The sequence below is a fragment of the Streptomyces sp. 4N124 genome (genome assembly GCF_052245395.1).
Taxonomy (GTDB): domain Bacteria; phylum Actinomycetota; class Actinomycetes; order Streptomycetales; family Streptomycetaceae; genus Streptomyces.
In genome coordinates, this window is sequence record NZ_JBQQBS010000053.1 from 1 (window position 1) to 55407 (window position 55407).

Sequence of the window (55407 nt, forward strand, 5' to 3'; positions counted from 1 at the left end):
ATCACCCGCCTCACCGACCGCCGCCCCACCCCCATCGACCACATCCTGCACTGGTCGACATGGCGCCGACGACGCCAACACCAAGCCCGTATCAGCCACTACAAACGACGCGGACACAGCCCCTGAAGACTGCCCAGCAATCAGAACAAGCACCGTTGCAGTACTAGGACGCTCAGTCGAGGGCGAACGGGTCCTGGAGCACCGCCGACCGCTGGTCGGTGAAGATCCCCGCCGGCGGCTCCTCGACCGGCAACGGCACGACACTGCCGTGGCTGCCGCCGACGCAGCGGGCGAACGGCCCGGTGAAGGGGTCCGTCAGAGCACGCATGTGCGGGTCGACGTGATGGGTCCACCAGCTCGACATGCCCAGCTGGGCGTCCCAGCGCAATGCCTCCCAGGCACGCCACAGGGAGTCGAGCCGGGAGAGCGCCTCGGCGTGGCGATACCACTCCGGGCACCACACTCGCCCGGATTCGGGTGTGGGAAGCGAGACGAGATAGATGAACCGGTCGGAGACGAACTCGGCGACGTTCGGGTAGAACAGATCCCCAGAACGCTCGGCCGCCTCCTCATCCCGCCGGATGTCCTCGGCGGACTCGCCCCGCTCCTCGTCGTGGAGTGGTGATGTCATGGCGTCATACTCCTCTTCGCAGCCGTACGTCGGTGGCCTCGGCGTGGCGTCCGACGCGGTCCAGAACTCTCGCGAGCCCGGTCACGGCCCGTCTCAGTTCGGCCTGCCGACGCGGGTCCTGGTTCACCAGGACCCGGTAGAGCCGGACAGCCCGCCGCGCCGGTTCCACTCCTCGGGCGGCCAGGCGCACGTCGTGCCGCCCCGCCAGGCTCAGCGTCCCGCCCAGCCGGTACAGCAGCCACGCAGTCTGGTCCTGCGATTCGCCGGGGCGAGCGGTCAGGGGCCCGCACGCCTCCTCCGCCTCGAGTGCGGCGCTCCAGGCCGCGCCCTGCTGTCCGGCCATCGCCCGCGCGTCGGCAAGGCGCAGGAGAGCGTGGCAGAAGCGCCGTTCCTGGCCTTCCGGGTCCGTGACGAGCAAGCGGCGCCTGACGCGCGCTTCGTGCTCGGCGACGCGCAAGGCATCCTGGAAGCGGCTGGTTCTCAGCAACGCGAGGCAGAGCTCGATGCAGGTCTCGGCCAGGTACACCTCGTGTCGCGTGTCGCCGGCCGACAGTTCCACACGCAGTTCGTACGCCTCCCACAGCACCGGAACCGCCCGCTCGGCCGTCGACCAGGACGACCCATAGCTGGAGCCCAGGTCGTGCAGGCAAAATGCCAGCCCTTGGCGCCCTTCCTCGCTGTCGCGGGACAGCCGGCGGTACTGCGGGAGCGCCTGTCTCAGCAGGATGCGTGACGCGACTTGCCGGTTGTGCCTCCGGTACAGGTCGGAGGCGTCGTGGAGGCCGAAGGCATGGCTCTCCGTGTACAGGCTGGGGGCGTACTTGCTGAGCCGTTTTTTGATGTCGATGCCGTCGTTCAGGGTGGCGAGGGCCTCCGCCGAGCGGCCCAGGGCGGCGTAGGAGCTGCCGAGTTGGAGGGCGGTTCCTGCCCGGGCGTTCAAGTCGCTGGCGTTGAGAGACAGTTCGGCGCCGTCGTAGATCCGAAGGGCCTCCTTGAACTCCTCCACCGCCACCTCGTGGTCGCCTGTCTCCGCGTGGAAGCTGGCGCGGAGGTCCATCGAACGGGCCAGTTCAGGCTCGGTGATACCGAACGGACTGTTGTCTACCAGGGCTCGGCGATGCTCGATGGCTTCCCCGACGGATTCCAGCGCCTCCTCATGCTTCCCGTCGTAGAACTGGTCCCAGGCGAGGTTGTGCAGCAGCTGCGCCAGGGTGGCGAGATGGACCTGCGGAAGCTCCTCGGCCAAGGGGCGAACCAGTGCGATCGCCTCGTGATCCAGCGCCATCGTCTCGCCGCGGGGCCGGGAGGCGTTGCTGTAGTCGATCGCGAGATTCTTGAGGGCCCTCGCGAGGTCGGCGCGAAAGGCGTCCGGGTTCTCCGTCGCCAGCCGACGACAGGCGTCGACGTCCTCCTCACCGAGCGGCAGCGCCTCCGCATGCCGTTTGAAGCGCCACAGGTTCGAGCCTCGCTCGTTCAGCGCCGCGCTCAGCAGGAGCGGGTCCAGATCGGGGTGATCCGCCACCAGCTTGCGGGCACGCTGGACGGCCTCGTCCGTGTAGGCGTCGGACTGGGCGATCTGGTCGAAGCGAATCCTGTCCGGAGCCAGCCGCCAGATCACCCGTGACAGGTTGAGGAGCGCCTGCACCAGACCGCGCTCGCGTTTCTCCCACTCCTCCCCGTCCTCGGCCGCCAGCGCGCGGAACAGGCTCAGCGCCCGGTCGCCGGCCTCGTGCGCCTCCGGCAGGCGTCCGGTCATGTGCGCGGCGCGGGACAGCACCAGCAGCGAATCGGCCCACTCCGTGCGGTGCGCCATCGTCCCGTCGTCCGCGAGGCGTTGACGGATCGCCACCGCGCCCTCGGCCGCGACCCGGGCGTCCGCCCAGGCTCCGACGGCCAGTTGCCGCTCCGCGAGATGGTGCAGCGCCCACGCGCGGGCGCTCAGCGCCTGCGGGCCGTCGTCCATGGCCTGGCACAACCGGTTGAGTTCGCGGGCGACGTCGAGTGCGTACTCGCGCAGCACATGGGTGCTTTCCGGCAGGGCGTCGGAGTGGGCGCGCAGCATGGCGGCGGTCAGCGGCGCCTCGGCAGGGACCGCGCGCAGTGTCTCGCGCAGCCTGTCGACGATGTCGCGCGCCTTGTCCTTGCGGTCCGCATTGGCGTGGGCCACGGCGGACCGGGCCAGCACGGTCAGGGTCTGCACCCGCTGGTGGTCCGGGGCGCGGGCGAACAGCCGTCCGAGCAGCCCGGGTTCCCGGACGATCTGCTCAGAAGCCTGGAACTCCGCCAGCCGGTCCGGCTCGAGCCGGCCCCAGTAGCGGCCCTCCGGCGGTGGGTACAGAGCGCACAGCCAGGCGACGACATTCCCGACCAGCGGCCGCGGTTCATGAGGCAGCAGCCGGGCGATGGTGGCACGCGCCTCCTGTTCGTCCTGGGCCGGACACAGGACGGCCGCCGTCACCGCCTGGCCGAGCAGTTCCTTCTCCCGGGGGCCCATACCCCGCCCGTCGGCGGTGTCCTGCCAGTACGTGTTCTCGTGCTCCAGGAGTTTGGCCTCCAGCGGGTCCTGCTCCCGCTCGGGGGCCTGAACGTGGCGCAGCAACGCGGCCAGCGCCGCCATCTGCACGGTCAGCGCCGTTTCGGGCCCCTGGCTCGCCGCAGGGCGAGCGGGGCGGAGTCCGTCCGCCAACCCGGGCCAGTCGAGGTCCTTCTTGGCGGTCACCTCCGCCAGTCGATGGGAGAGGTCCCGCGCCGCCAGCCGGAACGCCTGCTCCCGGTCGGCGGCGCCCGGGCTGAGCGCGTGCAACCTGATCTCGCGGAGGGCACCCTTCGCCACCCGGTCCCCCCACGAGCCGAGAGAGCGGGCGAGCAGCAGCAGCCGCACCGGATACCCGGACTCCTCCGCCGCCTCCCACAGCTCCCTGACCAGCTCCGGCCGCGTCTCGGCGTAGTCGACGACCAGCAGCAGCGGATGCTGGACCATGCGCAGCGCCGGCAGGCCCTTCGGCTTGCGAAGCACCTGCCCCGCCACCCAGCCCTGCTCCCGCATCCGCACCATCAGCTGTCGCGCCAGCCGGGTCTTGCCCTGCCCTCCCGGGGCGGTGAGCACACGGGCGGAAGGGAGGGCGTCCCGGTCCTGGCGGCACCACTGCTCCAAGTCGGCAAGCGTGTCCTGCCTGCCGTGGAACTGCACCACCTCGGCGTCGGCCCGCAGCAGCATGGTGGGAGAGGTCACCTCCCGTTTGGGCGGCGCCGCCTCCAACAGGTCGGCGAGTTCGGCCGGTTCGAGCTGCGGGTCCGCGGAGGTCGCCTCGCGGACCACCGAGCGGAATCCCGCACAGGCCAGCAGGTCCTCGCTGCGGGTGTACGCCAGCCGTGTGCCCACTTCCGGCCGGCGGTCCTCCCGCACCATGCCGAGCAGCAGCTTCTGGCCGGACAGGAAGACGGCCGCGCCCGACATCCCGGACCAGTGGGTGGTCCGGCGGGCGGTCTCGGGGGCGAGTCCCGTGGTGTCGTACGCCAGCAGGCCGGCGTTGTCGAGGATCTCGAAGGCCTCACCGCCACCGTGCGGCCGAACCTGCCCGATCAGCGTCTCCCGGCCGCGCCTGACCACCTTCTCCGGTCCCTCGCCGTCCGCCTGCCGCTGCTGCCGTGGGAATCCCGTGGCGGCGACTTGTAATTGGCCCCCACTCGTCACGCAGCGACCCCAGCGCTGCGGGCGCAGGCCCCGGGCGTCGCGCAGCGGTTCGGGCGGCTCCCAGACCTCGGCCGGAATCTCCAGCAGGGCGGCGTCCACGTTCTCGTCGGGCTCTCGCCACCGCACCACGGCGGGGAACTCCGCATCCGAATCCGGGTACGACACGGTGATCTTCCCCGGCGCCTCGGACGCCGGCAACAGGTGCGAGGCAGTCAGGACGAGCCGCGGCGCGATCAGATAGCCGCTGCCGAAGCTCCGCACTTCATCGCCGAATCTCCATCGAACCTGGACGACCCGCTTCTCTTCCATCGGTCCGTCGCCCCGGCTACTCGACGTCGCCCACGGCCACGCTCCCGCCCCCGCGCTGCTCCGGGTTCAGGCGCAGGGTCACACGCTGGGTCGACCGTGCCGAGCGCTCACCGCGGGCGTTGGCCTCCGCCACGCCGAACCGCAGCGTCCCGCCACCGTTCCGCGTCCGCACCAGCTCGACCTCGAACTCCGCGGTGATCTCGCCGAGCACGAAGCGCAGTTGGGACCCCTGGCCGCGGAACTGCGCCTCGGACAGTTGCTCTCGCAACACGTCGATGGCATCGGCCAGGTCCAGCCAGTCCTCGTCCTGCTCGTCGCGCGCCATGCCCCCGCCTCCGTCGCCGTGTCGTCGAGCCCGCACATCCTAGTGACCTTGTAACCCGTCACGCAGGTTCGTGAACACGATGACGCCGATCACGTCCGGCGTGGGCGGCGGATTCGGCGATGATCAGCGCGGCGCCGAAGGTCGGAGCCGTATGGGGGCTGCCTGCGGCACGAGTCCTAGTCGGCGATGGCGATGGCCTGCGACGGGCACCCCTCCGCCGCGGCCCGGACCTCCGGATCGTCGCCGGTGTTCTCACGGCCCGGTATGACCGCACCGAAGCCGCCCTCCGCGGTGAAGACGGACGGCACCCGGTAGACGCAATCGCCGGAGCCGTAACAGCGGTTGGGGTCGACGGAGACCTTCATGTCCCTTCCCGTTCCCTCCGGACGACCCCGTGAATCGAGCCCGCCGCTACCGGTCGAAGGGCAGCTCCAGCATCCGGATGGCGTTCCCCCGCAGCAGCTTGTAGGTCACCTCGTCGGAGAGGCCGGCCACATGCTCGGCCGCCACCTTCTTCGTCTCCGGCCAGGTCGAGTCGACGTGCGGATAGTCCGTCTCGAAGGTCGCGTTGTCCACGCCGACGGTCTCGATGGACTCGATGCCGTGCCGGTCACGGAAGAAGCAGCAGAAGATCTGCCGGTAGTAGTACGTCGACGGCGGCTCCGGAATCAGGTCCTTGACGCCGCCCCACGCCCGGTGCTCCTCCCACACGTCGTCCGCGCGCTCCAGGGCGTACGGGATCCAGCCCATCTGCCCTTCGCTGTAGGCGAGTTTGAGCCGGGGGAACTTCACCAGCACGCCGCTGAACAGGAAGTCCATCATCGACGCCATGGCGTTGTTGAAGCTGAGGGAGGCCTGGACGGCGGGGGGAGCGTCGGGTGACGCGGCCGGCATCTGCGAGGACGACCCGATGTGCATGTTCACCACGGTCCCCGTCTCCTCGCAGGCCGCGAAGAAGGGGTCCCAGTAGCCGGAGTGGATCGAGGGCAGCCCGAGGTAGGTCGGGATCTCGCTGAAGGTGACGGCGCGGACGCCCCGGGCGGCGTTGCGGTGGATCTCCGCGACGGCCAGCTCGATGTCCCACAGGGGGATGAGGCACAGCGGGATCAGCCGGCCGCCGCTGTCCCCGCACCACTCCTCGACCATCCAGTCGTTGTAGGCGCGCACACACGCGAGGCCGACCTCCTTGTCCTTGGCCTCGGCGAACGTCTGCCCGCAGAAGCGGGGGAAGGTCGGGAAGCAGAGCGAGGCCTCGACATGGTTGAGGTCCATGTCCTCCAGCCGCGCCTTCGGATCCCAGCAGCCCCGCCGCATCTGCTCCCGCGTGATCCCGTCGAGCGTCATCTCGTCCCGGGAGAAGCCGACGGCCGCGATGATGCGCTTGTACGGGAACAACTCGCCCTCGTACTCCCACCAGTCGGTGATCTGGCCGTCCGGATCCGTGGTGAACCGGTACTTCCCGCCGACGTACGCGAGTTCGCCGATGCCGGCGGTGAAGGGCTGCGGCCCCTTGTCCCGGTACTTGGCCGGGAGCCACGTCTCGAAGAGGTGCGCCGGCTCGATCACGTGATCGTCCACGCTGATGACCTTGGGCAGATCCCTGGTATCGCTCACGCTGTACCCCTAATCTGACGATCCATCAGATTCAGAGGTTAGGGCAGCCTTCTCACGGCAGCAAGGGAATGGCGGCACGGGAACCGGCGCCCTACCCCGGGGAGGTCCACATGCAGAGCATCTGGCTGAGCGGCGCCGAGTGGCTCGCCGTCCTCCGCGTCGGCCTCGGCCTGTGGTGGCTGGAGAGCTGGCGGCACAAGGACAAGCGGGACTGGTTCGGAGGCGGCGGCATCCGATGGGCGGCCGGCATCGCGAAGGAACACCGGTGGCCCTTCGTCCGGCAGGGCTTCGACCGCATCGTCAAACCCCGCCCACGCCTCATGGCGTACGTCGTCGCCTACGCGGAACTCGCCCTCGGCCTCGGTCTCATCGCCGGCTTCCTCACGCCGATCGCCCTGGTCGCCGGCCTCCTGCTCAACCTGATCTATCTCGTCCTGATGATCCACGACTGGGCCGAGCAGGGGCAGAACCTCATGATGGCGCTGATCTCACTGGTCACGCTGTTCGCGATGGGGTGGCAGTCGTGGTCGGTGGACGCGGCGCTGGGGCTGTTCGGGTAGGTCGTGGCCCTAAGGGGCGGGGAGCGGTCGCGGCGCTACAGCAGGCGGATGCCGGTGAGGGGGACGTTCCATTCGTTTCTCTCGACGTGGCCGTAGCCATCCTGAGCCGCGGCCGGAACCGCGAGCAGCATCAGCCCGGCGAGGGCAACGGCCAGGACGGCGCGGACACGACGCTTCACGGTTCCTCCTCGGCGATGACAGTGCCGACCACCCTGCTCCGGGCCGCCGGTCCCGCCCGCCCGGACACGCCGCTCAGCTGGTGGGTTCAGCCGCTCGGTCGGCCCCCTACGTCCCGTACGTCCCGTACTCCGGAAGTCCCGTCGATTCGAAGACGTGCACCGACAGGCCGCCCGGTGTCGTCTGTTGGCTGACGAGACGCAGGCCTGCCGGGGCGCCGCCGTCCGGGAACAGGCGTCGGCCCTGGCCCACCACGACCGGGGCGATCGCGAGCCGCAAGGTGTCGACGAGACCTGCGGCCAGCAGGGACTGGGCCAGCCGGGCGCTGCCGTGGATCTGCAGTTCCCGTCCGGGCTGCCGCTTCACCTCGGCGACCTCGGCGGGGATGTCGCCGGACAGGATCGTGGTCGGGTTCCAGTCCGCCTTGGTCAGGCTGTGGGAGGCGACGTACTTCGGCAGACCGTTCAGGATGCGGGCGCCCGGATGGTCGGTCATCGTCGGCCAGTCCCGCGCGAAGTTCTCGTACGTACGGCGTCCGAACAGGAACGCGTCCGCCTCGCCGAGCCAGGCGGCGGCCAGCCGCTCGAACTCCTCATCCAGATGCGGCACGAACCAGCCGCCCCGCGTGAACCCGTCACTCGGGTCCTCGTCCGGGGAGCCCGGCCCCTGCGAGACACCGTCGAGCGTCAGAAACTCCTGAACCACCAGCTTCATCGCACACCACTCTCTCCTCGGCAGGGAGACGGGACCGTCCCCATTCCTTGGACACCGTGGCACACGGAAACTCATCGGCCCGCGAGCACCGTCGTCGATCTCACCGCATTCTTGAGCGAGCGATCCAGATAAGTTACGGTGGGCGCATGGCAAGGACCCGGGAGTTCGACACCGAGGCGGCGGTGAGCCGTGCGATGGAGCTGTTCTGGGCGCACGGGTTCGAGGCGACCTCGGTGCGCGACCTGACTCAGCACCTCGGGATCGGGCAGGGCTCCCTGTATGCCGCGTTCGGCGGCAAGGACGGCCTGTACCGGGCCGCGCTGGAGCACTACCGCACCACGTTCGCGGCGGCGGCCCTGCGCAGCCTCGACGAGGGGACGGATGCCCGGTCGGCGATCCGGGCACTGCTGGTCGAGCGGATCCGGATCGCTGTCGAACACGGCGGCAGGGGCTGCTTGCTGGTCAATGCCGCCACCGAGCGCCTGCCGGAGGATCAGCCGACCCTGCGCACCGTACGGGATGTGCTGGGCGCCAACCAGGACGCGCTCACCGACCTGCTGCGCGCGGCGGCGGAGCGCGGCGAGATCTCGGCGCGGCACGACCCGCACACCCTCGCCGCCTTCCTCGTCACCTTCCTCAACGGCCTCCTGGTGTCCTCGAAGATCACGCCGGACGCCCGCGCCCTCGAACCCCTCGTGGAGGTCGCGCTGACCACGCTCGACTGACTTTTTCATGCCCTGAATCTGTATCGGACGATCCAGATAAGTGAGAGAGAACGAATGATCCTCGACCATCACGACGAGCCCGCCCGCACCGGCCGTGCCACCGTCAACGGCACGAGCCTCCACTACCGGACGGGCGGGTCCGGCCCGGCGGTGGTACTCCTGCACGGCGTGCCGAAGACCAGCTACCACTGGCGCCACCTCGCCCCGAAGCTGACGCCGCACCACACCGTCGTAGCGCCCGACCTCCGTGGCCTCGGCGACTCCGCACGTCCCGCCGACGGCTACGACTCCGCGACAATGAGCGACGACATCGCCGCGCTCATGAGTCACCTCGGACACGACACCTACAGCGTGATCGGCGAGGACTGGGGAGCGGTGATCGGCTACCAGCTCGCCGCCCGGCACCGCGATCACGTGCGCGCCCTGGTCTTCGCCGAGGCCCTGTTCCCCGGGTTCGGCTTCGAGGACCACACCGCACTCACGCACGACAACGTCGCGAGCGGCATGCACCTGTGGCACCTGGGCTTCTACTTCCAGCCGGACGTGCCCGAGATGCTCATCGCCGGACACGAACGCGAGCTGATCACCTACATGATCAAATACGAGCGCAGCCACCCGGACACCGCCACCCCCGACGCGATCGACGAGTACGTCCGCTGCTACTCCATGCCCGGCGGCATCCGCGCGATGCTGTCGATCTACCGGGCGATGCTCGTCGACGCCGAGCAGAACCGGCAAGCAGCCCGGAAGAAGCTGGACATCCCCGTACTCGCCCTCGGCGGCTCGGCCTTCATCGGCGACCGCAACGAGTCCCAGATGCGGCAGTTCGCCCACGACGTCACCGGCCACGTCTTCAACGCCGGACACGACCTCGCCGAAGAGGTACCCGACGAGATGGCCGACGTCGTACTGCCCTTCCTGGCCCGGCGGACGTAACGCGCCACCGGGTGGTCAACCCGCCGACACGGGCCCACACTGAAGACGGCCCTTTTGCTTGCTGCTCCAGCACGGCGGCCGGTCCCCACTCAGGAGGACGACGTTGACTTCCTTCTCACCCGGCTTCCGAGGTCGTGCCCACCCGATGGCGAAGCGGCTGCCGCCCGGGCAGTACCCGACCGAGTCGTTCCCGGTGCTGTCGGCGGGTCCCACCCCGCGGGTCACGAACGAGACCTGGTCATTCACCGTCACCACGGAGCTGGGCGAGGCGCGGAGCTGGACCTGGGACCAGATGATGGCCCTGCCCCAGCAGGAGACGGAGACCGACATCCACTGCGTGACCCGCTGGTCGAAGTTCGACACGCGGTGGCGCGGTGTGTCCCTCGACGCCTTCCTCGAGGGAGTGGAGACGACCGCCGACTACGTGGTGGCCCACAGCTACGGCGGCTACACCACCAACCTTCCGCTCGAGGACCTTCTCGACGACAGGGCATGGATCGTCCACAGCTACGACGGCTACCCCCTCTCGCCCGAGCATGGCGGGCCGGCCCGGCTGCTGGTTCCCCACCTCTACTTCTGGAAGTCGGCCAAGTGGGTGCGCGGGCTGCAGCTCACCCATGAGGACGAGCCGGGCTTCTGGGAGTCCGCCGGCTACCACAACTACGGCGACCCGTGGCGCGAGCAGCGTCACTGGGGTGACTGACCATGGCTCTCGCCTGGTTGCCGGCACGGCTGGCCGAGCGGCGCGCGCAGACCGCGACCGCCCGCACCCTGGTCTTCACCGCGCCCGGCTGGCCCGGCCACCTGCCCGGGCAGCACATCGACGTACGTCTCACCGCGGACGACGGCTACCAGGCGGTCCGCAGCTACTCCCTGGCCGCGCCCGCCGGCGAAGACCGCGTGGAGTTGGGCGTGCAGGCTGTCGCCGATGGCGAAGTCTCGCCGTACCTGGCCGACCAGCTGCCGCCGGGCGAGGAGGTCGAGATCCGCGGACCGCTGGGCAACTGGTTCGTGTGGCGCCCGGAGCAGACCGAGCCGGTGCTGCTGGTGGCGGGCGGCGCCGGTGTCGTACCGCTGATGTCGATGATCCGTGCCCACCGCCTGGCCGGCTCGCGCAGCCTCTTCCAGTTGATCTACTCCGTGCGCGGCCCCGAGGACGTCTGGTACCGCGACGACCTCACTGACGGGAACCCCTCCCTCGACACCCGATTCATCCATACGCGTCGAGCGCCGCACGGCACCGCCCGCGCGCCTGGGCGCATCAACGCCGCGGATCTGGCGGAGCCGACGGCCCGGCTGAAGCCGCTGAGCCCCGTCTACGTCTGCGGTTCGACCGGATTCGTGGAGACCGCCGCCGACCTGCTCGCCGAGATGCTCAGCAATCAGGGGAAGGACCCCGCGACCATCCGCACCGAACGCTTCGGCTGACCCGTTCCGCTCTTGTCCCATGGGAGATTCGCATGGCAGATCCCCTCACCTACCTCGACGGCAACAGCCTCGCCGGTCCGTTGTCCGAGATCCTTTCCGTGGAGCCCACCACGGCCTGGTGGCGCTGCCCGAACTGCAAGCAGTCCGGGCCGCTGGCACACCTGCACATCTACGGACCCGAACCAGGAATGACCGCCCGGTGCCCGGGGTGCGCCTACATCGCGCTGCGTCTGGTCCGCGAGGAGGACTACGTCTGGCTCACCATGGGCAGCGGGACCGGAGCCTTTCGCTTCCGTGCCGCATGATCAAGGACATCGCCATGCAGACACTGCGCATCGCCGTCGCCGGTGCGACCGGGAACATCGGAACCCTCACCGTGGCCGCCCTGGGGCGGGCCGGACATGACGTCGTACGCATCAGCCGCTCGTACGGCGTGGATCTGCGTACCGGCGACGGCCTGGACGCCGCCCTGACCGGCGCTCAGGCGGTCATCGACACCACGAGCCACGAGGCGGCCGACCGGGACGAGGCCGTGGCGCACTTCGGCGCCACCACGCGGAACCTGCTCGCCGCCGAGGAGCGAGCGGGCGTACGTCATCACGTGCTGCTGTCGATCGTCGGGCTCGACCGGGTCGACGGCAATCCGCACTATGCCGGCAAGCGGGAGCAGGAGCGCCTCGTGGCCGAGGGCCCGGTGCCCTGGACGATCGTTCGGGCCACGCAGTTCCACGACTTCGCCGCGACGGTGACCAGCTGGACCCGGCAGGACGGCGTCGCCACGATCCCGCCGCTGCTCGTGCAGCCGATCGCGCCCGCGGACGTGGCCGATGTCCTCGCCGAGATCGCCACGGGTGCACCGCAGGGGCGTTACCACGATGTCGCCGGCCCGGAGCCGCAGGATCTGGTGGACATGGCCCGGCGTACCAACGACGCGCGCGGCCACGCGGTGAAGCTCGTGCCGACGTGGTCGTCGCTGCTGGGCGTGGAAATGGCCGGCGACGTGCTTCTGCCCAGCGCGGACGCCCGTATCGCGCCGACCACTTTCGACGAGTGGCTCGCGCAGCAACGATGAAGAACCGGGGCCGAAGCTCACCCTCCCACGATCATCGCCGCCCGCCGAACTCCCAGTCGTGCACCTCGATGCCGTCGTACCGGTCCGCTGTCAGGACGGCGCGTGCCGTGGCCGGGTCCGGGGCCCTGAGCAGCACTGCCGTACCCACCCAGGTGGCGCCGTCGTCGGAGAGCAGCGGCCCGTACGCGATCAGCTCGTCCCGGTCGGGCGGTACGGCGACGTCGGCGGCCGGCCCCGAGCCCAGACCGAGCACCAGATACCGGTTGCCGTCGCTCGGGCCACCAGGGAAGTCCCACATGGTGCGCCCGAGCAGGTTCCGCCACCGGCGCAGCAGCACGTCCCGGTACGCGCCGGCCTGGTAGTTGGGCTCGTCGAAGGCGAACGCGCGGGCGGCGGCGGGATCCGGCAGATCGACGATGTGCACGCTGCCGGTGGGTGTTTCGCCGTCGTCGGCGAAGGTCGGGCCGCGCGCGATCAGCTCCTTCGCATACCGGTCCATGTACGACCAGTGCGCTTCCCGCAACTCGTGGCGCAACGTGACGGATCCGGGCCGGTCGCGGTGGTAGCAGAAGTACTCCATGCGCCCAGACTCTCCCAGAACAGGGGGAGGCACGGAGCCGTGAAGGCCCCTGACATCCTTGCCCCGTGCCGAATCCCACCCCCGTCACCCCCGACGCCCCCGTCCCGATACCCGACCCGCTGCTCACCCAGCACTGGCTCGACCTCTGTTTCATCCACTGGGCCGTCGAACCGGACGTGGTGGCACCGCTGTTGCCGGCCGGCACCGTGCCCGACACGTGTGGCGGGATGACGTACGTCGGGCTGGTCGCGTTCCGGATGGACAAGGTGGGGTGGCTGCGGCTGCCGGGGGTGCCGTACTTCGGGTCGTTCCCGGAGACGAACGTGCGGCTGTACTCGGTCGGCGCGGACGGGCGGCGCGGTGTGGTGTTCCGGTCGATGGACGCCTCGCGGCTGCTGCCGGTGGTGATGGGGCGCGTCGGCTTCCGGCTGCCGTATCTCTGGTCCCGGATGAGCGTGCGCGCGGACGGCGACACCGTCTCGTACGAGAGCGTCCGCCGCTGGCCCGGACCGCGCGGCGCATCCAGCCGTATCGCCGTGCGGGCCGGTGAACCGATAGAGGTGCCGAGCGAGTTGGAGCTTTTCCTCACCGCCCGCTGGGGCATGCACAACCAGTTCTCCGCGGGCGCCGCCTATCTCCCCAACGACCATCCCCGCTGGCCGCTCCACCGCGCCGAGCTGATCCACTGCCAGGAGGACCTGGTCGCCGCCGCCGGGCTGCCCGCCCCGGTCGTCGCCCCCGTCAGCGTTCTCTACTCCCCCGGAGTGCCCGTCCGGTTGGGACGGCCTCTCAGGAGTTCCATGTCTCGTCGTACGGATCCCGCGGCTGAGCCACCGGCCGGGCCTCGCTGACCTCGATGAACGGGATCGGGCCGTCGTTGACCGGGTCGTGCGTCCGGCGGTCGGTGTAGGTGCCGGTGACCTCCAGCCAGGTGTCCGGTTGCAGCACCGGCGGGATGTGTCCGGTCAGGCCGACCTTGACCGGCTGGGCGTCCGCCGCACAGCAGTTGAGGGTCATGCGGACGAGGTAGGGCGTGCCGTCGCGGTCCAGTGCGAGGAAGCCGGTGATCTTCAACTGGCGGTCGCGGAGGGAGCGGCCGTCGTCGTAGACCGCGCGGCCCGCGTAGTCGGCGAGGGCGAGGCGCAGTGGGCCGCTCTCCGGCAACTTGCTGAATCCGTACGGCTCTTGCAGGGCCGTCCCCGTGCGTACGGCGCTGTACGAGCCGAGGGCCGGCGGCGCGACCAGGATCAGGGCGAGGACGGGGAGGGCGAGCAGCCACGAGACGCGGGGTTCGTGATGCCCGGCGTGTCCGTCGGACCTGCGCCGCTCGTACCAGACCGTCGCCAGCGCCGCCGCGATCAGCACCGCGCCGGACAGCAGCACCAGCGGGCGCAGGCCCGCCTTGACGTACCGCAGGTACAGGTCGGTCAGGCCCGCGTGCAGCAGGCTCGCGCCGAGCAGGAAGAGTACGGCCGCCTGGGCCTGCCGGTTCACAGCAGCACCGCCCCGGTCAGCACCGACACCAGCACCGCCAGCACAAAGGTGGCGGGCGCGAAGCGCAGGGCGAAGTCGCGGCCGAAGGTGCCCGCCTGCATCGCGAACAGCTTCAGGTCGACCATGGGCCCGACCACCAGGAACGCCAGCCGGGCCGTGAGCGAGAACTGCGTCAGCGACGCCGCGACGAACGCGTCCGCCTCCGAGCAGATCGACAGCAGGACGGCGAGCACGGCGAGGGCCAGCACGGCGATCACCGGGTTGTCGGCCGCCGTACGCAGCCAGGTCTCCGGCACCACCGCCTTCAGCGTGGCGGCGGCCATCGCGCCGAGCACCAGGAAGCCCCCCGCGTGCATCACGTCGTGCCGGACCGACCCCCAGAACGCCGCGCCCTTGCTCTGACCGTCGTACGACGAACGGGCCGGCGGCTGCAGCCACTCGGCGCGGCCGAGCCGTAGCCACAACCAGCCCATCGCACACGCCACCAGCAGGCTCGCGACGAAACGGGCGAGGACCATCTCGGGGTTGCCGGGGAAGGCCACGGCCGTCGCGGTCAGGACGATCGGGTTGATCGCCGGGGCGGAGAGCAGGAACGCCAGCGCCGCGGCCGGAGTCACCCCGCGCCGCACCAGCGCGCCCGCCACCGGCACCGACGCGCACTCGCACCCCGGCAGCACGGCCCCCGCCGCCCCGGCCACCGGCACGGCGAGCGCGGGACGCCCCGGCAGGGCGCGGGCGAAGAACGACGGCGGCACGAACACCGCGATCGCGGCCGACAGCAGCACCCCGAGCACGAGAAACGGGAGCGCCTGTACGACGACGGCGACGAACACCGTCATCCAGCTCTGCATCACCGGCACGGCCAGCATCCGGCGGATCGGGCCCTGCGCGAGGACGGCGAGGACCAGCACCATGGTCAGGACGAGGGGGGAGTTGAGGTGCCTGCCCTGTGCCTGTGGTTCCTCCGGGTTTTCCACGGGCGTGGCCGGGGGTGGCTTGGTGATGGCCACGGGTGGGGTACCTCCGCGGTTGGTTGGGTGCGGGCCGGTGGGGGCTGGTCGCGCCCACGCGGCGGAGCCGCATATCGGCACAGTCCCGCGCCCCTATCGGGGCGCTGAACTCCTCCCCTCTCATACGGCTGAACCGTGCCGGGCGTTCAAGCTGTTGTTGGAACCATGCGTCTCCCTGAGGCAGTCTTTCCCCTCGTGGGCAGCAGCGTTCCGAATCAGGGTCAGCCGGGCGGTACGTCCGCGCACATGGTGGTGTGCGGCGACGACGGTCTGGCGCACCGGCTCGCCGCCGAGCTGCGTGGGGTGTACGGCGAGCAGGTCACCCTCGTCGTACCGCCCTCGGTGACCACCGCGCGGCCACCGGTGGTCGGGCGGGCGCGGGCGGCCTCGGTGGCGCTGCTGGACCGGTGGGTGAGCCGGGCCAACGGGGACCCCGCCGGCAACGGGCGGGTCGTGGAGGCGCCCGAGATCACCGAGGCCGTGCTGGCCGACGCCGGTGTGGACCGGGCCGCCGCGCTGGCGCTCGTGTACGACGACGACGAGACCAACATCCGCGCCGCCCTCACCGCCCGCCGGATCAACCCCCGGCTGCGGCTCGTCCTGCGGCTCTACAACCGGCGGCTGGGGCAGCACATCGAGGAACTCCTCGACCAGGCGGCCGCGTTGGCGACCGGGATCGGCGACATCGGCGCCGACGCGTCCACGACCGTGCTGTCCGACGCCGACACGGCCGCACCGGCGCTGGCCGCCACCGCGCTCGCCGGGACCAGCAAGGTCGTACAGACGGACGGGCTGCTGCTGCGGGCGGTCGAGCGGCAGCCGTGGCGGGGCCGGATCGCCGATCCGGGGCTGGCCACGCTGGCCCTGCTGTCGCCCACGAACAGCGACTCGGAGAACGGCGACGAGCAAGGGCCGCAGCTGCTGCCCGACGACGCGGCGGTCCGGGCCGCCACCGGGCGCGGGGCCGTGGTCCTGGAGCAGGTGTCGTACTCGGGTCCGTCGCTGCCGGCCGGCCGGGCGGGCGGTGTCTTACCGGCGTTCGCGTCGCTGTTCTCGCGGCGGCTGCGCTGGTCGCTGGCTGGCCTGGTCGGGTGTGTGCTGGCGCTCGCGGTCGCGCTGACGGTGGTCACCGGGGACCATCCGCTGTACGCGACGTACGAGACCCTGCTCGATCTCTTCGCCATCAACGAACCCGCCCTGAACCAGTCCGTCGGCCGCCAGATCCTCCAACTCCTGACCGGGCTGCTCGGGTTGCTGCTGCTCCCCGTGCTGCTGGCCGCCGTGCTGGAGGCGCTGGGTACCTTCCGCAGCGCCTCCGCCCTGCGCAAGCCGTCGCGCGGGCTCGGCGGGCACGTCGTCCTGCTCGGCCTCGGCAAGATCGGCACCCGCGTGCTGACCCGGCTGCACGAGCTGAACATCCCGGTGGTGTGCGTCGAGGCCGACCCGGACGCGCGCGGGATGGCGACCGCTCGGCGACTGCGCGTGCCGGTGATCCTCGGAGACGTCACCCAGGAGGGCGTCCTGGAGTCCGCCAAGATCCACCGCGCGAACGCGCTCCTCGCGGTGACCAGCGCGGACACGACGAACCTGGAGGCCGCGCTGTACGCCCGTTCCGTACGGCCCGACCTGCGCGTCGTCCTGCGCCTGTACGACGACGACTTCGCGACCGCCGTCTACCGCACCCTGCGCGCCGCCCACCCGGGCGCCTCCACCCGCAGCCGCAGCGTGACGCATCTCGCCGCTCCCTCCTTCGCCGGCGCGATGATGGGCCGCCAGATCCTCGGCGCGATCCCGGTCGAGCGGCGCGTGCTGCTGTTCGCCGCCGTCGACGTGGCGGGGCATCCGCAACTGGAGGGCAAGACCGTCGCCGAGGCGTTCCGGCCGGGGGCGTGGCGGGTGCTGGCCCTGGACACGGCCACACCCGACGAACGCCAGCCCGATCTCACCGTCCCGCCGTCGCCGGACAACGACAACGGGGACGCTCGTCCGTCAGGGCTCGTGTGGGACCTGCACGAGGGGTACGTGCTCCAGGCCCGGGACCGGGTGGTGCTGGCGGCGACTCGGAGGGGGCTGGCGGAGCTGTTGGGACGAAGGCGGCGGGCGCCGGCGGGGACGTGAGCATCAAGGGCTCAGCGCGACATCGGCCTGCGCAGCAGCCACTGCGTGAACGTCCTGCGCGGGGGCCGCACCACCACGCGGCCGTGGGCCTTCTGGCCGGCCAGCTCCACTCGCAGGGTGACGGGCGTATCGGTATTCGTCGGAGTCCGGCGGTGCTTGAGCTTGCAGTGGACCAGTTGCAGACCGTCCGTATCGATCTCGACGCCCGGCCGCGTGATCAGCTTCAGGGTCTTGCCCGCCATGGCCACGTCGATCTGCAGGGTGTCGTGCGTGATCACCGCGTCGGTGAAGTCGAGTGCCACATCGCAGTACGTCACCGCGAGTTCCAGCCTCCGCGGTACCACCCAGCGCCCCGCGCGCTCGATCGCGCCGCTGAAGACCTGCTCGATCCGGACCACGTCCTTGACCTCGGCCACGGTCGCGCCGGTCGTGGCCGATACGGGCGGCAGGTCAGCGGTGAGCGCAGCCAGTTCGCTCAGAGTCCGTGCCGTCAGGGCGGCTTCGACGCGCTCGTCCAACTCGTCCGAGGTCAGCAGGCCTTCCCCCGCCGCGATACGCAGCACATCGACCACCCGGTCCCGGTCCGCATGAGAGGCTCGCAGCTCGGGCGACGAGCCGGGGCCGGAGTGCTTCCCGGTGGGCGAAATCTCTCCCGACATGCTTCCGTCCTGGTCCTGTCGAACGTCTCCGAGCGGCGCGAGCAGCGGCGCGGGTGGAAGGCCAACGCTATATCGCGACATGCCCGAGGGGCGAGACGTGGCACCGGGGGTAGCGGTTCCGGTGGGTGGCGGGCGACACTGGCCCGCGTGGAGTTCGCCGTCTTCGTGACCCTTCCCGGCCTGGTGATCCTGCTCACCGTCATCGCCTTCGTCGACCAGCTGCTGCTGCGCATGGGGCGGGCCGGACTGCTGCCCTGGCGGAACAGCGCGCGGGTCGGGCAGGTGTCCGCGACCGGCTTCGAGCAGCTGCACGGGGCGCTCTCCCCCGGCAAGCAGCACGAGTTGAAGGAACGGCAGTCGTCGCTGGTGATGCGGGACGACGAGGAGGACGGGGCGCCGCCGCACCGGACGCGGGTGGATCTGGACGGCGGGGTCGCGGTCGTACGACTGCCGTCGCCCTCGACGCCGCCGTCCCCTCGCGCGTCAGCCCCCTAGGTGTCTGCGGGCGAAGTCCAGTTCCAGGCGGACCTGCTTGATCCGTTCGTCGACGACCAGGGAGCCGTGGCCCGCGTCGTAGCGGTACACCTCGTGGACGGCGCCGCGGGTTTCGAGGCGTTTGACGTAGTTGTCGATCTGACGGATCGGGCAGCGTGGGTCGTTGACGCCGGCCGAGATGTAGACGGGGGCCTTGACCTGGTCGACGTAGGTGATCGGTGAGGATGCCTCGAAGCGTTCCGGGACCTCTTCGGGGGTGCCGCCGAGGAGGGTGCGGTCCATGGCCTTCAGGGCTTCCATCTCGTCGTGGTACGCCGTGACGTAGTCGGCGACCGGGACCGCGGCGAGGCCCATCGTCCAGGCTTCGGGCTGGGTTCCGAGGCCGAGGAGGGTGAGGTAGCCGCCCCAGGAGCCGCCGGTGAGGATCAGCCGCTCGGGGTCGGCGAGCCCCGAGGCGACCGCCCATTCACGGACCGCCGCGATGTCCTCCAGCTCGATCAGACCGATCCGGTGCTTGAGGGCGTCGGTCCATGCGCGCCCGTACCCGGTGGAGCCGCGGTAGTTGACCCGCACGACCGCGTACCCGTGGTCGACCCAGGCGGCCGGGCCGGCGGCGAAGGAGTCGCTGTCGTGCCAGGTCGGGCCGCCGTGGATGTCGAAGACGGTGGGGAGGGGACCGGAGACACCCGCCGGCTTCTGGATCAGGGCGTGGATACGGCCGCCAGGCCCGTCCACCCACACGTCCTCCACCGGCACCGATCGCGGGGACCGCATACCGGGCGGGTCCAGGACGACACCGCCCGTCGTGGAGCGCACGGTGGACGGCTCGGCGGCCGACGACCACAGGAACTCCACGGTGCCGTCCGGGCGGGCGGTCGCGCCGGAGACGGAGCCCGCCGGGGTGGGGAGCTGCTCCAGCGCGCGGGAGACGAGGTCGTAGCGGAACAGCTCGCTGCGGGCCTCGAAGCTGTGCACGATGAGCAGCGCGGAACCATCCGGGTACCACTCGGCGCTCACATCACCGGGCAGGTCGAGCGCCAGATCGGACTCGATGCCGCTCGCCACGTCCCACACCAGCGGCTCCCAGCGACCGCGCCGCTGATGCCCGATGAGCAGCCGCGTGTCCCCGTCGACCGGCGCGAAGCCCAGCACCTCCAGGCCCAGCTCGACGGTGCCGCCCTTGGTGTCGTCGAGCTCGGCCACCGCCGTGCCGTCCGGGCGCACCACCCGCAGCGCCGAGTGCATCGCGTCGCCGTGCTCCGTGTGCTCGACGGCGATCAGCGAGCCGTCGTGGGAGAGGTCACCGACGCCCGCCGACTCGCGGTGCCGGTAGATCTCCACCGGGTCCCCGTCCGCGCGGGCGAGATGGATCGTCGTACCGTCCTCGTCGGTGGAGCGGCCCACGACCGCCGTACGCCCGTCCCGGCCGAGGGCGAGGCCCGACGGGTAGGACGGCTCCAGGCCGGGGACGGCGGTCTCGTCCGCTCCCCCGCCGAACGGCTGGCGGCGCCAGACGCCGAACTCGTCGCCGTCCTTGTCGTCGAACCACCAGATCCACGCGCCGTCCGGGGAGAGCACACCGTCCGTCGTGCCGTTCGGCCGGTCGGTGACCTGGCGCTGCTCGCCCGTCGATCGGTCCCAGGCGTACAACTCGTACGTCCCCGTCGCGTTCGACACGAACAGGGAACGATCCGGTGCGTCCTCCGCCCAGTCGGGCAGCGACACCCGGGGCGCCCGGAAGCGCATCTCCCAGTCCGGCATGTCTTCTTTCCGCTCCGGAGAGTCGGACCCGTTGCTCACAGTCATGGACCCATACTGCCCGCTTCCTGTGACAATCCGCTGGCCAGCTCCCCAGCCTGTGGATAACTCCACGATCGCTCCACCGGAGGTGCCGACCCCGCAGGCCTGCCCGCCGCACCCGCCCCGTACCGTTGAGGGCGTGTACCGGTTCCTGCTGACCCCCAGCTGGTGGGGAATCAACGTCTTCGTGCTCCTCGCCATCCCCTTCTGCATATACATGGGGTCCTGGCAGCTGAGCCGGTTCGAGGAGCGGGTCGACAGCCACCAGGTCGCGGAGGACAAGGCGGCCTCGGACAAGCAGCAGGCGGCCCGGCCGCTGGCCGAGTTGCTGCCCGTGGACAAGGAGACCTCCGGCGAGCAGGTCACCGCGACCGGACGGTACGGCAAGCAACTGCTGGTGCCGGACCGGGAGCTGGACGGCAAGAGCGGCTTCTATGTGCTGACGCTGCTGCGCACCGACGAGGGCAAGGCGCTGCCGGTCGTGCGGGGCTGGCTGCCGGGTGACGCCGACGCCGCGAAGGCGCCCGCCGCCCCCTCCGGCGAGGTCACCGTCACCGGTGCGCTCCAGGCGTCCGAGACGCCGGGGGACAACGGGGTCAGTGCGCGGGGCGGGCTGCCGGCAGGGCAGACCGCGGCGATCAGTGCGGCGTCGCTGATCAACCTCGTGTCGTACGACGTGTACGACGCCTGGGTCACCCTCAACACCGGTGACGCCGGGATGAAGACAGTGCCGGCGACCGCCGCACAGGACACCGGGCTGGACCTGAAGGCCTTCCAGAACCTCGGCTACACCGGCGAGTGGTTCGTCTTCGCCGGGTTCGTGGTCTTCATGTGGTTCCGGCTGCTGCGCCGCGAGGTGGAGTTCGTACGGGACGCGCAGCTGGGACTGGTGGACGAGAAAGAGCGGAACCCCGTCTCCGCCTAGCCCTGGAGTGCAGCGGCTACGACGCCGCCAGCAACCCCGTCCAGAACACCTTCCCCGCGCACGCACCCGACACGGTCGCCGAGGCCGTGGGTGCCGCGGGTTCTGCCGTGTAGGACACGACCACGCTGCCGTCCGCCGTGCCGTCCTCCGTCATCAGCTGGGTCGACGTGCCGGAGTCGGTGCCGGTGGTCGTCCCCGTGGTCGTACCGCTGGTGTCCGCGGAGTTCGTCGGGTCGGGCGTCGGTTCGCCCGTGTTGCCGCCGCTGCTGTCGCCGGCGGGCGGGCAGGTTTCCGAGGGCACCCAGGCGAACTTGACCTCGTACGCCGTGCCGGGCTTCAGCAGCAGCTCGGGGGCCTCGAGGGACGGGTCGGGCAGGGATGCCGCCTCGTCTCCGGCGACGTGCCGCTGGGTGGAGATCTTGGTGGCGTCGGCGGCGCCCTGAGGGGTGGTGCCGACCGTGCCGGGGCTGGTGACCGTGCAGTCGGTGGTGGAGACGTTGGTGACGCGGAAGCTGCCGTACACCGCGCCGACGGTGTCGGCGGCGGCGGTGACCGGGGTGTCGACGCCGAGCTGCGCGGCGGTGCACAGGGGCGCGCCCACCGCGGTCGTGGCCGTGGGGTCGGCGCCCGTGGTGGCGCCGGTGGAGCCGGGCCCGGTGCTGTTGCCCTTCTGGTCCTCCTTCTTGCCGCCGCCCTCGCTCTTGCCCGCGGACTCGCCGCCGGTGCCGCCGGAGGTGCCCGAGCCGCCGTCCGGGCCCTTGTCCTGCCCCGCACCGCCCTGAGCCTGGGACGCGTGGCCGGCGTTGGAGGTGTTGGTGGCGGAGCCGGTGGCGTTGGAGACGTGCAGGGCGGCCGGGACCGCGGTGCCGATGAACAGGGCGGCCGCGGCCATCCCGACGAGGGCCTGGCGCTTACGGGCCCGCCGTGCGGGCACCGCCCGCCGCAGGTGGTCCAGCGTGCCGTCGCGCGGCTCCATCTCCTGGACCGCGTCGTGCAGCATCCTGCGCAGTGCCAGCTCGTCCGAGTCGAGCCCCGGGAGGCTCTGGTCGTCGGGGCCGTGGTTCACAGTTCCGTTCCCAGCGTGCGATTGCTTCAGCTCGTGCGTGTCGGCCGACTCTGTCGGCTCGTGCCACTCATAGGGCTCGTGCGGCTTTCCGTCCGTCATGCCGGCGCCTCCATGGCGATGCGCAGCGCCGCGATGCCGCGCGAGCCGTAGGCCTTCACGGAGCCCAGCGATATGCCGAGCGTCGCGGCGACCTGCGCCTCGGTCATGTCGGCAAAGTAGCGCAGGACGAGGACCTCGCGCTGCCGGCGCTGAAGCCCCTTCATCGCCTTGATCAGCGAGTCCCGCTCCAGCTGGTCGTACGCGCCCTCTTCGGCGCTCGCCATGTCGGGCATGGGCTTCGACAGGAGCTTCAGGCCGAGGATGCGGCGGCGCAGGGCGGAACGCGAGAGGTTGACGACCGTCTGCCGAAGATAGGCGAGGGTCTTCTCCGGGTCGCGGACGCGTTTGCGTGCTGAGTGGACGCGGATGAAGGCCTCCTGGACGACGTCCTCGCAGGAGGCGGTGTCGTCGAGGAGGAGCGCCGCGAGGCCCAGCAGTGAGCGGTAGTGGGCGCGGTAGGTCTCGGTGAGGTGGTCGACGGTGGTACCGGCGGCCACTGCCTCGACTTCGTCGCCGTCACGCGGGCTGGGTATGCGGGCGGGCCGCGCTGCGGGCATGGGCGCGATCACCGGCATGCCGCCGGGCGTGCCGGGCATGCGGGGTCGGCGGGGACGCAGGACTGTGCCGTGCGCCGCCGCGGTGAAATCGAGTACCTCTGCCACGCCAGTTGGACACGCGTCCCCCCATGAGGGTTGTACGTGCCGGGCGTCACGTTCACGCCAGGCCCCGTTCTCCCCTCAGGCAGCACAACTGAAGGTGCCTCACAAGCACTCATGCGTCCCGCTCTTCCCCTATGTCCCATATGAACCAAGCGTCCCCACGCTCGACTCACGGCGTCCCCACGCCGACCACATCGCGTCTCCACGCCCCAAGGGAGGGCGACCGCAAAGACGCTCCCCGCCCTCCGCGCGGTTGCGGAGGGCGGGGAGGAAATCTTCGAACGCCGAAGGGGCCCGGTACAAGTGGTCCGGACCATCATCCAGCTCACATGTCGTACATAGATTCTACAAACGCTTTCTGCTACGCCAGAGCATTTTCCTGTGAGCGGAAGAACTCAGCGGAACTCCGCCGCCACCAGCTCGGCGATCTGGGCGGTGTTGAGCGCGGCTCCCTTGCGCAGGTTGTCCCCGCAGACGAAGAGTTCGAGCGCCGTGGGGTCGTCCAGCGCCCGGCGCACGCGCCCCACCCAGGTCGGATCGGTGCCGACCACATCGGCGGGCGTGGGGAACTCCCCCGCGGCCGGGTTGTCGAAGAGCACGACACCGGGCGCGGTGGCCAGAAGTTCGCGGACGCCCTCGACGGTGACCTCGCCCTCGAAGCGGGCGTGCACGGTCAGGGCGTGCGTGGTGATCACCGGCACCCGTACGCACGTCACGGCGACGGGCAGCCGCGGCAGTCCGAGGATCTTGCGGGACTCGTCCCGCACCTTCATCTCCTCCGACGACCAGCCGTCCTCACGCAGGGACCCGGCCCACGGTACGACGTTCAGCGCGACCGGCTCCGGGAACGGCCCGGTGTCGTCGCCGACGGCCCGCCGTACATCACCGGGGCTGGTCCCCAGCTCCGTACCCGCCACCAGGGACAGCTGCCGGCGCAGCGTCTCGACGCCGGTCCGCCCCGCGCCGCTGACGGCCTGGTACGACGACACCACCAGCTCGCGCAGCCCGTACTCGGCATGCAGCGCGCCCAGGGCCACGATCATCGACAGTGTCGTGCAGTTCGGGTTGGCGATGATCCCGCGGGGCCGCACCCGCGCCGCGTGCGGATTGACCTCGGGCACGACGAGCGGCACATCGGGGTCCATCCGGAAGGCGCCCGAATTGTCCACCACCACGGCACCCTTGGCGGCGGCGACGGGAGCCCACTGCGCCGCGACCTCGTCCGGTACGTCGAACATGGCGACGTCGACGCCGTCGAGGGCCTCCTCGGTGAGCGCCACCACCTCGACCTCCTCGCCGCGCACGGCCAGCTTGCGGCCGGCCGAGCGCGGCGAGGCGATCAGACGGATCTCGCCCCAGATGTCCGCGTGCTGGGACAGGATCTGGAGCATGACCGTGCCGACGGCTCCGGTCGCTCCCACGACCGCGAGCGTCGGTCGTACGGTCATCGGCCGGTGCCTCCGTAGACAACGGCCTCGTCGCTGTCGGAGTCGAGCCCGAAGGCGGTGTGCACGGCGGTCACGGCCTCCTTGACTTCGTCGGCGCGGGTGACCACGGAGATACGGATCTCGGAGGTCGAGATCAGCTCGATGTTCACACCGGCGTCGGACAGGGCGGTGAAGAAGTCGGCCGTGACGCCCGGGTTGGTCTTCATGCCGGCGCCGACGAGCGAGATCTTGCCGATCTGGTCGTCGTAGCGCAGCGATTCGTAGCCGATGCCGTGCTTGTTCTTCTCCAGGGCGTCGATGGCCTTGCGGCCGTCGGTCTTGGGGAGCGTGAACGAGATGTCCGTCAGGCCGGTTGAGGCGGCGGACACGTTCTGCACGATCATGTCGATGTTGATCTCGGCGTCGGAGATCGTGCGGAAGATCGCGGCGGCCTCGCCCGGCTTGTCGGGCACGCCGACAACCGTGATCTTGGCCTCGGAGGTGTCGTGCGCGACACCGGAGATGATGGCCTGCTCCACCTTGTTGTCCCCTTGCTCAATCGGCTCGCTGCTGACCCATGTGCCCTGCAGTCCGCTGAAGCTGGACCGGACATGGATCGGGATGTTGTAGCGGCGGGCGTACTCCACACAGCGGTGGAGCAGCACCTTCGAGCCGGACGCGGCCAGCTCCAGCATGTCCTCGAAGGAGATCCAGTCGATCTTCTTCGCCTTCTTCACCACGCGCGGGTCGGCGGTGAACACGCCGTCGACGTCGGTGTAGATCTCGCACACCTCGGCGTCGAGGGCGGCGGCGAGGGCGACGGCCGTCGTGTCGGACCCACCGCGCCCCAGCGTGGTGATGTCCTTCTTGTCCTGGGAGACACCCTGGAACCCGGCCACGATGGCGATGTTGCCCTCGTCCAGCGCGGTCCGGATCCGGCCGGGCGTGACGTCGATGATCCGGGCTTTGTTGTGGACCGAGTCGGTGATGACGCCTGCCTGGCTGCCGGTGAACGACTGGGCCTCGTGCCCCAGGTTTTTGATCGCCATGGCCAGCAGTGCCATGGAGATCCGCTCTCCGGCGGTCAGCAGCATGTCGAATTCACGCCCGGCAGGCATCGGGGATACCTCTCCGGCGAGATCGATCAGCTCGTCCGTCGTGTCGCCCATCGCGGAAACGACGACGACCACCTGGTGGCCGTTCTTCTTCGCTTCCACGATCCGCTTGGCGACGCGCTTGATGCCCTCGGCATCGGCTACGGAGGAGCCTCCGTACTTCTGCACGACAAGGCCCACGTGCGCTCCTCGCTCAGTCCGTGTGTGTCGGCTCAGTTTACCGAGCGTCCGAATTTCCCCTCCGGAATACCGCATGGTGAGATCTCCGGCCGCTCGTTCTCGGACTGCACATGCCCGGCATACGGCGAGGGCACGCGGAAAAGTGCCACGGGTCACAAGCGGCCTCGGTGCATCAATTTTCAAGCACTAAGGTTCCGCTTGTGCAGGTACTTCTGGTGGAAGACGATGAGCCGGTGGCGGAGTCCCTCCGGCGCGGCCTGACCCGCTACGGCTTCGAGGTGGAGTGGGTGACCACGGGCGGCGCGGCGCTCGCGTACGAGGGGCCGTACGACGTCGTCCTCCTCGATCTCGGTCTGCCCGACACCGACGGCCTCGACGTCTGCAAGGCGCTGCGCGAGCGCGGCGATGTGCCGATCATCGTGATCAGCGCACGCAGCGACGAGACGGACCGCGTGGTCGGCCTGGAGCTGGGCGCCGACGACTATGTGTCCAAGCCGTTCGGGGTACGGGAGGTCATCGCCCGGATACGGGCGGTCATGCGGCGCTTCCAGCCCCGTACGGCCGCGGAGTCCGGCCCCGACCGCTACGGCCCGCGCCTGACGATCGACCGCAAGGCCGCCCGCGTCCGGCTGGACGGCGAGGAGGTGCCCCTCGCCCCCAAGGAGTACGACCTGCTGGCCTTCCTCACCGAGGAGCCCGGCGCGCTGATGTCGCGCGAACAGATCATGGAAGCGGTCTGGGACGCGAACTGGTTCGGCCCGACCAAGACCCTCGACGTGCATGTGGCGGCGCTGCGGCGGAAGTTCGCGGGCGCCATCACGATCGAGGCGGTACGAGGTGTCGGCTTCCGGCTGGAGATCGTGGACGGCGGTAAGAGCGCACCATGATCCGCCAGCTCATCCGCAGTTACGTCGGTCTCACCGCCGTCGCCATCGCCCTGTTCACCGTGCCGGTGGCCTTCACGCTCACGGACCAGCTGCGGGGCGACACCGCGGACTCGGTCCGGCGGGAGGCCGACACCATGGCCCTGCTGCTCGGCAACGGAAACGCCCCGTCGTGCGCGGCACTGGGAGAGATGGCCGCGGCGTACGCCGGCCAGACACCCGGCGAGGTCGAGGTGACCGGGAGCTGCGCCGAGACGGGTCTGCCGACACCGGACCAGGACGCGGACCTGGCCAAGGTCCTGAAGACGGGCGAGCCCGCGACCGACTGGGGCTCCTCCTTCATCTGGGGCCCGGAGCTGGTGATCACAGTTCCCGCCCGGGAGAGCGCGGTGCCCGGCGACGGGCGCAACAAGGGCGAAGTCGTCGGCGCCGTACGCATCGTCTACTCGACCGACGCCCTGACCAGCCGACTGTGGCAGATCTGGGGCTTCCGCGCGGGCCTCGCGGTCGCCGTCCTGGTCGTGGCCGCCGTGATCGGCGCCGCGGCGGCACGGCGGATCACCCGCCCCCTGCGCCAGCTCAACGAGATGGCGAGCAAGTTCAGTGACGGCGACCTGACGGCGCGGTCGACGGTGACGGGCCCGTCGGAAACGCAGACGCTGGCGCGCACCCTCAACCAGGCCGGTGAGCGCCTGGACACCCTCATCGCCTCACAGCGCATCTTCGTGGCCGACGCCTCCCACCAACTCCGCACTCCCCTCACGGCATTGCGCCTGTCCCTGGACAACATCGCGGACGGCGTGGACGACGACTTCGTACGGGAGGACGTGGAGCAGGCGACGGCGGAGGTCGTCCGCATGAGCCGCCTGGTGAACGGCCTGCTGGTCCTTGCCCGGGCGGAGGCGAAGGTGTCGGCGGCCGAACCGCTGCCCCTGTGGGACATCGTCCGGGAACGCCTCTCGGTATGGAGGCCGGCCGCCGACGAGCGCGGAGTCACCATCACGCTCGGGGGGAGTGCCGACGACCGGCTGCTTGTCCTGTCCAGCCCCGGCCATCTGGACCAGGTCCTGGACAACGTGTTCTCGAACGCCCTGGAGGTCTCACCGGACGGCGGCACGATCACCGTACGGGTGGAGCAGCGGGGCGACGAGGTGGTGCTGTCCGTGTCGGACGAGGGCCCCGGCATGTCGGACGCGGAGAAGTCCCGCGCCTTCGACCGCTTCTGGCGGGGCCAGGGCCTCACCGGGCGCGCGGGTTCGGGTCTGGGCCTGGCCGTCGTCAAACAACTGGTGACCGACGACGGCGGCACGGTGGCCCTGAAGGACGCGCCCGATGGTGGGCTGAGCGTGGAGATCAGCCTTCGGGCATCGCAGAAGAGTGGTGGTTGACGATCTTCCACTCGCCGCCCCGCTTCTCGTACTCGTACGTGTAGCGGGCCTTGACGACGCGCTTCTCGCCGGTCTCGTGGTCGGTCAGCGCGAACTGGTAAGTCCCGGCGTCAATGACGGAGTTGGAGTCGAGAACGTTGACGACCGTCTGGATCTTCGTGCCGACCGGCTTGTTCGCCAGGAAGTGCTCGAAGTAGTCGACGATGCCCGCCCGGTCGGTACGGATCTTGTTGGAGACGGTGGGGAGCAGGACGGCGTCCTTGGCGTACAGGTCGGCGACCTTCTCCGCGTCACCGGTCTGCAGCGCGGCGTTCCAGGTGTCGAACAGCGCGGCGACCTGCGCCTTGCTGGGCTTGCCGGCCTCCACGGGCCCGGCCGTCGCGGCGCCGGCGGCGAAGGTGCCTGCGGCGATGACAGCGGTGGCGGTGACGACGGCGGCGCGTATGCGGGTCTTACGGGTCATCGCAACTCCAGTGCGGGTCAGGGGCCTTGTGCTTCCCTCCGCGTTCGCTGCGGTGGAAGTGACTCCAGACTCGCTTTCCGCCGGTTAGCGCCCATGCAGCCGACGTACAGGGGACGACCAAGACCCGTGCAACCTACGCAGGGTCACCGCACGGTCACGCCTCCCTTTCCGCGGAAACGGCGGAGAGAAATGCCGTCCAGGGGGTGTAGGTCAGGGCGCTTGGTCACGCGCGATGGACAGATTCTTGCGGACGAGGCTCGTCGTCGGATGGTCCTCGCCCAGTATCCGGCGGAGACCGGACAGGGCCTGCTCGTACAACTGGATTGCCGCTTCCAAATCCCCCGCCGCTCCGTACGCGTAAGCCAGGTTGTTCCGCGACCGCAGCGTGTCCGGGTGTTCCTCCCCCAGCACCCGCACACGATCCTCCAACGCCCGCTCGTACAACGGGATCGCCCGCCCCAAATCCCCCACCGAGTCATACGCGGCAGCCAGGTTGTTCCGCGACACCAGCGCGTCCGGATGGTCCTCCCCCAACACCCGCACACGATCCTCCAACGCCCGCTCGTACAACGGGATCGCCCGCCCCAAATCCCCCGCCGCTCCGTACGCGTATGCCAGGTTGTTCCGCGACCGCAGTGTCTCCGGATGATCCTCGCCCAGCACCCGCACACGATCCTCCAACGTCCGCTCGTACAACGGGATCGCCCGCCTCACCTCCCCCACCGAGTCATACGCGGCAGCCAGGTTGTTCCGCGCCATCAGCGTGTCCGGGTGATCCTCCCCCGACACCCGCACACGGCCCTCCAACGCCCGCTCGTACATCGGGATCGCCCGCTCCACATCCCCCGCCGACTTGTACACGTGTGCCAGGTTGTTCTGCGACGACAGCGTCCGCGGATGATCCTCGCCGAGGAGTCGGGTATCCCCTGCCAGGCAGCGCTCGAAATAGCCGGTGGCTTGACTCAGTTGTCCTTGCTCTTCCAAGAACTGCCCTGCCCCCGTGAGGACCTGGCCGATGTCAGCGGTGTGCTCCACCGGATCGCACGCCCTGAGGAGGGCTTCGACGTGTGGGATCAGGACTCTCCATGTGGGCCAGCCCGCAACGTTCGCAAAGGGCCTGCGGGGAAGCTGGTCGAGCATCAACCGAACCGCGCGGTCACGCGCCTCCCCGATGCACGCCTGATCACGATGCGGGTCCTCCGCCGATGGCGTGCGTGCCACCCGCTGGACCAGACGGTGGACGCCGATCCCCGCCCGGTCGAGGGTGATCATGTTGTAGTCGGCGAGAAGACCCAGGAGTTGGGCAAGGTCGACCGGATCGTCGGCCAGCGGCGTGAACAGGGAGCGCGGAATGCCTGTCGGGGCGTACCAGGCGGCGATCCGCAGGATGTCCACAGCCCTGGGATCGTGTTCCTGGAGGGCGTCCAGCGTGATACGCCAGATCCGTGCGACCGTCCGTGTGGGGTCCGAACCGCCCGGCGCCGCATCCGTGGCGCGCTCCGGATACTGGCGCCACAAGGCCTGGTATTCGGCGATCGTGATCCCGGTGTGCGCGATGAAGGCGCCCGCCTGTTGCAGGGCGAGAGGCAGATGGCCGAGGTCGTCCGCCAGTGCGCGGGCCTCGTCCCCGTCGCCATCCCCGACAAGACTCGACAGAAGGGCCAGCGAGGCGTCGTCGTCCAGCACGGACAGCGCGATCGGGTCGCAGATCCAGCCGCGCCTGTACCGACTGGTGATCAAGAGCCGTCCGGATGAGCGCAGTTGGCCCGTCCAGGCATGCACGTCTTCCGGCTTCTCCGCGTTGTCGAAAACCAGGAGCCACCCCGGGTGCGTCTGCAACCACCCCACCGCCCACTCGGCAGCCTGAGCGGTGGCGAGGCCGGATGCCTCTTCGCCCCGCAGGCGGACGGTGAGCGCGGCCAGGCCCGCCTCGATGAGTTCGGGTGTGTCCGAGCGGATCCACCACACCAGCCGGTGCGCCCCGGCATGGTCATGCGCGTAGTGCAGGGCCAGCGTCGTCTTCCCGACGCCGCCGAGCCCGTGCAGCGTCTGCGTGATCGTCTGCGACTCCGCCGAGAGGGCCCGCTCCAGCTCGGCCATCACCTCCGTCCTGCCGACGAAGATCGGCGACGGCAGCTCCGGCAAGTTGTGCACGCCCGGCGGCACTTCGACGTCGTACGCCGTAATCGGCGCCCCTCCACGGTCAGCGGCCGCGACGTCCTCCGGGACCAGTTCCCCCACGGCCGTGGCGAACCCGGGCCGCGCCGCCAGCGCGACCACCGACACCGCCGTCAACTGATCCCCGCGGTAATCCCGCTGCCGATCCGTCGTCACGACCCCGACCAGCCGCCCGCGCACGAACAACGCCGCCCCCGACGCCCCCGCCCACCGCGACTTCTCGTCCGGCTTGCTGGGAACGGCGACCTGGTCGACGTACGCCGTGATCAGTCCCCCGGACCTGAGCCCGGTCAGCGTCTCGATGTGGCCGCGGATCTCCTTCGTGTCGCGGCCCCCGTCCCGCACCTCGGACCGGGGAAACCCGACCGCCACGCACCCGAGCCGCTCCTCCCGCACCACGGGCGCGTCGATCCGGCCCCACCGGACGGGTTCAGAGTCCGTCGGCGGCACCCAGCCGGGATCCGTGATCCTGACCAACGCGCCGTCCGCCTGCGGCTCCCGCTCCAGATCGGGCGGAACCTGCGGCCACAGCACCTCGGCGGCGATCCACTTCGGCTCCTCCGCACCGAGCTGCCGGACTTCCAACCCGCCGCAGCCCAGCACATTGTGAAGAGCCGTCAGGACCAGCCGATCCGCGACCAGATATCCGGTCCCGGAACTCTTCCCGACCGGGTTCCACACCTCGACGACCCGCCGCACATCCACAGGCCAACACCCCCGCATCCCCCGTTACTTGGGGCGTTCCCCCGAGTCGTCCGTGATACGCAGATCCGTGCCCTCGGCGTCGACCGGCTGGAGCGTGATCGTCACACGGTTCGTCGTGCCCTTGGACCGCGCGGCCTTCGCCTCGGCCCCGAACGGCAGCACCAGCACCTTCGCCCGTGCCTCCGCGTCCTTCTTCACGTCCACGGAGAACTCGACCTCGACCACGCCCGTCCGGAACTGGATCTCCTGTCCCGCTCCGTCCCGCATCGCCTGCTGAAGCTCCGCCCGGATCGCTCCGATCGCCTCGGCCAGCCCCACCCATGCCTCGTCCGCCACCAGGCACGCACCCCCTCATCCCCGTATACACGTCGTGGCGCAGCGTACTCGCCCCGCCATGTCGCGAAGAGGCTGTGGGCGTATTGGGGTGGCCTTCGGTAGCGCGTCTCGTTACGGTCGGCCGAATGGAGATCTTGCGCTATACGGCGTTCACCACCGACCCGGCCGGAGGCAACCCCGCGGGTGTCGTCCTCGACGCCACCGGGGTCGACGACGCGACGATGCTGGCGGTGGCGGCTGAAGTGGGGTATTCGGAGACGGCGTTCGTGGTGCCGGCCGACGATGGCGGGCTGGATGTGAGGTACTTCAGTCCGCTCGCCGAGGTGCCGTTCTGCGGTCATGCGACGATCGCGACGGCGGTCGCGTATGCGGAGCGGCATGGGCCGGGGTCCCTGGTGTTGCGCACCAAGGCGGGGGCGGTGCCTGTCACGGCGGAGCGGGCGGAGGACGGTTCCGTCGTCGCCTCGCTGACCAGCGTCGAGCCGCGTACGGCAGCCTTGTCGGACGCCGATCTGGCCGAACTGCTCGACGCCCTGCGCTGGTCGGCCGAGGATCTCGATCCGGCGCTGCCGCCGCGGGTGGCCTATGCCGGGGCCTGGCATCCGGTGATCGCGGCCGGTGCCCGGAGCCGGCTGGCCGAGCTGGACTACGACATGTCCGCGCTCAGCGCGCTCATGAGCCGCAAGGAGTGGACGACCGTCGATCTGGTCTGGCGGGAGTCGCCTACGGTCTTCCACGCCCGCAATCCCTTCCCGCCGGGCGGTGTCGTCGAGGACCCCGCCACCGGTGCGGCGGCTGCCGCGTTCAGCGGCTATCTCAGGGAGCTGCAACTCATCGCCGTACCGGCCGCCTTGACGATCCACCAGGGTGTGGACATGGGGCGGCCGAGCACGATCTGGGTGTCGGTGCCGGAGGCACCCGGCAGCGGCATCGGCGTCACCGGCGCCGCCGTACGCATCGGAGCGGACCTCACTCCAGATCCCGCCCAGCAGTGAGGTGAGGCCCGCTACTTGGACTTGGACTCAGCCTTGGCCTTGGACTTGGCCTTGGCTTGGGTCTTGCCCAGCCCCAGCGGGCCCGCGATCTCCTCCGCCATCACCTTCCCGGCCTCGAACTCGAGCGTGTCGTCGCCCATGGCCTGGTCCGTGTCGAGGCCGTCGAGCTCCTCAAGGGGCTGGTTCAACCGCACATGCGCCAGGACGGACTGCAACGCCCGCAGTGTCGCCGAAGCCGTGGCGCCCCAGTTGGAGAAGTAGGAGAACTGCCACCACCACATGGCCTCGGTGGTGCGGCCCGCGCGGTAGTGGGCCATGCCGTGGCGGAGGTCGGTGATGACGTCGGTGAGGTCGTCGGAGATACGGGCGGGGACCGGCGCCTTGCGGGGCTCGTACGGGTCGAAGACCTCCGAGTAGACGTCGACCGGTTCCAGGAGCCGGGCGAGGTTCTCGCGGAGGTCGTCCACGTCCGGCTCGGGGCCGGGGTCGGGCTCGTAGCGATCCTCGGGCACCAGGTCCTCGTGCGCGCCGAGGCGGCCCCCGGCGAGCAGCAGCTGGGAGACCTCCAGCAGGAGGAAGGGGATCGCCGATTCCGGCTCGTCGCCCTTCGCCACCTCGGTGACCGCAACGAGGAAGCTCTCTACCTGGTCCGCGATCTGGACCGCGAAGTCGTCCGGGTCCTGCGTGGTCGCGTGCAGCGTGGCGTCAGACATCTAGGAGTCGTCTCCCCTCGAAGGCGCGGCCGAGGGTCACCTCGTCCGCGTATTCCAGGTCGCCACCCACCGGGAGGCCGCTGGCCAGGCGGGTGACCTTGAGGCCCATGGGCTTGATCATGCGGGCGAGGTACGTGGCCGTGGCCTCGCCTTCCAGATTCGGGTCCGTGGCCAGGATCAGTTCCGTGACCGTCCCGTCGGCCAACCGCGCGAGAAGTTCTCGTATACGCAGGTCGTCCGGACCGACACCCTCGATCGGGCTGATCGCGCCGCCGAGGACGTGGTAGCGGCCGCGGAACTCACGCGTGCGCTCGATCGCGACGACATCCTTCGGCTCCTCCACCACACAGATGACAGCGGGGTCGCGGCGGGTGTCGCGGCAGATGTTGCAGTTCTCCTCCTGCGCGACGTTCCCGCAGATCGCACAGAAGCGGACCTTGGCCTTGACCTCCATGAGGGCCTGCGCAAGGCGCCGTACATCCGTGGGTTCGGCCTGGAGGATGTGGAAGGCGATCCGCTGCGCGCTCTTGGGACCGACGCCGGGGAGCCGCCCCAGTTCGTCGATGAGGTCCTGGACCACGCCTTCGTACACGGACTGCCCGCCCTTCCTGGTGTTCTCTCAGTTCGTACGGTAGTTGCCGGATGCCCGCCGCAGTAAGGCAGGTCCGGTCACAGAACAGGTGTCAGAACGGCAGGCCGGGGATACCGCTGCCGCCGCCCAGACCCTGCGCCAGCGGGCCCAGCTTCTGCTGCTGAAGCGTCTGCGCGTTCTCGTTGGCCGCGTGGACGGCCGCGATGATCAGGTCGGCGAGCGTCTCGGTGTCTTCGGGGTCCACCGCCTTCGGGTCGATCTTGAGGGCGCGCAGCTCACCGGCGCCGGTGACGGTGGCCGTCACCAGGCCGCCGCCGGCCTGGCCGTCGACCTCCGTCTGCGCCAGTTCCTCCTGCGCCTGCGCCAGGTCCTGCTGCATCTTCTGGGCCTGCTGCAGCAGCTGCTGCATATTGGGCTGGCCACCACCGGGGATCACGATCAGCTCCTCTTCGGGTACGGGTTTTTTCCCGCTCGTTTTTCCCGCTCGGCACGAGCCTACGTGGTCCGCGCAGCCGTCGCCCCAGCACTCTTTCGAGTGAGGTGGCCGTGAGTCCTATACCTGATCAAGGCCCACTTCCGGGCGGAAAAGAGACGAAAACCGGGTCTTCGCCACCCATTGGGCGGTAGGAAGGGTGCGGCGCGTCAGCATCAGGTGTCACGTGAGCGCCAGGCAGGCGTCACGCACCGTGATCAGTAGGGAGTGCCGGGTGGGTCAGCCGGAGATGCAGCCCGAGGGTCGGCCTCAGGACGGGCGCGGCAAGGACGCCGCCGGGCTGCGGCCGGGCGATCTGGCCGGGCGGACGTTTCCGCTCGGGGACTGGGCGGAGCCGGCGGAGCGGCTGGACGAGCTGTACCGGTGGGTGGAGCGCGGGGCGCTGGACACCGCGACCTGGTATCTCGCCGATCGGGTGTGGAAGCGGCGGGGGGCGCGAGGGCTGCGGGCGGGTGCCGCGGTGGGGGCGGTGGCGGGGGGTGCGTTGCCGTTGCTCGATCTGACGGGGGTGCTGGTCGGGGCGGCCGCGTGGGGGTATCTGGCGCTGCTGCTCGGGGCGGCGTGTGTGGCGGTCGACCGGTGCTTCGGAGTCACGTCCGGGTGGATAAGGGACGTCGCGACTGCGCAGGCAGTGCAGCGGCGGCTTCAGGTGCTGCAGTTCGAGTGGGCCTCGGAGAGTGTGCGGGAGGTGCTGGGGCCGGCGGAGGGGACGGCGAGTGAGGCCGCGGAGCGGTGTCTGGGGGTGCTGCGGAGGTTCTCCGAGGACGTGACGGAGTTGGTGCGGGTGGAGACGGCGGACTGGATGGTGGAGTTCCGGACGGGGTCCGCGCCGATGGGGATTCAGTCGGCTGTCGCTGGAGGGACGCGGGGGGAGGGGGCTGTGGTGCAGGGGCGGTTTCCTATGGCGCCGGGGGGCTCCGCCCGGCCGAACATGCCTCGGCAGCGGCCGCCTGAGCCAAGGTGACCCGGAGTTGTGGCTGGGCGGGGGTGGGTCGCGCAGCCCGGCGCTGACGGGGTGCCGCCTGCGCCCACCCGTGCCGCCCCAGGCGGCACGCATGCCCGCAGCTGAGCTGAACCGACCTGCCGACTGCTGGCTGGGCGCCGCCCTCGCGGCACGCATGCCCGCAGCTGAGCTGAACCGACCTGCCGACTGCTGGGTGGGCGCCGCCCTCGCGGCACGAATGCCCGCAGCTCAGCGGCTAGGCCTGCGGGTTCGGGAACGCGACCGGGCTCCTGAGCCCCGCCCTGTTCACCGCTCTCACCCCGAAGAACACGTTGTCCTTCGACAGGTCGACCTCGTAGGTCGTCACGTCGCCCACCGGGATCACGTGGGTCCACTCCGGGGACGTCGTCTCGCGCCAGACGACCTCGTAGCCGGTGAGGTCGGGTTCCGTGCCCCTCGTCCACACCAGCTCGGTCGAGTTGGTCAGGGTGGCGGTGATGATCTTGGCGTCCCGGGGCGTGCCGGGAGCTTGGGCCAACGTCCACAGAGTCGCGGCGTTCACCTTCGCCACCCTCGTGATGAACGGGAAGTCGCAGAACTCGGGCAGGTCGCCGTACTGCTTGCCCGTTTCGTCGATGCGAACGTCCTGGTGCTGATGGGCGTAGTCCTCGGTCGGTTCGGTGAAGCGGGCTGCGGGATAGGCGCGTTCGAGGAAGGGGATGTGGTCGCCGCCACGGCGGTAGCGGTCCCGGCGGTAGATGACACGGACGCGCATGCCCGTCGCGTCGTTCTGAGCCACGTCCCGGACGAAACGGGCCAGCTGACGGGTCGCGGAGTCGTTCTCGCCGCCCACCGAGCGCCGTGTCGCCGCCTGCTCCGGCGTCTCCGAGGACGGCACGCCCTCCGCGAAGAGGCGGATGGTGTACGGGTCCACCGTGCCGTCGTCCGCCTTCGGGCTGCCGACGATGTCATTGGTGAACATGCCCTGCACATCCGTCCCGGCCGCCCGGTACTGCTGCGCCATGTGCGCCGCTCCGTACAGCCCCTGCTCCTCCCCCGCCACCGCGGCGAACACGATCGTCGCGGCGGGCCTGCGCGTCGCCATCACCCGGGCCAGTTCCATCGCCACCGCCACGCCCGACGCGTCGTCGTCCGCGCCCGGCGAGTCCGAGGTGGCGTCCATGACGTCCGTGACACGGGAGTCGTAGTGGCCCGAGACGACGTACACGCGCTCCGGCGTCACCGAGCCGCGCAGCGTCGCCACCACGTTCGTGATGCGGGTCGCGACCGGGATGCGGGGCGCCGGTTCCTGGACGTACGACTGGAGCTCCACCGTCATACGGCCGCCCGACGTCTCGGCGTACTTGCGCAGCTCCGCCGCGATCCAGTCCCGGGCCGCGCCTATGCCGCGTTCCGGGTCGTCCTGGGTGGAGAGGGTGTGGCGAGTGCCGAAGGAGGCCAGTTTGCGGACGGTCGCCTCGATTCGGGACGAGGACAACTCCCTTAAAAGCGCACGTAGTTCACGGCTCGGCCGCTGGGCCGTCGCCGGGCCGCCACCAGCCGACGGATCACCAGCCGACGGATCACCAGCCACCGGATCACCAGCCACCGGATCACCGGCAGCCGCATCCGCCCCGCCCCCACACCCCACCACCGCCGCGCTCGCCGCCGTAGCGGTGAGGACCGTTCTTCTGGAGGGGCTGGGGCGCATCTCGTCTCCCGTGGCCGGTGCGAACGAACCTCCACCCATGGTTGTAGACGCGTCAAGCGGCGCGCAAGAGGGTCTGAAGTGCTCCGAGTCGAGGGAGCGTCAGCCGTCCTTGCAGAGCCGCTCCCCCGCCGTCGTCGAGCACGGCAGGTGGCCGTGGCTGCGGATCACGTTCTGGCCGTTGTTCCGGATGTAGTCGAGGAAGCTGCCCGCGAGGGAGCCGGCGGGCGAGGCCCCATAGGTGTAGGCGTACTCGACGCCGCGATACGGGTAAGGGCTGCCGTCGCCCTCGATGGCATCGAGGGAGGCGGTGTCGCCGCCGAGGGCCAGGCGATTCACGTTCTTCTCGTCGATGGCCTGCTCGATTTCGCTGTAGCCGATGGCGCCCTGGGTGGCGGCGACCTTCTTCAGCACGTCCTCCGTGGAGTCCAGTTCGCAGCGCACCGGGGCGGAGGTGCCGTTCCGGAGATCGCAGTCCAGGGACGTGCTGGGCACGCCCTCCCACTGTCCGTCGAGCACCCGGTCCTGGAAGACCTGCCGCGTACCGGAGTCGGCGTCCCGGCTGACCAGGACGATGCGCCAGTGCGGCAGCGACGGGGCGACCTCGTCCCAGTACCCGATCTCACCCGTGTAGATGCGCCGTACCTGCCTCAAGGTCAGGCCCTCCGGGAGGTCGAGCCCCTTGTTGGCGACCAGTGTGAAGACCGACAGGGCGACGGGCTCGGCCTGCAGTGCCGCGCCGGCACTCTTGTTGCGGCCGTCCGAGAACGCGATCATGGATGCCCGGGTCTTCGCCGACTCGTCCTTCAGTGCGGCGAGTTCACCGACGCCGGCCGTACTGCCGCGTGCCTCCACGGTGATGTCGGAGCCGTCGCAGTCCTTCTCGTACTGCTCCGCCAGGTCCCGCGCCACCAGCGCGAAGGCGGTCGATCCGGTGATGGTCAGCTTGCCCTGCTCGCAGCCGAGGGGCGGCTGCGGGTTGTCGTCGCGGGCGAGGACGATGCTCGCGAGGGTGACGACCGAAACGGTAAGCATGATGGTGATCACCCGGGCCGCCCGGCTGAACAGCGGCGGCTTGTCGTCCGGCAGCGCCCCGCGGTTGGGACGCACCACACCGTCCCGGATGCCGCCGACGAGCTTGATGTCGCGGCCCACGTCACCGCCGGACAGCAGCACCAGCAGCTTGAAGTACTCCCCGCGGTTGAGCGGGACGCGCGGGAGGCGCAGCTTGTTGCCGTCGTCGTCGTAGCCGAAGCCCGAGTGCGGGGTGAAGTGGCTCATCAGATGGTCGGTGCCTTGCGGCTGGGTGACCGACACACCGTGGATGGTCCGGTCGGTGAACTCCACGGTCAGGCCGTTGAGTTCACGGCTCGTGTAGTCGTCGAGGCCGATGCTCTCCGAGCCGTCGTTCTCGATGCGCAGCAGGACGAGCGTCCCGTTGGCCATGTTGGGCGCGTCGAACGAACCGAGCCGGACGTTCGGGCGGCCCGACTGGACGTCGTCCCCTATCGGGTTGTCCATCTGGACGCGGTAACCGATCCGCTTACGCCGCGGTATGTGGCGCTCGTACCACACCATGGCGATCGAGGCCGCGATACCGATGCACGCCGTCGCGACGGCGACGACATTCTCTGCGCTCAGCCACTCCACTGGGTGCCCCCGCAACTCCCAGAACCCGTTAGTGTCCGGTCACTGTACGGTCGCGGGCTGTGATATTCCGTTTCCGTCCGCAGAAGTTCGCTTGAGATTCAACTGCCGCGCGGGTCTTCACGCGCGTGTCTTCAACGGGCGTGCACACAGGGGGACTTGGTCACTCTCGCGTATAGGCCAGCTTCTCCCCGCTGCTCGCGTTCACCCGCTCCAGCCGGCCGTCCGGCAGCAGGGTCAGCTCGGTGGCGGCGCCCGGGGTGCAGGAGGAGGCCGGCTCACCGACGGTGACGGTGGACGGGCCGATCTTCAACGGGCCGTCCGCGCCCGGTTCTTCGGCCAGCTGAGCCTGGAACACACAGTGATAGTCCGGGCCGTCGGCCGCGAGCGACAGCACTGTGTCACCCACCTCGCCCTGCTGGAGGGTGAGTCGACGGGTGTGGCTCCCGGCGTCGTTGTCGATGGTCGCGTTCCACGTCCCCAGGAACCCCGTCGGAATCGCACCGTCGGCGGGCGCCGAGGTGGCCGGGGAGGACTCCGGCGCCGTCGTCGGCCCGGATGTGGCGGAGGCGCTCGCGCTCGGCGACGCGGTGGACGTGCCGTCGCCCTTGCCCTCGTTCTTCTCGTCCCCCGAACCGTTCATGAGCGCGTACACCGAACCACCGGCGGCGAGTGCCACGACCAGCGCGATCACGACGAGCAGCACCGTGGAACGGCCGCTTTGGCGCGGCGGTTCCTGGGGAGCGCCGGGCCCGTACGGCGGGGTCGCACCGAGGCTGCCGTACGGGTTGTACTGCTGGCCGTACGGCGGCGCCCCGGCCCCCGGCTGCTGCGGGTACCCGTACCCCGCGGGCTGCGGGTGCTGCTGGGGATAGCCGTACGCCGGGTGCGGCGCCGGGGCGGGCGGCGGGGCCTGGGGGCCCTGGCCCGAGACCATGGTGGGCAGATGGTTCAAGGGGGCACTGCCACCCGGCTGTCCGGGCGGAGGCGGCGCCTGTACGGCCGTAGGAGCGTCGTCGTCCGCGGCCGGCGCATGCTCGGGGGACGCCTCAACGGCCGCTGCGTCCTCAGGGTCTTCCGTCTCCAGCAACTGCACGGCGTGCCGCCCGAGTTGGGCCACCAGCGCGCCGGGCAGCCACGGATCCCGCGACCGCCCGTCCGAGACGGTCGCGTCGGCGCCCGTACGCTCCAGGATCTCGTCGAGCGTCGGCCGCGCCGCCGGGTCCTTGCGCAGACAGTGCTGTACGAGGTCGGCGATCCCCTCCGGTACGCCCTCCAGGTCGGGTTCCTCCTGGGCGATGCGGAACATCAGGGCGTGGACCCCGCTGTTGGCGGCGCCGAAAGGGAGGTTGCCGGTGGCGGCATAGGCGAGGACGGAGCCCAGGCAGAAGACGTCGCAGGCCGGGGTGATCCGGTCGCCGCGCACCTGCTCGGGCGCCATGAAGCCGGGCGAGCCGACGAGCGCGCCGGTACGGGTGAGCCCGCCGTCGGTCACGGTCTCCAGGGCACGGGCGATCCCGAAGTCGATGACCCGAGGCCCGTCGATGGTGACCAGCACATTGGACGGCTTCAGATCCCGGTGGATGCTCCCGGCCGCGTGAATGTCCTTCAGCGCATACGCGAGCCCGGCCGCGAGGATGCGCACGGACCGCTCGGGCAACGCCCCATGATCACGGCCGACGACCTGCTGCAGGCTGGGCCCGGCGACATACCCGGTGGCCACCCAGGGAACGGCGGCCTCGGTGTCCGCGTCCAGCACCGGCGCGGTCCAGTCCCCACCGACCTGCCGCGCGGCCTGCACCTCCTGCCGGAACCGCGCCCGGAACTCCTCCTGCGCGGCCAGCTCCTCCCGCACCAGCTTGACCGCGACGGTCCGCCCCCGGTCGGACCGGGCCACATACACCTGCCCCATCCCGCCCGCACCCAGCCGCGCCAGCAGCCGATACGCCCCGATCCGCGGTGGATCCCCGGCCCCCAGTTTCTCCATCGCCGCGCCGCCCTCCCCCGATACACGCTGTGCAATGGATCGAGGATACGGCGGAGATACGGCGAGGTGAGCGGGGCGGTGTCTACGGTTCCGTAACAGGGAGTCCCACTTGCTCCAGGACCTTCGACAGCCGTTCCAGGGTTCGTACGGCGTCCATGAGTTCGTCCTCCCCGAAGGCCTCCGCGAGGCGGTCGGCGAAGACGGCGTGCCCGGGGTCGATCCGGCGGACCGCCGCGAGCCCGTCCTCGGTCGGTGCGAGGAGCTTGGCGCGGCGGTGGGCGGGGTTGGGCCGGTACTCGGCGAGCCCTCGCTCCACCAGCAGATCGGCGATCCGCTGCACGCTCTGCCGAGTGATGCCCATCTCCCGCGCGATCCCGGACACCGGCAACGGCTCCCGCAGCACCGCGCCGAGCACCTGCCACCAGGCGGCGGTGAGCCCGGCCGGCCGCGCCAACTCCTCCGCCACGGCGAGGAATTGACCGTTCAGCCGGAAGACGCCGAGGGCGCTGCGGCTGAGCAGATCCTGACGCTCCCTGCTCACTCGGCCGCCCCCTGAAGGACGGCGTACGCCTCCGCGTCCGAGTCGTGGAACAGCCGGTACCAGGCGTCGAGCACCTCACCCTCGTACACCCCGAGCAGCCGGAAGATCTCCCGCGCGAAGGCGACGGGCTCGGTGGGACCGGCCGTGACGAGGTTGCCGTCGGTCACGGCGTCCGCGTCGACGTACCGGTCACCGCCCTTGTATCCGGTGGCCGCGAGATAGAAGGAGACGGCGCTGGTGTGGTCGCGGTCGTCGAGCAGTCCCTCACGAGCGAGTCCAGCGGTGCCTCCGCAGATCGCGGCGACGGGGACGCCGGCGTCGAGGAACTCCCGCGCCTTGCGCGCGAACGGCGCGAGATCGTCGCTCGTGTCCCACAGATCGGCGCCCGGCAGGATCAGTAGCGAGCTGTCTTCGGGGCGTACGTCGTCCAGGGCGAGGTCGGGCTGGATACGGAGCCCGCCGATGCTGGTGACGGGGTCGAGGGTGGGACCGACGGTGCGGATCGGGTACCCGGCGCGGGCGAGAAAGGCGGTCGCGTGTCCGGGCTCCCAGTCGGCGAGGGAGTTGTAGACGGCGAGGTGTACGGGCTGGTGGCTCATGGTTCCTCCTGGACCCTTTGAACTGATGACAGTATGCTGTCACTTACGCAGCATACTGTCAATGACTTTCAAGTGGGATCGCTCGCTGTCGACAACCTGTCGCGGAAAGCGTCATCCCACAGACAGGACGCCGATACCGCTTCCGCATCGCGGACATTTACGCTCGCCCGCATGACCCCTCAGCCAGATCCCGAGGTCGGCGCCGCCGTGAAGGCCGCGGACCGTGCGCATGTGTTCCACTCCTGGTCCGCGCAGGAGCTCATCGACCCGCTCGCCGTCGCCGGCGCGGAGGGGTCGTACTTCTGGGACTACGACGGCAATCGCTACCTCGACTTCACCAGCGGGCTCGTCTACACGAACATCGGCTACCAGCACCCGAAGGTCGTCGCCGCGATCCAGGAGCAGGCCGCGAGGATGACGACCTTCGCGCCCGCGTTCGCCGTCGAGGCGCGGTCGGAGGCGGCACGGCTGATCGCCGAGCGGACGCCGGGTGACCTGGACAAGATCTTCTTCACCAACGGCGGCGCGGACGCGGTCGAGCACGCGATACGGATGGCGCGGCTTCACACGGGCCGGCCGAAGGTGCTGTCGGCGTACCGCTCCTACCACGGTGGTACGCAGCAGGCGGTGAACCTCACGGGTGATCCGCGCAGGTGGGCATCGGACAGCGGTTCCGCCGGCGTGGTGCACTTCTGGGCACCCTTCCTCTACCGCTCCCGCTTCTACGCGGAGACGGAGGAGCAGGAGTGCGAGCGGGCTCTCGAACACCTGGAGACGACGATCGCCTTCGAGGGGCCGTCGACCGTCGCCGCGATCATCCTGGAGACGATTCCGGGGACTGCGGGGATCATGGTGCCGCCGCCGGGCTATCTGGCGGGCGTCCGTGAGATCTGCGACAAGTACGGGATCGTCTTCGTGCTGGACGAGGTCATGGCCGGGTTCGGGCGGACGGGCGAGTGGTTCGCGGCGGACCTGTTCGATGTGACGCCGGACCTGATGACCTTCGCGAAGGGCGTGAACTCCGGGTATGTGCCGCTGGGCGGGGTCGCGATCTCGGGCGCGATCGCCGAGACCTTCGGGAAGCGGGCCTATCCGGGTGGGCTGACCTACTCCGGGCATCCCCTGGCCTGCGCCGCCGCCGTCGCGACGATCAACGTGATGGCCGAGGAGGGCGTCGTCGAGAACGCGGCGAAGCTCGGTACGTCCGTCGTCGAACCGGCGCTGCGAGAGCTGGCCGAGCGGCACGCCTGCGTGGGCGAGGTGCGCGGCGTCGGCATGTTCTGGGCGCTGGAACTCGTGAAGAACAAGGAGACCCGCGAGCCGCTGGTGCCGTACAACGCGTCCGGCGAAGCGAACGCCCCGATGACCGCGTTCGGCTCCGCCGCGAAGGCGAACGGTATCTGGCCGTTTGTGAACATGAACCGGACGCATGTCGTACCGCCGTGCAACGTCAGCGAGGCGGAACTGAAGGAGGGACTGACGGCGCTGGACGCTGCGCTGAGCGTGGCTGACGAGTTCGCGGAGTAGCTGCCGGGGGGCGGGTCGCGCAGCCCGGCGCTGACGGGGTGCCTCCCCCAGAGGGGGACCCCCAGCGCCCACCCGTGCCGCCCCAGGCGGCACGTATGCCCGCAGCTTGCGGGGGCGGCGGGGGCGAGGACAACCGCCCTCCCGCTCCCCCCGCCAGGACGGCGACCCCTGCAACGCGAACGCGTAAGGTGGCGTGCTCGTAGACATATGCGAGCACGCCACCCCATCGCGACGTAGGGAGACGCCCCGACCATGCCCGGCACCAGCGGCAACGGCGCCGTGACCCGCAGCACCCTGCGGCAGCAGATCGCCGAAGCGCTTCGCGACGAGGTGCTGGCGGGACGGCTGCAGCCGGGTCAGGAGTTCACGGTGAAGGAGATCGCCGAGCAGTACGGCGTCTCCGCCACCCCCGTACGCGAGGCACTGGTCGATCTCTCCGCGCAGGGCCTCCTCGACGCCGACCAGCACCGCGGCTTCCACGTCCACGAGTACTCCGTAGCGGACTACCGCCGCATCCTTGAGGCCCGCAGCCTGGTCATCGGTGGCATGTTCCAGGCACTGGACAGCAATCACCGGGGCTACCAGAACCCCGCGGACGCCCGTTTCGCCGCCGGCCTCGCCGGAGTGCGCCGACGCGGCGAGGAGGCACAGCGCGCGGCAGCCGCGGGCGACCTCACGGTCCTGATCGGCTACGACCTGCGCTTCTGGAAGGAACTCGGCAACCTCTTCGGCAACCCCTACCTCGCCGACTTCCTGCACCGGCTGCGCGTCCAGTCCTGGGTCTGCGCGGTCCAGCACCTGCGCCGGGTGACCGACCTGCGCGGCCACCTCTGGTCCTGCCACACTGAGCTGGTCGACGCACTGGCCCGACGCGACACGACGGAGGCACGCGCGATCGTCGCCTCGTACAACACGGACTCCCTAGCACTCATCGAACGACTGGCCGCCGGATGAAGGGCCCTGAGACGGCCGTGGACCTCTCCGTGGTCATCCCCGCCTACAACGAAGAACGACGTCTCGGCCCCACCCTCGACGCCATCGCCGACTATCTCGGCGAGGACGAGGGCCGCTGGGGCGACTGGGAGATAGTCGTCGCCGACGACGGCTCCACAGACGGCACCCGGGACCTCGTCACCGAGCGAACCGAGCGCGCCGCCCAGGGGACCGACGGGGACGACGCCCGCATCCGCCTCGTCACCGGCGACCGCAACCGCGGCAAGGGCGCCGCCCTCCGCCTCGGCGTCGCCGCCACCCGTGGCCGCCGGGTGCTGGTCACCGACGCCGATCTGGCAGCGCCCATCGAGGAGTTGGAGCGGCTCGACAAGGCGCTCAGCGAGGGCTACGCCGCCGCGATCGGCTCCCGCTCCGTCCCCGGCGCGACGATCGGCGACCGCCAGCACCCGGTGCGCGAACTGCTCGGCCGCGCGGGCAACGTACTCATACGCAGGACCGCCGTCCCCGGCATCCGTGACACCCAGTGCGGCTTCAAGCTCTTCGACGGCGACCGCGCCCGCGAGGCCTTCGCCGACTCCCGCCTCGACGGCTGGGGCATCGACGTCGAGGTCCTCCAGCACTTCCGCCGCGCCGACTGGCCGCTCGCCGAGGTGCCGGTCCGCTGGTCGCACCAGAGCGGCTCGAAGGTCGGCCCCCTCGACTACGGCCGCGTCCTCGCCGAACTCGCCCGACTCAAGGCCCGCGCGCTCCGCCCGGCCGACCTCCTCGCCGTCGCCCTCTTCCTCCTCATGTCAGTGGCCCTCTACTCGGGCCGGCTGATCGACCCGAGCGGCCGCTATCTGCCGGACTCCCTGCGGGACCAGAACCAGTGGGAGTGGTTCTTCGCGGTGACGGCCGACAACGTCGCCCACCTCCGCAACCCCCTCTTCACCGACCTCCAGGGCTTCCCCGACGGCGTGAACCTCATGGCCAACACGGTCATGCTCGGCCTGTCCGTCCCCTTCGCACCGCTGACCCTGCTCGCGGGCCCGGCGATCTCCCTGAGCGTCGTGATGACGCTGGGCCTCGCGGCCACCGCCGCCGCCTGGTACTGGCTGATCGTGAAACGGGTCGTACGGCAGCGCGCCGCGGCCTTCGTCGGGGCGTCCCTGGCGGCCTTCGCCCCGCCGATGGTCAGCCACGCCAACGCGCACCCGAACTTCATCATCCTGTTCATGATCCCGCTGATCATCGACCGCGCGCTGAGGCTCTGCTCCGGCACCCGGGTCGCACGGGACGGGATCGTGCTGGGCCTGATGGCGGCGTACCAGATCTACCTCGGTGAGGAGCCCCTCCTCCTGGCGGCGATGGGGATGCTGCTGTTCGCCGCCGCGTACGGAGTCGTACGACGGGATGTGGCGAAGGCGTCCTGGCGCCCGCTCGGCAAGGGCCTGCTGATCGGCGCCGCGACCTGTCTCCCCCTGGTCATCTACGCCCTGGCCTGGCAGTTCTTCGGCCCGCAGAGCTACCACAGCGTCCTGCACGGCGACAACGCGGGCAACAGCCCGCTGGCCCTGCTCTCCTTCGCGGAACGCTCGCTCATCGCGGGCGACGCGGACACGGCGAACGCCCTCTCCCTCAACCCGACCGAGCAGAACGCCTTCTACGGCTGGCCGCTCGTCGCCCTCGCCTTCGCGATCGTCGTACGACTGTGGGAACACGCCCTGGTCAAGGCGCTGGCGTTCACGGCGGTCGCGGCGGCCTTCCTCTCGCTGGGCCCGGAGTTCCGTATCCCGCTGACGGACGTGGTTTTGCCCGGCCCCTGGGCGCTGCTCGCCGAGAAGCCGCTGTTCGAGTCGGTCATCGAGAGCCGCGTGGCGATGGTGTGCGCGCCGGCGCTGGGCATGCTGGTGGCGCTGGCGGTGGACAGGCTGGCCGCCGCCCGCGCCGTGAGCGCGCAGTTCGCCGGCTTCCTCGGCGTCTGCCTCGCCCTGCTCCCCCTCGTCCCCGCCCCGCTGAAGGCGGTGGACCGCGCGGAGGTGCCCGCGTTCATCGCGGACGGAAGCTGGAAGTCGTACCTCGGAAAGGGCGAGTCGCTCGTCCCGGTCCCACTGCCCGATCCCGGCAACGCGGAGGCCCTGCACTGGCAGACGGAGGCCGACATGGGCTTCAAGCTCCCCGGCGGCTACTTCAACGGCCCCTACGGCGAGGAGCGCATCGGCATCTACGGCGCCTCCCCCCGCGACACCTCCAACCTCCTGCGGGACGTGCGCTACTCGGGCAAGATCCCGGAGATCGGTGCGAACTGGCGGACGCTGGCCCGGCACGACTTCGCCTTCTGGAAGGCGGGCGTGCTGGTGCTGGCGCCGCAGCAGAACGACGACAAGCTGCGCGAGACGGTGGAGAAGCTGGTGGGCAGCCCTGGTAAATGGACCGGCGGGGTGTGGGTATGGGATCTGCACGCGGGGAGCTGATGGGCACGACACCCACTACTGTCCTAGTCGTTTCAGAACTCGCCAGTCGCTCAGTTTCTAGTCGCTTCTAGCCGTTTCTAGTCGTTACGAGTCGTTACGAGGAGACCTCTTTTGGCCTGTGACCTGTGGCTGGTACCGCTCGTCGACGTGTTGTGCCACACGCCCGACAACCCGTTCGCCGAGGAACTCGCGCAATACAACAAGGTGCTGGCCGAGGCCGGGCTGCCACCGGTGCCGGTGTACCAGTACATGCCGGGCCTGTCCGGCGAGGTCGCCCCGGTGGCCGGCTTCGACTACGACGCGCTGCACTTCCTGCGCCGCGCGTACCTGCTCCAGGTCTGCGGCCTGCCGGTGACGCCGGTCGACGCACTCGGCGGCGACTACGAACAGCTCCTGGAGATGTTCGAGACGACGGCCCAGCAGTCCCACCTGGTCTGGCACTACGACCATGCGGGCGCATACGTCCCCGTGGACTTCCCGCACCCTCTGGCGAACGACGAACTCCTCGCGGGAGGGGGCCCGTTGGGCTCCTCGCAGACCCTTCTCCGCGAGCTGGAATTCGTAGCGCCGGTGATCGGCATCGACCCGGCCAACCCGCCGGCACCGCCTCAGCCCCCACTGGCCCCCACCGAGCTGGAGGAACCCGCGGTCCCCGCCCCCTACGACCCCAGCCCCTTCGCCCGCGAGCGCCATGTCTGGCTCGGCCTGCACGCGGCGGCGACGCGGAGTCTGGCGCAGGGCTCGATGATCATCTTCAGCTGAGGCCGGCGTCAGCGCCCCAGCGCGGAAAGCCCCTTCTGCAGATCCTCGGGGTTCATGACCGGCGTGTACGAGACGTCGGCACCGAGCTCCAGGAAGAACGGCTCGGCGATCGACGGCATCTGCGAGCTGTCCTGCATGTCGAAGACGAGGAAGCAGGTGCGGTGACCGTGGTCAGCGGTGAAATAGGCCGCCTCCGGCTTGACCTGCTCCATGGAGGACTGGATCAGCTTCGCCAAGGTGCCGTTCCGGATGGCCTCGTTCGACCTCTCCGTGTCGAGTTGTGCCCTGAACAGAACGCGCATCGCACTCACCTTCTTCTGATGGGCCCCAGCCTCAGAATATGCCCATATGGAGTATTCCGGATGACTGGGGCGAATCGGCCGGGGCGGCAGTTGTTCGTACCGACCCCGGCCGGTGGACATCAGCGCTGACGCGGCAACCTGATCGTGCGGACGAGAGGCATGTCCGCGTACAGGTCCGGGTCGACGGTCACCACGTGGCGGCCGTCCGGCCAGTCGGGCGTCGGCCTGGACAGATGAACGGCCTGACCGAGGCGCCATTCCACCCCGTCACGCAGCAGCGAACCCACACTGCACGCACCCGGGAAGTCCAACTCGACGATCTCGACGGCGGGCAGGGCGCCGACGTGCTCGGCGAGCCCCTTGCGCATACCGTCGGCGGCGGCCAGGCAGAGCGCGGGAACGTAGACGTGACGCGTGGGCCCGTGCTCGGTGTTCGCCACGAAGTGCGAGGCGAGCGAGTTCCCCGAACCCAGCGCCAGCAGGGCCGACTCGTCGAAGACGACGCCCGTCGAACCCGCCGCCATCGCGCTCACAGGCTCTCCACCGGTCGGCCGGCCTCAAGGTCCTGCCAGACCTTCTCGACCCGGTCGTGATCCTCGTCAGTGAACGTCACGCCGAAATGCGTCTCGCAGTACGCCTTCGTCTCCTCGTACCGCTTGCGCAGCTCCTCCTTGGTGGGGGTGGCCCCCGCCAGCTCGGCGATCAGATCGCGCATGGTCATCCCGCGCTCGCGAGCGAGCACCATGAGGCGGTCACGGACAGCGGGGTCGACCTTGACGGTGGTGTCAGCCATGACGGCAGTATACCTGCGGTATACCGTATCGGCCCGCTCAAGTAGTGCGGTCATTTCGTTCCTTTCGGTTGGATCGCCCGGCTCTACGAATGCACGGCCGGGAGTCTGTATGTGCCTACGCCGGCACCGGACGCCCACGCCGCAAACGTCTCTCCACAAGCGCACCCGCCGAGCGCACCGGCTGCGGCGGCCAGCCGTACACGAGCGCCGCCCGCACTTGAGCACTGCTGACCCCCCGCGCCCACCACGCCTCGACGAGCGGCGCGAGCCGCAGTGCCTCGGTGGCGTCGAGGATGAGCCGGGAATCGATCCGCCCGAGGGAGATGAGCAGTTGCGCGGCGAGCGCGGTCTGCCTGCTCCTCCGCACCTGCTGATCCCGGACTTTTTCGGTTTCACCCGTTGGTGGCCCGACTTCGCACGGGACGTCGAACACCTCGTGAACAACGGGGAGTTGACCCGCGCCCCCGCCCCCGCGCGCCACCCGCCGCGCATCCCGCCGTTCCTCCAGCTCACGAAGGGCGGCGGCCATACGCGCCCGCCTCTCCGGGCACTGCGCGGAGTACGCGCGCAGGGCGACGCGGGCGCCTCCGGGGAGGGCCAATAGGTACGTCAGTACGCTCACCAGGCACCGGGAGATGCGGCGGTCACGGAGAAGGGCGGCCAAGAAGCCTGCAATGACGCGCGCACGCGCCGTACGATGAGAACGCATCGGGTGTCCTTACGCATCGGACCTGGTGCCAAGCCCCCGGGTGTTGGCGCACCGCGGGGGCATTTCGCTGTTGGGCGTGACTCTACGGGTACGCAGAGCGACGAACGCAAGCCGAAACCACCTTTTCCCAGGCGGAAGTTGATGTTCTTCACCCCTCAGAGTGAAGAACGGTGCGCAGCAGGAGCGCGTGTACGAGGTGGTCGGCACCCGTCGGGCGGTATCGCCAATTCAATGGCCAGGTCAGGCCGTTGAGGGCAGGGATCGGGATGTACTGCCGACGGCCACAAGGAACTGGACGCCTGCCCTGCGGAGTTGGACGCCGGTGGCGGGGACCCAGTTAATCCCGGGATTCGAAGGCATCGTCCTTGGGCCGGTCAGGGATGTCCATGACCGGCCCACGAGGAGACCGACGCGCGGCCTACAGGAACGAGTTGATCTCGATCGTCTCGTCGCGGCCCGGGCCCACGCCGATCGCGGAGATCGGGGCGCCGGACATGTCCTCCAGGGCCTTGACGTAGTCCTGCGCGTTCTTCGGGAGGTCGGCGAAGGTCTTGGCCTTCGAGATGTCCTCCGACCAGCCGGGCAGCATTTCGTAGACGGGCTTCGCGTGGTGGAAGTCGGACTGGGAGTACGGGAGTTCCTCGACGCGCCGGCCGTCGATCTCGTACGCGACGCAGACCGGGATCTGCTCCCAGCCGGTAAGGACGTCCAGCTTGGTGAGGAAGAAGTCCGTCAGGCCGTTGACGCGGGTGGCGTACCGGGCGATCACCGCGTCGAACCAGCCGCAGCGGCGGTCACGGCCGGTGGTGACGCCCCGCTCGCCGCCGATGCGGCGCAGCGCCTCGCCGTCCGCGTCGAAGAGCTCGGTCGGGAACGGGCCCGCGCCGACGCGGGTCGTGTACGCCTTGAGGATGCCGATGACGCGGCTGATCTTCGTCGGGCCGACGCCGGCGCCCGTGCAGGCGCCGCCCGCGGTCGGGTTCGACGAGGTCACGAAGGGGTACGTGCCGTGGTCGATGTCCAGCAGCGTGCCCTGGCCGCCCTCGAAGAGGACGACCTTGTCGTCCTCCAGGGCCTGGTTGAGGACCAGGACCGTGTCGGTGACGTAGGGCGCGAGCTTGTCGGCGTAGGTCAGCAGCTCCTCGACCACCTGGTCGACGGCGATCGCGCGCCGGTTGTACAGCTTGGTGAGGATCTGGTTCTTGACGTCGAGGGCCGCTTCGACCTTCTGGGTGAGGATCGACTCGTCGTAGAGGTCCTGGACGCGGATGCCGACGCGGTTGATCTTGTCGGCGTAGGTGGGGCCGATGCCGCGGCCGGTGGTGCCGATCTTCCGCTTACCGAGGAAGCGTTCCGTCACCTTGTCGACGGTGACGTTGTACGGCGTGATGATGTGAGCGTTTCCGCTGAGCAGGAGCTTGGACGTGTCGACGCCTCGCTCGTTCAGCCCGCTCAGCTCGGAGAGCAGGACCGACGGGTCGACGACGACGCCGTTTCCGATGACCGGGGTGCACCCCGGGGACAGGATTCCGGAAGGAAGGAGGTGGAGGGCGTACTTCTGGTCGCCCACGACTACCGTGTGGCCGGCGTTGTTGCCGCCCTGGTAGCGCACTACGTAGTCGACCGACCCACCTAGCAGGTCCGTCGCCTTTCCCTTGCCTTCGTCACCCCACTGAGCACCGAGCAGCACAAGTGCGGGCACGCGCGTACACCCCTTCCGGGCGGGGCATGTCCAAGGTCAGAGGCGTACGCGACATTGACTGTGCCTCGCACAGCCTGTTTCGTACACCGGCGACCTTCGTTGGCCGCAACCCGTCGGACCGGATGCCCCGGAATAGACGAAGCCCCTGGCGCAATAGCGCAAGGGGCTCTTGCACAAAGATGCTACCCGAGGAAGCGAGGCATGACCGAGGTGGCGACTTCTCCGACGTCCGAACAGCTGCTGGTGGTGGTCGACCCGATCGCCCGTCGGACGGACGGAGAGTCCGTACGGATCGCGAAAGACGTGCTCAGCGCGGGTGCCACGACCAAGGTGTGCCTGCCGGACGGGCCGGAGGAGTTCGCCCGGGCGCTGGCGCGGCGGGGGTCGCGGCGACCCGTGGTCGTCGGGGACGACCGGGCTCTGCTGCGGGCGGTGTCCCTGCTGCACCGGCAGCGGGAGCTGGGCGGATGTGCGCTGTCGGTGGTTCCGGTGGGCGGTGTCCTGTCGCTGGCCCGGTCGCTCGGGCTGCCCACGGGAGCGGTGGCGGCGGCGCGGGCCGTACTGGACGGGGTGGAGCGGCGGCTGGATCTGCTCGTCGACGACAGCGACGGTGTCGTGCTCGGCGCGCTGCGGATTCCGCCGCTCGCCCTGCGGGAGCCCCGGGAACATCCGGCGGGGGCGTCGGCCGTATCCTCCGCGCATCCCTGGCTGCGGACCTGCCAGTCCTTCGTACGGACCCTGGCCACCCGCCCGGGCCGGCCGATCCCGTCCGCTCCCACCGCCGGACCCGCGCGGCTGCGCGTGGAGGTCGACGGGGTGACGCTGATCGACCTCGACCAGCCGGTGGAGGCCGTCTCCGTCATCCCGGGCCGCACGGGGGCGGCCGAGGTGGAGGTACGGCCCGCCTCGGTGGGCGCGGAGGCGTCGCCGTTGCGGGCGAGCGGGCGAGCGGTGACGGTGTCCGGGGCGGACTTCCGGTACCGGGCGGACGCGGTGGTGAGCGGCCCGGTGCGGACGCGGACCTGGACGGTGCTGGAGGGCGCATGGGGGCTGACGTTGCCGGTGAGTGGGAGCTGACGCTGCCGGTGACAGGGGCGGGCTGCGGGTAATCCAGGTGCCTGCGCCTCGGAGCCGAGGCTAATCTGCCACCGCCGAGATCCATTCCGGTCGAGATCCACTCGGTCGACAGCCAGGAGGCCTGCCATGAGCCAATGCTTCGACATGGGCGAAGAGACCCTGTGGAACCCGTCGAACGGGGCCGCTCAGGTGTTCGTGCGGCAGGTGAGGCTCTACGAGGACCTGCTGGGGGTCCCGTCGGGGATCGGGCCGGTGGAGCGCGACGAGTACCAGGTCGATCCGGCCGCCTTCGAGACGTTCGTGACCGCCCTGCTGGTGTGGCGCGACCGGACGCAGCACCGCATGATCGACGCTCTCGCCGCCGGTTTCATCGCCACGGTGCTGGCCCTGGCGGACCGAGCCCGCGTCGACGTGCGCTGGCCGGAGCCCCGCGTCGGCCTCGAGGGCCGGACGGACATCCAGATGCGGGCGCCCCCACAGCAGGACTGGGCGGGAGCGGCTCGCGCACGGGCCCGGGAGCTGGACCGAGCCATGTCCCGCTGATCCCTACCTGGGCAACGCGTCCGACTCGTCCTTCAGCCCCACCCCCGTCAGCCCCAGCTCCCGCGCCCTCCCCATCAGCCCCGCCAGCTTCCCCGCCGCCCCCTCGTACGTCAGCCCCAGCGGCGGCCGGATGTTGGACAGGCAGTTGCGGTCGGCGTCCGTCGTGACACCCGGCTTCGGGCGGTACGTCAGGTACGCGCCCAGGGAATCGGCCGCCGACATCCCCGGGCGTTCTCCCACCAGGACGACCACCATCGACGCGCCGATGGCCGCCGCGATGTCGTCGCCCAGGGCGACACGAGCCTGTTCGGCGAGGATGACGGGAGCGATCCGGAAGGTGGGCACACGCACCACGGTCTCCCGCACCACCGCCGCCGCATGCTCGTGCACCGCCCGGCTGGACAGCCCGTCCGCCACGACGAACACCACGTCCCACTCCCCCACCGGAAGGTGCGCCCGGTCCGTCGCGTCCAGCCGTCGCCCCAGGTCCGGTCGCTGGAGGTACGTCAGCCGGTCGGGGGCCGCGCTGCGCACCCGTACCGTCGGCATGCCCAGCAGCTGTGCCGCCACCGCCCCCGGGTCGAACGGCGAGTGCACCGCGTCCCGGGCCGCCGCGTGCGCGGACTGGAGTTCCAGGCGGTGGCGGGTCGGCAGTGCGGAGCCCGACCGGCCGAGGCCGATGCGGGCCTGGGTGTGGCGTCGCAGCGCCGACCACAAGGCCAAGTCGCCTGTCAGCGGCTGTATCTGACTGTCCGTCATGCCGCCAGTTCCCTTCCGATGGCCGTCAGCGGGTGCCCCGTACCGGACACGTCCCGGATCGCGCCGCGTTCGTCCAGCAGACCGATCGATCCGAGCCAGGCCTCGAACTCCGGCGCTGGGCGCAGTCCCAGCACCTCGCGCAGGTACAACGCGTCGTGGTACGAGGCCGATTGGTAGTTGAGCATGATGTCGTCGCCGCCGGGCGTGCAGATCACGAAGGACGCCCCGGCCACGCCCAGCATCGTGAGCATGGTCGCCACATCGTCGTCGTCCGCGTCCGCGTGGTTCGTGTAGCAGATGTCCAGACCCATCGGCAGGCCGAGCAGCTTGCCGCAGAAGTGGTCCTCCAGGGCGGCACGGAGGATCTGCCGGCCGTCGTACAGGTACTCCGGGCCGATGAAGCCGACCACCGTGTTCACCAGGAGCGGGTCGTAGCGGCGGGCCACCGCGTAGGCCCTGGCCTCCACCGTCTGCTGGTCGACACCGTGGTGCGCGTCTGCGGAGAGGGCGCTGCCCTGGCCCGTCTCGAAGTACATGACGTTCCGGCCGACCGTGCCCCGGTCCAGTGCCCGCGCCGCCTCGTGCGCCTCGTCCAGCAGGCCGAGTGTCACGCCGAAGGACGCGTTCGCCGCCTGCGTCCCCGCGATGGACTGGAAGACCAGGTCGACCGGGGCGCCGCGCTCCATCAGGTCGACGCTGGTGGTGACGTGGCAGAGCACGCACGACTGGGTGGGGATGGAGTACCGGCCGATCACTCCGTCGAGCAGCTCCAGGAGGTCCCGTACCGCCTTCAGGCTGTCCGTCGCGGGGTTGATGCCGATCACCGCGTCGCCGGAGCCGAGCAGCAGGCCGTCGAGGAGGGCGGCGGCGACACCGGCCGGATCGTCGGTGGGGTGGTTGGGCTGGAGGCGGGTCGCCAGGCGTCCCGGCAGCCCGATCGTCGACCGGAACGCCGTCACCACCCGCACCTTCCTGGCCACCGCGACCAGGTCGGCGTTCCCCATGAGCTTGGACACGGCCGCGGCCATCTCCGGGGTCAGCCCGGGCGCCAGCGCGGCCAGCGTCCCCGCGTCCGCCGCCTGAGACAGCAGCCACTCCCGGAACTCACCGACCGTCAGGCCGGCCACCGGCGCGAAGGCCACGGAATCATGGCCGTCCATGATCAGCCGGGTGACGTCATCGGTCTCGTACGGAATCACCGGCTCGGCCAAGAACTGCGCAAGCGGCACTTCCGCCAGCGCCCAGCGCGCCGCCACCCGCTCCTGGGCGCTTCGGGCGGCGAGCCCGGCCAGCCGGTCGCCGGAGCGCTCGGGGCTCGCGGCGGCGAGGAGGCGGGCGAGGGAGTCGAAGCGGTAGCGCTCGCCGCTGAGAGTGGAGGTGTAGGCGCTCATGGCGGTTGACCGTACGAGCCACGTGTTGCCGCCAGATTTCTAAAGGTCTGGTTGACAAGCATTTAACATCCCGACATCCTTGCCCGACTCATTCGAGCTGCAGAGTTCCGGTCCAGCACACCAGCCGACCAGCACGAGAGGGGCCAGCCCGATGGCAGTGGACGAGGGAGTCGCCCCAGCGGCGAAGGCAAGCGAAGACGGCACGGTTCACCGGCTGAAGCCCAACGCCATCGGCCTGCTCGGCGTGGTCTTCATGGCCGTCGCGACCGCCGCGCCGATCACCGCGATGACGGGCAACGTGCCCTTCATGGTCTCGTCCGGCAATGGCATCGGCGCCCCGGCGAGCTACCTCGTCGCAATGGTCGTACTGGCAATCTTTTCCGTCGGCTTCACGTCGATGGCGAAGCACATCACGTCCACCGGCGCCTTCTACGGCTTCATCTCGTACGGC

Annotated in this window: 56 protein-coding genes (1 of these 56 only partly in view); 22 read left to right on the plus strand and 34 right to left on the minus strand. The window is 70.2% G+C overall.

Annotation, left to right across the window (positions count from 1 at the left end; translation table 11 throughout):
- Positions 1-172: 172 nt before the first annotated feature.
- The 5 genes from ACTWQO_RS37200 to ACTWQO_RS37220 all read right to left on the minus strand — a co-directional run bounded on the left by ACTWQO_RS37200 (position 173) and on the right by ACTWQO_RS37220 (position 6573).
- Positions 173-631: a DUF4913 domain-containing protein gene (locus tag ACTWQO_RS37200; protein ID WP_443241797.1), complete on the minus strand. Its 459-nt coding sequence runs from the start codon at positions 629-631 to the stop codon at positions 173-175.
- Between the two features lie 4 nt (positions 632-635).
- Positions 636-4586 carry a trypsin-like peptidase domain-containing protein gene (locus ACTWQO_RS37205; protein WP_443241798.1) on the minus strand — a complete coding sequence of 1317 codons (3951 nt, stop codon included), beginning with the start codon at positions 4584-4586 and terminating at the stop codon, positions 636-638.
- A 64-nt stretch (positions 4587-4650) separates the two neighbouring features.
- Entirely contained in the window at positions 4651-4959 is a 309-nt protein-coding gene (locus ACTWQO_RS37210; RefSeq protein WP_443241799.1) for a trypco2 family protein, read from the minus strand.
- Positions 4960-5135: 176 nt separating this feature from the next.
- Positions 5136-5324: a ferredoxin gene (locus tag ACTWQO_RS37215; RefSeq protein ID WP_443241800.1), complete on the minus strand. Its 189-nt coding sequence runs from the start codon at positions 5322-5324 to the stop codon at positions 5136-5138.
- 46 nt (positions 5325-5370) lie between these two features.
- The gene (locus tag ACTWQO_RS37220; protein ID WP_443241801.1) at positions 5371-6573 is read right to left on the minus strand and encodes an amidohydrolase family protein; all 1203 of its coding nucleotides are present in this window, start codon (positions 6571-6573) and stop codon (positions 5371-5373) included.
- 110 nt (positions 6574-6683) lie between these two features.
- On the opposite strand from ACTWQO_RS37220, the gene ACTWQO_RS37225 reads away from it, so the two are divergent.
- The gene (locus tag ACTWQO_RS37225) at positions 6684-7133 is read left to right on the plus strand and encodes a DoxX family protein (protein WP_443241802.1); all 450 of its coding nucleotides are present in this window, start codon (positions 6684-6686) and stop codon (positions 7131-7133) included.
- A 35-nt stretch (positions 7134-7168) separates the two neighbouring features.
- Here the strand turns inward: ACTWQO_RS37225 and ACTWQO_RS37230 are convergent, their stop codons facing one another.
- Together ACTWQO_RS37230 and ACTWQO_RS37235 are read right to left on the minus strand one after the other, a co-directional pair.
- Positions 7169-7312: a hypothetical protein gene (locus ACTWQO_RS37230; RefSeq protein ID WP_443241803.1), complete on the minus strand. Its 144-nt coding sequence runs from the start codon at positions 7310-7312 to the stop codon at positions 7169-7171.
- 106 nt (positions 7313-7418) lie between these two features.
- Positions 7419-8024, minus strand: coding sequence for a dihydrofolate reductase family protein (locus tag ACTWQO_RS37235; RefSeq protein ID WP_443241804.1), 606 nt, complete (start codon positions 8022-8024; stop codon positions 7419-7421).
- Positions 8025-8170: 146 nt separating this feature from the next.
- On the opposite strand from ACTWQO_RS37235, the gene ACTWQO_RS37240 reads away from it, so the two are divergent.
- The 6 genes from ACTWQO_RS37240 (at position 8171) to ACTWQO_RS37265 (ending at position 12185) form a co-directional block, all read left to right on the plus strand.
- On the plus strand, positions 8171-8749 hold the full coding sequence (locus tag ACTWQO_RS37240) for a TetR/AcrR family transcriptional regulator (protein WP_443241805.1): 579 nt from the start codon (positions 8171-8173) through the stop codon (positions 8747-8749).
- Positions 8750-8803: 54 nt separating this feature from the next.
- A complete protein-coding gene (locus ACTWQO_RS37245) occupies positions 8804-9685 on the plus strand; it encodes an alpha/beta fold hydrolase (RefSeq protein WP_443241806.1) in 882 nt (293 codons plus the stop codon).
- Between the two features lie 145 nt (positions 9686-9830).
- Positions 9831-10388 (plus strand): sulfite oxidase-like oxidoreductase, encoded by a 558-nt coding sequence (locus ACTWQO_RS37250; RefSeq protein WP_443241807.1) that lies wholly within the window; start codon positions 9831-9833, stop codon positions 10386-10388.
- 2 nt (positions 10389-10390) lie between these two features.
- Positions 10391-11113, plus strand: coding sequence for a ferredoxin reductase (locus ACTWQO_RS37255; protein ID WP_443241808.1), 723 nt, complete (start codon positions 10391-10393; stop codon positions 11111-11113).
- Between the two features lie 32 nt (positions 11114-11145).
- Complete coding sequence (locus ACTWQO_RS37260; RefSeq protein WP_443241809.1) at positions 11146-11418, plus strand: DUF6510 family protein; 273 nt, start codon at positions 11146-11148, stop codon at positions 11416-11418.
- A 14-nt stretch (positions 11419-11432) separates the two neighbouring features.
- Positions 11433-12185: an SDR family oxidoreductase gene (locus ACTWQO_RS37265; protein ID WP_443241810.1), complete on the plus strand. Its 753-nt coding sequence runs from the start codon at positions 11433-11435 to the stop codon at positions 12183-12185.
- Between the two features lie 31 nt (positions 12186-12216).
- Here ACTWQO_RS37265 and ACTWQO_RS37270 read toward each other — a convergent pair whose 3' ends face one another.
- Positions 12217-12765, minus strand: a complete 549-nt coding sequence (locus ACTWQO_RS37270) for a YciI family protein (protein ID WP_443241811.1) — start codon at positions 12763-12765, stop codon at positions 12217-12219.
- A gap of 65 nt (positions 12766-12830) precedes the next feature.
- Here ACTWQO_RS37270 and ACTWQO_RS37275 point away from each other — a divergent pair, with 65 nt between their 5' ends.
- Positions 12831-13616 (plus strand): YqjF family protein, encoded by a 786-nt coding sequence (locus ACTWQO_RS37275; protein WP_443241812.1) that lies wholly within the window; start codon positions 12831-12833, stop codon positions 13614-13616.
- On the opposite strand, the gene ACTWQO_RS37280 is transcribed toward ACTWQO_RS37275, so the two are convergent.
- Together ACTWQO_RS37280 and ACTWQO_RS37285 are read right to left on the minus strand one after the other, a co-directional pair.
- Positions 13555-14259 (minus strand): TIGR03943 family putative permease subunit, encoded by a 705-nt coding sequence (locus ACTWQO_RS37280; protein WP_443241813.1) that lies wholly within the window; start codon positions 14257-14259, stop codon positions 13555-13557. The genes ACTWQO_RS37275 and ACTWQO_RS37280 overlap by 62 nt on opposite strands.
- Positions 14256-15269: a permease gene (locus ACTWQO_RS37285; protein WP_443241814.1), complete on the minus strand. Its 1014-nt coding sequence runs from the start codon at positions 15267-15269 to the stop codon at positions 14256-14258. The genes ACTWQO_RS37280 and ACTWQO_RS37285 overlap by 4 nt, the downstream gene beginning before the upstream one ends.
- 246 nt (positions 15270-15515) lie before the next feature.
- Between ACTWQO_RS37285 and ACTWQO_RS37290 the strand changes: the two genes are divergently transcribed.
- A complete protein-coding gene (locus ACTWQO_RS37290) occupies positions 15516-17387 on the plus strand; it encodes an NAD-binding protein (RefSeq protein WP_443241861.1) in 1872 nt (623 codons plus the stop codon).
- An 11-nt stretch (positions 17388-17398) separates the two neighbouring features.
- On the opposite strand, the gene ACTWQO_RS37295 is transcribed toward ACTWQO_RS37290, so the two are convergent.
- Positions 17399-18046 (minus strand): DUF1707 SHOCT-like domain-containing protein, encoded by a 648-nt coding sequence (locus ACTWQO_RS37295; protein WP_443241815.1) that lies wholly within the window; start codon positions 18044-18046, stop codon positions 17399-17401.
- 147 nt (positions 18047-18193) lie between these two features.
- Here ACTWQO_RS37295 and ACTWQO_RS37300 point away from each other — a divergent pair, with 147 nt between their 5' ends.
- Positions 18194-18541: a DUF6191 domain-containing protein gene (locus ACTWQO_RS37300; RefSeq protein ID WP_443241816.1), complete on the plus strand. Its 348-nt coding sequence runs from the start codon at positions 18194-18196 to the stop codon at positions 18539-18541.
- Here ACTWQO_RS37300 and ACTWQO_RS37305 read toward each other — a convergent pair.
- Positions 18530-20347, minus strand: coding sequence for a prolyl oligopeptidase family serine peptidase (locus tag ACTWQO_RS37305; RefSeq protein WP_443241817.1), 1818 nt, complete (start codon positions 20345-20347; stop codon positions 18530-18532). The two genes, ACTWQO_RS37300 and ACTWQO_RS37305, sit on opposite strands and share 12 nt — an antisense overlap.
- Before the next feature lie 133 nt (positions 20348-20480).
- Between ACTWQO_RS37305 and ACTWQO_RS37310 the strand changes: the two genes are divergently transcribed.
- Positions 20481-21266, plus strand: coding sequence for an SURF1 family protein (locus ACTWQO_RS37310; RefSeq protein ID WP_443241818.1), 786 nt, complete (start codon positions 20481-20483; stop codon positions 21264-21266).
- 16 nt (positions 21267-21282) lie between these two features.
- Here the strand turns inward: ACTWQO_RS37310 and ACTWQO_RS37315 are convergent, their stop codons facing one another.
- The 4 genes from ACTWQO_RS37315 to ACTWQO_RS37330 form a co-directional block, all read right to left on the minus strand.
- Positions 21283-22431, minus strand: a complete 1149-nt coding sequence (locus tag ACTWQO_RS37315) for a hypothetical protein (protein ID WP_443241819.1) — start codon at positions 22429-22431, stop codon at positions 21283-21285.
- Positions 22428-23093, minus strand: a complete 666-nt coding sequence (locus ACTWQO_RS37320) for a SigE family RNA polymerase sigma factor (RefSeq protein ID WP_443241820.1) — start codon at positions 23091-23093, stop codon at positions 22428-22430. Before ACTWQO_RS37320 ends, ACTWQO_RS37315 begins: the two co-directional genes overlap by 4 nt.
- A 392-nt stretch (positions 23094-23485) precedes the next feature.
- Positions 23486-24538: an aspartate-semialdehyde dehydrogenase gene (locus ACTWQO_RS37325; RefSeq protein WP_443241821.1), complete on the minus strand. Its 1053-nt coding sequence runs from the start codon at positions 24536-24538 to the stop codon at positions 23486-23488.
- On the minus strand, positions 24535-25812 hold the full coding sequence (locus ACTWQO_RS37330; RefSeq protein ID WP_443241822.1) for an aspartate kinase: 1278 nt from the start codon (positions 25810-25812) through the stop codon (positions 24535-24537). The genes ACTWQO_RS37325 and ACTWQO_RS37330 overlap by 4 nt, the downstream gene beginning before the upstream one ends.
- Before the next feature lie 200 nt (positions 25813-26012).
- On the opposite strand from ACTWQO_RS37330, the gene ACTWQO_RS37335 reads away from it, so the two are divergent.
- Both ACTWQO_RS37335 and ACTWQO_RS37340 read left to right on the plus strand, forming a co-directional pair.
- Positions 26013-26699 carry a response regulator transcription factor gene (locus ACTWQO_RS37335; RefSeq protein ID WP_443241823.1) on the plus strand — a complete coding sequence of 229 codons (687 nt, stop codon included), beginning with the start codon at positions 26013-26015 and terminating at the stop codon, positions 26697-26699.
- A complete protein-coding gene (locus ACTWQO_RS37340) occupies positions 26696-28084 on the plus strand; it encodes a sensor histidine kinase (RefSeq protein WP_443241824.1) in 1389 nt (462 codons plus the stop codon). The genes ACTWQO_RS37335 and ACTWQO_RS37340 overlap by 4 nt, the downstream gene beginning before the upstream one ends.
- On the opposite strand, the gene ACTWQO_RS37345 is transcribed toward ACTWQO_RS37340, so the two are convergent.
- The 3 genes from ACTWQO_RS37345 to ACTWQO_RS37355 form a co-directional block, all read right to left on the minus strand.
- Entirely contained in the window at positions 28050-28547 is a 498-nt protein-coding gene (locus ACTWQO_RS37345; RefSeq protein WP_443241825.1) for an SgcJ/EcaC family oxidoreductase, read from the minus strand. The genes ACTWQO_RS37340 and ACTWQO_RS37345 overlap by 35 nt on opposite strands.
- Before the next feature lie 210 nt (positions 28548-28757).
- Complete coding sequence (locus ACTWQO_RS37350; RefSeq protein WP_443241826.1) at positions 28758-31430, minus strand: tetratricopeptide repeat protein; 2673 nt, start codon at positions 31428-31430, stop codon at positions 28758-28760.
- A 24-nt stretch (positions 31431-31454) separates the two neighbouring features.
- The gene (locus tag ACTWQO_RS37355) at positions 31455-31766 is read right to left on the minus strand and encodes a trypco2 family protein (RefSeq protein WP_443241827.1); all 312 of its coding nucleotides are present in this window, start codon (positions 31764-31766) and stop codon (positions 31455-31457) included.
- 125 nt (positions 31767-31891) lie between these two features.
- Here ACTWQO_RS37355 and ACTWQO_RS37360 point away from each other — a divergent pair, with 125 nt between their 5' ends.
- Positions 31892-32761 (plus strand): PhzF family phenazine biosynthesis protein, encoded by an 870-nt coding sequence (locus ACTWQO_RS37360; RefSeq protein ID WP_443241828.1) that lies wholly within the window; start codon positions 31892-31894, stop codon positions 32759-32761.
- Positions 32762-32772: 11 nt separating this feature from the next.
- On the opposite strand, the gene ACTWQO_RS37365 is transcribed toward ACTWQO_RS37360, so the two are convergent.
- From ACTWQO_RS37365 to ACTWQO_RS37375, 3 genes are all read right to left on the minus strand, one after another.
- Entirely contained in the window at positions 32773-33474 is a 702-nt protein-coding gene (locus ACTWQO_RS37365; protein WP_443241829.1) for a DUF5063 domain-containing protein, read from the minus strand.
- Positions 33467-34066 carry a recombination mediator RecR gene (recR, locus tag ACTWQO_RS37370; RefSeq protein WP_155055651.1) on the minus strand — a complete coding sequence of 200 codons (600 nt, stop codon included), beginning with the start codon at positions 34064-34066 and terminating at the stop codon, positions 33467-33469. The genes ACTWQO_RS37365 and recR overlap by 8 nt, the downstream gene beginning before the upstream one ends.
- Positions 34067-34157: 91 nt before the next feature.
- On the minus strand, positions 34158-34502 hold the full coding sequence (locus ACTWQO_RS37375) for a YbaB/EbfC family nucleoid-associated protein (RefSeq protein ID WP_362943406.1): 345 nt from the start codon (positions 34500-34502) through the stop codon (positions 34158-34160).
- Between the two features lie 271 nt (positions 34503-34773).
- Between ACTWQO_RS37375 and ACTWQO_RS37380 the strand changes: the two genes are divergently transcribed.
- On the plus strand, positions 34774-35523 hold the full coding sequence (locus tag ACTWQO_RS37380) for an SLATT domain-containing protein (protein ID WP_443241830.1): 750 nt from the start codon (positions 34774-34776) through the stop codon (positions 35521-35523).
- A 235-nt stretch (positions 35524-35758) separates the two neighbouring features.
- On the opposite strand, the gene ACTWQO_RS37385 is transcribed toward ACTWQO_RS37380, so the two are convergent.
- From ACTWQO_RS37385 to ACTWQO_RS37405, 5 genes are all read right to left on the minus strand, one after another.
- On the minus strand, positions 35759-37000 hold the full coding sequence (locus ACTWQO_RS37385; protein WP_443241831.1) for a M20/M25/M40 family metallo-hydrolase: 1242 nt from the start codon (positions 36998-37000) through the stop codon (positions 35759-35761).
- A 312-nt stretch (positions 37001-37312) separates the two neighbouring features.
- Positions 37313-38860: a PstS family phosphate ABC transporter substrate-binding protein gene (locus ACTWQO_RS37390; protein WP_443241832.1), complete on the minus strand. Its 1548-nt coding sequence runs from the start codon at positions 38858-38860 to the stop codon at positions 37313-37315.
- 160 nt (positions 38861-39020) lie between these two features.
- The gene (locus ACTWQO_RS37395) at positions 39021-40844 is read right to left on the minus strand and encodes a serine/threonine-protein kinase (RefSeq protein WP_443241833.1); all 1824 of its coding nucleotides are present in this window, start codon (positions 40842-40844) and stop codon (positions 39021-39023) included.
- Positions 40845-40926: 82 nt separating this feature from the next.
- Positions 40927-41385 carry a MarR family winged helix-turn-helix transcriptional regulator gene (locus tag ACTWQO_RS37400; protein ID WP_443241834.1) on the minus strand — a complete coding sequence of 153 codons (459 nt, stop codon included), beginning with the start codon at positions 41383-41385 and terminating at the stop codon, positions 40927-40929.
- On the minus strand, positions 41382-41984 hold the full coding sequence (locus ACTWQO_RS37405) for a type 1 glutamine amidotransferase family protein (protein ID WP_443241835.1): 603 nt from the start codon (positions 41982-41984) through the stop codon (positions 41382-41384). Before ACTWQO_RS37405 ends, ACTWQO_RS37400 begins: the two co-directional genes overlap by 4 nt.
- A gap of 171 nt (positions 41985-42155) precedes the next feature.
- On the opposite strand from ACTWQO_RS37405, the gene ACTWQO_RS37410 reads away from it, so the two are divergent.
- The 4 genes from ACTWQO_RS37410 to ACTWQO_RS37425 all read left to right on the plus strand — a co-directional run bounded on the left by ACTWQO_RS37410 (position 42156) and on the right by ACTWQO_RS37425 (position 47680).
- Entirely contained in the window at positions 42156-43511 is a 1356-nt protein-coding gene (locus tag ACTWQO_RS37410) for an aspartate aminotransferase family protein (protein ID WP_443241836.1), read from the plus strand.
- Positions 43512-43763: 252 nt separating this feature from the next.
- Entirely contained in the window at positions 43764-44465 is a 702-nt protein-coding gene (locus ACTWQO_RS37415) for a GntR family transcriptional regulator (protein WP_443241837.1), read from the plus strand.
- Complete coding sequence (locus ACTWQO_RS37420; protein ID WP_443241838.1) at positions 44462-46918, plus strand: glycosyltransferase; 2457 nt, start codon at positions 44462-44464, stop codon at positions 46916-46918. The genes ACTWQO_RS37415 and ACTWQO_RS37420 overlap by 4 nt, the downstream gene beginning before the upstream one ends.
- Positions 46919-47029: 111 nt before the next feature.
- The gene (locus tag ACTWQO_RS37425; RefSeq protein WP_443241839.1) at positions 47030-47680 is read left to right on the plus strand and encodes a hypothetical protein; all 651 of its coding nucleotides are present in this window, start codon (positions 47030-47032) and stop codon (positions 47678-47680) included.
- A gap of 8 nt (positions 47681-47688) precedes the next feature.
- Here the strand turns inward: ACTWQO_RS37425 and ACTWQO_RS37430 are convergent, their stop codons facing one another.
- The 5 genes from ACTWQO_RS37430 to ACTWQO_RS37450 all read right to left on the minus strand — a co-directional run bounded on the left by ACTWQO_RS37430 (position 47689) and on the right by ACTWQO_RS37450 (position 51186).
- Positions 47689-47982 (minus strand): DUF3303 family protein, encoded by a 294-nt coding sequence (locus ACTWQO_RS37430; RefSeq protein WP_443241840.1) that lies wholly within the window; start codon positions 47980-47982, stop codon positions 47689-47691.
- A 119-nt stretch (positions 47983-48101) separates the two neighbouring features.
- The gene (locus tag ACTWQO_RS37435) at positions 48102-48506 is read right to left on the minus strand and encodes a hypothetical protein (protein ID WP_443241862.1); all 405 of its coding nucleotides are present in this window, start codon (positions 48504-48506) and stop codon (positions 48102-48104) included.
- A 5-nt stretch (positions 48507-48511) separates the two neighbouring features.
- Complete coding sequence (locus tag ACTWQO_RS37440; protein WP_230396234.1) at positions 48512-48775, minus strand: hypothetical protein; 264 nt, start codon at positions 48773-48775, stop codon at positions 48512-48514.
- 115 nt (positions 48776-48890) lie between these two features.
- Positions 48891-49142 (minus strand): hypothetical protein, encoded by a 252-nt coding sequence (locus ACTWQO_RS37445; RefSeq protein WP_443241841.1) that lies wholly within the window; start codon positions 49140-49142, stop codon positions 48891-48893.
- A gap of 760 nt (positions 49143-49902) precedes the next feature.
- Positions 49903-51186, minus strand: coding sequence for an adenylosuccinate synthase (locus ACTWQO_RS37450; RefSeq protein ID WP_443241842.1), 1284 nt, complete (start codon positions 51184-51186; stop codon positions 49903-49905).
- A gap of 201 nt (positions 51187-51387) precedes the next feature.
- Between ACTWQO_RS37450 and ACTWQO_RS37455 the strand changes: the two genes are divergently transcribed.
- Together ACTWQO_RS37455 and ACTWQO_RS37460 are read left to right on the plus strand one after the other, a co-directional pair.
- Positions 51388-52263, plus strand: coding sequence for a diacylglycerol kinase family protein (locus ACTWQO_RS37455; protein ID WP_443241843.1), 876 nt, complete (start codon positions 51388-51390; stop codon positions 52261-52263).
- Positions 52264-52389: 126 nt separating this feature from the next.
- Positions 52390-52806 (plus strand): DUF6086 family protein, encoded by a 417-nt coding sequence (locus ACTWQO_RS37460; protein WP_443241844.1) that lies wholly within the window; start codon positions 52390-52392, stop codon positions 52804-52806.
- 3 nt (positions 52807-52809) lie between these two features.
- On the opposite strand, the gene eutC is transcribed toward ACTWQO_RS37460, so the two are convergent.
- Positions 52810-53565, minus strand: coding sequence for an ethanolamine ammonia-lyase subunit EutC (gene eutC, locus ACTWQO_RS37465; protein ID WP_443241845.1), 756 nt, complete (start codon positions 53563-53565; stop codon positions 52810-52812).
- Complete coding sequence (locus ACTWQO_RS37470) at positions 53562-54956, minus strand: ethanolamine ammonia-lyase subunit EutB (RefSeq protein WP_443241846.1); 1395 nt, start codon at positions 54954-54956, stop codon at positions 53562-53564. The genes eutC and ACTWQO_RS37470 overlap by 4 nt, the downstream gene beginning before the upstream one ends.
- Before the next feature lie 151 nt (positions 54957-55107).
- Between ACTWQO_RS37470 and ACTWQO_RS37475 the strand changes: the two genes are divergently transcribed.
- Positions 55108-55407, plus strand: partial view of an APC family permease gene (locus tag ACTWQO_RS37475; protein ID WP_443241847.1) — the 5' portion only. The gene runs 1212 nt beyond the window's last position; only the first 300 of its 1512 coding nucleotides appear in the window; the start codon lies at positions 55108-55110; its stop codon lies off the right edge, out of view.

What these genes read in the sequence shown, in the direction of transcription:
- ACTWQO_RS37215 (WP_443241800.1), bottom strand. Translation starts at nt 5,324, where the DNA reads ATGAAGGTCTCCGTCGACCCCAACCGCTGTTACGGCTCCGGCGATTGC.
- ACTWQO_RS37340 (WP_443241824.1), top strand. Translation starts at nt 26,696, where the DNA reads ATGATCCGCCAGCTCATCCGCAGTTACGTCGGTCTCACCGCCGTCGCC.
- ACTWQO_RS37455 (WP_443241843.1), top strand. Translation starts at nt 51,388, where the DNA reads ATGACCGAGGTGGCGACTTCTCCGACGTCCGAACAGCTGCTGGTGGTG.
- ACTWQO_RS37440 (WP_230396234.1), bottom strand. Translation starts at nt 48,775, where the DNA reads ATGGCTGACACCACCGTCAAGGTCGACCCCGCTGTCCGTGACCGCCTC.
- ACTWQO_RS37460 (WP_443241844.1), top strand. Translation starts at nt 52,390, where the DNA reads ATGAGCCAATGCTTCGACATGGGCGAAGAGACCCTGTGGAACCCGTCG.
- ACTWQO_RS37325 (WP_443241821.1), bottom strand. Translation starts at nt 24,538, where the DNA reads ATGACCGTACGACCGACGCTCGCGGTCGTGGGAGCGACCGGAGCCGTC.
- ACTWQO_RS37315 (WP_443241819.1), bottom strand. Translation starts at nt 22,431, where the DNA reads ATGACGGACGGAAAGCCGCACGAGCCCTATGAGTGGCACGAGCCGACA.
- ACTWQO_RS37225 (WP_443241802.1), top strand. Translation starts at nt 6,684, where the DNA reads ATGCAGAGCATCTGGCTGAGCGGCGCCGAGTGGCTCGCCGTCCTCCGC.
- ACTWQO_RS37435 (WP_443241862.1), bottom strand. Translation starts at nt 48,506, where the DNA reads ATGGCGGCGGGTTCGACGGGCGTCGTCTTCGACGAGTCGGCCCTGCTG.
- ACTWQO_RS37305 (WP_443241817.1), bottom strand. Translation starts at nt 20,347, where the DNA reads ATGACTGTGAGCAACGGGTCCGACTCTCCGGAGCGGAAAGAAGACATG.
- ACTWQO_RS37240 (WP_443241805.1), top strand. Translation starts at nt 8,171, where the DNA reads ATGGCAAGGACCCGGGAGTTCGACACCGAGGCGGCGGTGAGCCGTGCG.
- ACTWQO_RS37360 (WP_443241828.1), top strand. Translation starts at nt 31,892, where the DNA reads ATGGAGATCTTGCGCTATACGGCGTTCACCACCGACCCGGCCGGAGGC.
- ACTWQO_RS37295 (WP_443241815.1), bottom strand. Translation starts at nt 18,046, where the DNA reads ATGTCGGGAGAGATTTCGCCCACCGGGAAGCACTCCGGCCCCGGCTCG.
- eutC (WP_443241845.1), bottom strand. Translation starts at nt 53,565, where the DNA reads ATGACGGACAGTCAGATACAGCCGCTGACAGGCGACTTGGCCTTGTGG.
- ACTWQO_RS37430 (WP_443241840.1), bottom strand. Translation starts at nt 47,982, where the DNA reads ATGCGCGTTCTGTTCAGGGCACAACTCGACACGGAGAGGTCGAACGAG.
- ACTWQO_RS37420 (WP_443241838.1), top strand. Translation starts at nt 44,462, where the DNA reads ATGAAGGGCCCTGAGACGGCCGTGGACCTCTCCGTGGTCATCCCCGCC.
- ACTWQO_RS37250 (WP_443241807.1), top strand. Translation starts at nt 9,831, where the DNA reads ATGGCGAAGCGGCTGCCGCCCGGGCAGTACCCGACCGAGTCGTTCCCG.
- ACTWQO_RS37405 (WP_443241835.1), bottom strand. Translation starts at nt 41,984, where the DNA reads ATGAGCCACCAGCCCGTACACCTCGCCGTCTACAACTCCCTCGCCGAC.
- ACTWQO_RS37470 (WP_443241846.1), bottom strand. Translation starts at nt 54,956, where the DNA reads ATGAGCGCCTACACCTCCACTCTCAGCGGCGAGCGCTACCGCTTCGAC.
- ACTWQO_RS37290 (WP_443241861.1), top strand. Translation starts at nt 15,516, where the DNA reads ATGGTGGTGTGCGGCGACGACGGTCTGGCGCACCGGCTCGCCGCCGAG.
- ACTWQO_RS37265 (WP_443241810.1), top strand. Translation starts at nt 11,433, where the DNA reads ATGCAGACACTGCGCATCGCCGTCGCCGGTGCGACCGGGAACATCGGA.
- ACTWQO_RS37255 (WP_443241808.1), top strand. Translation starts at nt 10,391, where the DNA reads ATGGCTCTCGCCTGGTTGCCGGCACGGCTGGCCGAGCGGCGCGCGCAG.
- ACTWQO_RS37345 (WP_443241825.1), bottom strand. Translation starts at nt 28,547, where the DNA reads ATGACCCGTAAGACCCGCATACGCGCCGCCGTCGTCACCGCCACCGCT.
- ACTWQO_RS37260 (WP_443241809.1), top strand. Translation starts at nt 11,146, where the DNA reads ATGGCAGATCCCCTCACCTACCTCGACGGCAACAGCCTCGCCGGTCCG.
- ACTWQO_RS37415 (WP_443241837.1), top strand. Translation starts at nt 43,764, where the DNA reads ATGCCCGGCACCAGCGGCAACGGCGCCGTGACCCGCAGCACCCTGCGG.
- ACTWQO_RS37270 (WP_443241811.1), bottom strand. Translation starts at nt 12,765, where the DNA reads ATGGAGTACTTCTGCTACCACCGCGACCGGCCCGGATCCGTCACGTTG.
- ACTWQO_RS37200 (WP_443241797.1), bottom strand. Translation starts at nt 631, where the DNA reads ATGACATCACCACTCCACGACGAGGAGCGGGGCGAGTCCGCCGAGGAC.
- ACTWQO_RS37235 (WP_443241804.1), bottom strand. Translation starts at nt 8,024, where the DNA reads ATGAAGCTGGTGGTTCAGGAGTTTCTGACGCTCGACGGTGTCTCGCAG.
- ACTWQO_RS37395 (WP_443241833.1), bottom strand. Translation starts at nt 40,844, where the DNA reads ATGGAGAAACTGGGGGCCGGGGATCCACCGCGGATCGGGGCGTATCGG.
- ACTWQO_RS37245 (WP_443241806.1), top strand. Translation starts at nt 8,804, where the DNA reads ATGATCCTCGACCATCACGACGAGCCCGCCCGCACCGGCCGTGCCACC.
- ACTWQO_RS37365 (WP_443241829.1), bottom strand. Translation starts at nt 33,474, where the DNA reads ATGTCTGACGCCACGCTGCACGCGACCACGCAGGACCCGGACGACTTC.
- ACTWQO_RS37210 (WP_443241799.1), bottom strand. Translation starts at nt 4,959, where the DNA reads ATGGCGCGCGACGAGCAGGACGAGGACTGGCTGGACCTGGCCGATGCC.
- ACTWQO_RS37410 (WP_443241836.1), top strand. Translation starts at nt 42,156, where the DNA reads ATGACCCCTCAGCCAGATCCCGAGGTCGGCGCCGCCGTGAAGGCCGCG.